The following is a 57671-nucleotide window of genomic DNA, read 5'->3' as shown; positions in this document are numbered from 1 at the left end:
ACCCCGTCGTTACGGAAAGCGCCGCCGCGGTTGCCCCCCGTATGGTTGGGGTTGGACACGCGGTAATTAGCAGTATCTGTATCATAATACGCGAAACCGTTTGCACCATAATCGTATTCCACCGCGGGGATTACTGTGCCTGCTTTCAGTTCAACCTTTGCATACGGAATGGCTTCCGGCCTGGCAGGCTGGCGCAGCATGGCATCCAGCACGTCCTTATGTATCACGTTGTTGTGAAAGTTGGTTGCCGCTGCGAGGTCCATCAGGCCGTGGTATACGGAGTCTGCATTGGGTTTTGGTTTTGAAGTATCCTGCCAGTAAGCGAGCATCTGCTGGTAATTGGTGTTGCTTTTTACCTCCAGCGGGTTGTTGATGCCGATCTTTTTCAGCGGCCACCAGGCCCAGCCGATGTTGTTCTTTTCCAGCAGGCGGATAGCCTCTGTGAACCAGACGTTGGAGTTCTCGCCGGTTTCGCCGACCCATACGGGCACATTATTTTCCTGGCGGTAACGAAGGATGTGGGCGATGGATTTATCGTCGTTGTAGTTCCAGTACTTATGGAAGCTCATCACCATATTTTTGTCCCAGAGCGGCAGCACACCGCTGTAATTATTGCCCCAGCCGTTGCCTTCAATGATCACGATGTGTTTTTGATCCACTTCGCGGATGGCGGCGGTGATCTCCATCATCAGCTTGCGGAGGCGGGCGTTGTCTTTTTCCTTCGTGCCGTTCTTGTCACCCGCGGGATCGGTGAATCCGAAGTTAGGTTCATTGATGATGTCGTAAGCGCCGATCCAGGGTTCGTTCCTGTAACGTTCAGCCAGCTTGCGCCAGAGGGCGACGGTCTTGCGCTGCTGCGCCTCGTCTTCCCAGAGTGAGGGTTTGGAGCCGTCGCGGTCGGCAATGTTGAGATCGTTTCCCTGGCCGCCGGGCGCAGCGTGCAGGTCGAGGATGAGATACATGCCATTGTCCCTGCACCAGGCCAGCAGGCTGTCCGTCATGAGGAACCCTTTTTCGATCCAGGTGTCTTTCCCGGGCACCGGCTCTTTGTCTGCCGGCAGCGTGTAAAGATTAAAGTGCATCGGCAGGCGTACCGAGTTGAAGCCCCATTTTTTCATCGCTTCAATATCCGCCCGCGTGGTGTGATTAGCCAGCCAGGCGTCGTAGAACGTTTCCGTTCTTTCGGCGCCAATGAGGCCGGCTATACGTTCTTTGATGCGATACTGCTGGCCTTCCCGCGGCACACGCAGCATATAACCTTCCTGGAGCATCCAGCCGCCAAGGCCGATACCGCGGAGTAAAACGTTTTCACCTTTTTCGTTAACGATCTGCTGCCCCGAGGTTTTGAGGAACCCCTGCGCGAGCATGCTGCCGGGCATCAGGAATAATAACGCGGAAAGCATAGTTTTCAATACTGGATACATGGAATTTTAGATTTAATGTAATGACCGTCCCAAAATAATATATTCCGGCACGAATTCAGTTGCCCGGGCGCTATTAAATTCCGGAACCGGAAAGTTTGTCCGGTATCGGACAGATTTCACCACCCGGTTTTTCACAACAAACTGATTTTAAGATACTTAATTCTGGCATTTTCATTGAAATACCAGGGCGGATAAATTTTGAACCGCCATATGGATAAAGAACTTCCTGCCGCCTATGTTGCACAAAGGAAAAGAAAACGCCTCCTCATACTGCTGGCCTGTGCCGGCGCGCTTGCAGCGGGAGTGTTCCTGCTCCGCAGCCTGCTGCACCCTTCCATCAGCCGCTCCGCCATCACTACCGCCACCGTGGAAACAGGCAGCATCGAGAACACGCTGAACGCGGCGGGGGAAATACTGCCCGAATTCGAAGCAGTGATCACCAGCCCGGTGAACGCGTCCATCCAGGAAGTGCTGGCCGATGCCGGCAGCAGCATCAAAGCCGGGCAAAGCCTGCTGAAGCTGGACAAGTCCGGCATTGAAGGCGAATACGAGAAAGGAAAATTCCAGCTGGAATCCAAACAGAACGAGCTGCGCAAGCTCAGGCTGGCGCTGGATAAAAGCTATTTCGACCTCCAAAGCAATAACGAGATCAAGCAGCTGCGCATCAATGCGCTGCAGGCGGACCTGGAGAACAGCAAACGTTTGTTCAAAGCCGGCGGCGGCACGCGCGAAGACGTGGAACAGGCAGAAATGAACCTCAAAGTGGCCCGGCTCGAAAAGGTGCAGCTGGAAAACGAGATCCGTAATAAGCAACAGTCCATGAAGGTGGAGATGCGCGAATCCGAAATATCCGCCGCCATACAGGCGCAGGAGCTGAAAGAATTAAAACGGAAACTGGACCAGGCCAGCGTCACCGCCAGCCGCGGCGGCGTTGTGACCTGGATCAACAAGAACATCGGCGCGGTGGTGCGCGAAGGCGAAGCGCTGGCGCGTATTGCAGACCTGGGGAGCTTCAAGGCCACGGGCACCATTGCAGACAGCTACCTGAACCAGCTTTCAGTGGGCATGCCGGTGGTGATGCGCATACAGGACAAAGATATCCGGGGCCGCATCCAGACCGTGTACCCGGCCGTGCAGAACAATGCGGCTACGTTCGATATACAGCTGGATGAACCGCACCACCCGCAGTTGCGGCCCAACCTGAAAGTAGAAGTATTCCTCGTTACCGCCACCGGCAGCAACGTGATGCGCATCACCAACGGGCCGGCGTTCAAAGGGGCTTCGGGCCAGCAGGTGTTCGTGGTACAGGGCAATAGAGCCGTTCGCCGCACGGTACATACGGGCATGAGCAATTTCGATTACGTGGAGCTGAAAGACAATGTGCGCCCCGGCGACGTGATCATCACCTCGGACATGAGCCAATTCAGGAACGCCCGCGAAATCACCTTGAAATGAAAAGGATGCTGATCATATTACTCTGCGCAAAAGCTTACACCGCCCCACCAGCAAAGGCCATTGTGCCTGCCAATGCTTTGCAGCACGATGTTGTGCCGCAGACAAAGACTGCTGTGAGCATGAATGCTTTGCAGCACGATGCAATGCTGCCGGCAAAGAGCTATGCCCTTTCCGATACTCCGCGGCACGAAACCATAAGGCCAACAAAGGCCTCTGCCACAGAGAAGTCCGTAGACGATACGATATCGCTTACGCTTTCTGAAGTAGTGAACATGGCGCGCAGCGGCTCTATCGCCTCCAAACAGGCTAGCACCGTCAGGAAAACGAAATACTGGGAATGGCGCACCTACCGCTCCAATTACCAGCCGCAGCTGGAGCTTACCGGCACATTGCCCGGTTTCATGAAAACCACCACACCCGTTACCCAGCCCAACGGCACCGTGAAGTTTGAGCCCATCCATAACAACAACTCCACGCTCAACCTGGCCTTCAGCCAGAGCATCACCGCCACCGGCGGCAGCATATACGGCGCTACGGAGCTCCAGCGGTTCGACGACTTCGACCGCAGCACCACCCTCTATAACGCCATTCCCTATACGATCGGCTACAGCCAGCCGCTGTTCCAGTTCAACCAGCTGAAGTGGGACAAGCGCATCGCACCGCTCCTTTACCAGGAAAGCCGCCAGCAGTATATTGCAGACATGGAGCTGATAGCCGTAACCGCCAGCGGCTACTTCTTTGACCTGCTGCTGGCCCAGGTGAACCACCAGATAGCCGAGGCCAATCTGCAAAGCACCCGGCAGATACAACGGATTGCCGATGAAAAATTTGCGCTGGGAAAAATTTCCCGCAATGAAATATTACAATTGCAGCTGGAAGCGCTGAAAGCGGAGAAGTCCGTCGGTACCGCGAAACGCAGCATGGAGATCGCCAGCCTCAACCTGCGGGCCTACACCGGCCTGCAACAGGCCAAAAATATCTCGCTGAAGCTGCCGCCGTCGGTGATCAACATGAATGTACAGACGGAACGGGTGCTGGCGGAAGCCTTCGCCAACAATGCCGAATCCATCGGGTACATGCGGAGGATACAGGAAGCAAAACGCGATGTGGCCAAAGCCCGCGGGGAAACCGGGCTGAACGCAAAGCTCAACGCCAACCTGGGCTATACGAACACCTCGCCTTCCCTGTCCAAAGTATACCGCAACCCGCAGAACCAGCAGCTGGTGGAAATAGCCTTTTCTATCCCGATACTGGACTGGGGCCGGTCGCGCTCCCGCACCAAAACGGCGGAAGCCAACCTGGAATTTTCGCAGTATGAAGTGGAGCAGGATAAACAAAATTTCACACAGGCCGTTACTACACAGGTAACCCTGTTCGACATGATGAAGGGCCAGGTGGCGCTGAGCGCGGTGGCAGACAGCATTGCCACGGAAAAATACGAGATAGCGCAAAGCCGCTACATGCTGGGCAACCTCAGCATTACGGACCTCAGCATCGCCTTCGCGGAAAAAGACCAGGCCAAGCGCGACTTTGTGATGGCGCTGCGCGACTTCTGGGGCGCTTATTACGAACTGCGTTATTTATCCCTATACGATTTTGAACAAAATAAAAAGATCACGTATGATACAGTTACAGAACATTGAAAAAGTCTACCGGACAGATACGGTGGAAACACAGGCCCTCAACAGCATCAACCTCGACGTGGCCAAAGGCGAATTCCTTTCCATCATGGGGCCCTCCGGCTGCGGCAAAAGCACTTTGCTGAACATCATGGGACTGCTGGATGAGCCTACCCGCGGCAACATCAGCATCGGCGGCAGCACCGCCGGCCACCTCAACGACAAGCAGCTGGCGCAATTCCGCAACCGCACCATCGGGTTTATTTTCCAGAGCTACCACCTCATCAACGACCTGCGGGTGCTTGACAATGTGGAGCTGCCCCTGCTCTACCGGAAAAGTTCCGCCAAAGAAAGAAAACAGCTGGCGCTGGAAGCGCTGGAAAAGGTAGGGCTGAGCAACCGCACGAAACACTTCCCCACCCAGCTTTCCGGCGGGCAGAAGCAGCGCGTGGCCATTGCCCGGGCCATCGTCGGCAAGCCGAACATCATCCTTGCGGATGAGCCGACCGGCAACCTGGACAGCGCCATGGGCAACGACGTGATGGACATCCTCGTGCGCCTGAACAAAGACGAAGGCACCACTATCGTAATGGTGACCCACGACGAAAACATGGCCCGCAAAACACACCGCCTCGTGCGTTTGTTCGACGGATCGCAGGTGCAATAATCTTTAAACCTTTCCCATGCTCAAGAACTATTTTAAAATAGCGATAGCCGTGCTGAAAAGGAGGAAGTTCTTTACCTTCATCAGCCTCTTCGGCATCAGCTTTTCCCTTACCATCATCATGGTGCTCACGGCGTTTTCGGATCACTTGGTAGACTCCTCCTATCCTGACGCAAAGCGCGGCCGCAGCCTGTACGTGAGCATTATCCGGCTTACCGGCGAAAAACACGGCTTCAGCCAGAACGGCCCGCCCAGCTTCTATTTCCTGGACCATTACGTCAAAAAAATGAAGACGCCGGAAAAAGTGGCCATCTTTTCGTTCCACAAACCGAGCAATACTTACATCAACAATAAAAAACTGGTCATCAACCAAAAATTCACCGACGATGCATTCTGGGAAGTGCTCGACTTCCAATTCCTGGAAGGCAAGCCTTATACGCTTCAGCAGATCAACAACGCGGAAAAGGTGGCCGTCATTTCCGAGAACCTTCGCAAAAAATATTTCGGTGATGTGCCTTCCGTTGTAGGTCAATATCTTGAAACAGACAACGTGCGGTACCGCGTGTCCGGCGTGGTCAAAAGCGTGCCCATCACACAGTTCATCACCTACGGCGACATGTACGTACCGCATACGCTTGCTAAGAAAGACCCGCTGGATAAAGGGCTGAACGGCGAATATTTCAGCATCCTGCTGGGAAAAAACGCATCGTCGCTGCCCGCGATGGCGGCCGAATACGGCGGGATCATCCGCCGGCTGCCGATAGATACTTCCCGTTACGATAAAATATCCAGCCATGCGGACAAGTATGTGGCCAGCTACACCCGCCTGTTCATGGGCGACCAGGAAAACTCCGGGCTCAATACCCTGCTGCTGTACACTGGTCTCGTGCTCCTCTTCTTCCTCCTTCTGCCTACCCTGAACCTTGTGAACATCAATATCAGCAGGATCATGGAACGTTCTTCTGAAATAGCCGTTCGCAAAGCCTTTGGCGCGTCATCCGGTACCCTGGCCATACAATTCATAGTCGAAAACCTGATCCTCACCGTGATCGGCGGTCTTATCGGCATCATCCTGTCCGTGATCATCCTTGCCATCTGGAATAATTCCAGCGCGGTGGAAGACGTATACCTGTACCTGAATTTCAAAGTGCTGGCCGTCAGCCTGCTGGTATGCCTGGTGTTCGGCCTGATGTCTGGCGTATACCCCGCCTGGCGCATGAGCCGGCTGCATGTGGTTACCGCATTAAAAACTTATTAAACAGATTATATGCTCAAGCATTTATTTACCCTGATCTGGAACAAGAAAAAACAGCATGCCCTGCTGATCCTGGAAATGATCGTTTCCTTCATGGTGCTGTTTGCCGTGTTCACGCTGATCGTGTACTATTATACCAATTACCGCAGGCCCATGGGCTTCCGGTACGACAACGTGCTGACTGTTTCGTACTTCAGCCAGCCGGGAGGCACCGCTAACAGGGATTCCCTCTACAACGTGTTCCAGACGCTTCGCCGCAGTGTAACCTCCATGCCGGAAGTAAAAGGGATGACCTACGTCAGCAGCAACAGCCCCTTTTCCATGAACACTTCCGGTAACAGCATTGCATACAATAATGTGCAGCAAATGACGAATGATTATACGGTTGACGACCATTTCCCCGAAGTGGTGGAAGCCCGGATGCTGGAGGGTCGCTGGTTCAACGCCAACGATGCGCTGGGCAAGGAGCAGCCGCTGGTGATCAACGATGTACTGAAAGAAAAATTTTTCCCCAATGAAAGCGCCCTGGGCAAAACCATACAGCTGGGCGACCGGCAGCACCGCATCGTGGGTGTGGTGCAAACGCTGAAGGACAAAGGAGATTACGCCCCGCTCAAAGCAGGCATCTACCAGCGTGTGGGAGATAGTTCCTTGATGAACCGCGTCATGATCTCTTACCAACCCGGTGCGGACGCGGGCTTTGAAAGCAGGCTGTTCAAAACCTTCAGCGGTGCGCTGAAAACCTCTACCATTGAGATAGAGCGGCTGACCGAAAAACGCGTCGATATGAACAATACCACGCTCGTTCCCATGATCCTGCTGCTGGTGGTGGGCGGTTTCCTGATCGTGAACGTGGCGCTGGGCGTATTCGGCGTGTTGTGGTACAACGTAAGCAGGCGCAGGGCGGAGATCGGGCTGAGGCGCGCTGTGGGCGCCACCGGCAACAGCATTTCCGGGCAGATAGTGAGCGAAACCCTGGTACTGTCTACCTTTGCGCTCATCATCGGGGTGTTCTTCGCCGTACAGTTCCCTTTGCTGAACCTGTTCGATATGGCCGCCGGCGTATACATCACCGCCATCCTGCTTTCCGTGCTGTTCATTTACCTCCTGGTCGTGATCTGCGCGTTTTACCCGGGCAGGCAGGCCGCTCAGATATACCCGGCCGTGGCTTTGCATGAAGATTAATATTACATTTACGAACGTATGATCCTGATCATTGACGACGATATAGCTGTAAGAACCTCGCTGCTGCTGCTTTTGCGGCAGGAAGGCTACGAAGCGGGCGCGGCGGGCAATCCCGCAGAAGCCATGGCCGCCCTGCAACGCCACCGCCCCGGCCTCGTGCTCCTGGACCTGAATTTTTCGCTGGGCACCAGCGGCCAGGAAGGCATGGACCTCCTGCAAAAGATCAAACAGTTCGACAACACCATTCCCGTGATACTCATCACCGGCTGGGGCAGCATCGAGCTGGCCGTGCAGGGCATGAAACTGGGCGCCAGCGACTTTATCACCAAACCCTGGAGCAATTCCAACATCCTTCAGTCCGTAAAGACCCTGCTGGATCTCCAGGGCAAAAAAGCCTTGCAGCAAAGCCGCCGGCAGCTGGATGCGCAATTCGATTTTTCGCAGATCATCGGTGAAGATCCCGCCATCCTGCGTATCCTCGAAACCATCGGCCGGGTGGCCGGTACCGATGCGTCCGTGCTCATCATGGGCGAAAGCGGCACCGGCAAGGAACTTATTGCCGAAGCCATTCACCAGAACAGCCAGCGGCGCAACAAACCCTTCGTGAAAGTGAACCTGGGCGGCATTTCCACCACCCTGTTCGAAAGCGAAATGTTCGGCCACATCCGCGGCGCCTTTACCGACGCGCGTTACGACCGCACCGGGCGTTTCGAGATGGCAGGCAAAGGCACCATTTTCCTGGACGAGATCGGCGACCTGGACGCTGGCAGCCAGGTGAAGCTGCTGCGCGTGCTGCAGGACAAAACTTACGAAGTGCTGGGCAGCAGCCGCACCAAAACCGTGGACGTGCGCGTGGTGTGCGCCACCAACAAGAACCTTCACGAAATGGTGGCCGAAGGCACTTTCCGGGAAGACCTGCTGTACCGCATTAACCTCATCACCATCAACCTGCCGCCCCTGCGCGAAAGGCCGAAAGACATACCGTTGCTGGTCAACAGCTTCATCCGGAACCTGAGGGAGATCTACAACCGGCCACAGCTCAGCGTTACAAAAGAAGCCATGAAATGGCTGCAACAGCTGCCGCTGCCCGGCAATATCCGCCAGCTCAAAAATCTAACCGAGCGCACCATACTCGTGAACCATACCGATGAGCTGGACATCCCGCATTTCCGCTCCCAGCTGGAGCTGTCGCCCGTCAAAAAAGGGCAGCTGCAGCTGCCGGGCGTGGGCAGCGTTACGCTCGAAGAGCTGGAAGTGGAAATGATCCGCAGGGCCATGAGCTTCCACCAGAACAGGATCGCCAAAGCGGCCGCTTCGCTGGGGCTAACGCGCAGCGCGCTGTACCGCAGGCTGGAGAAATATAACATTCCGTATGATGAAGCTGAGGACTAAATACCTGTTGTTCGTTACCATCCTGCACGGCGTTGCGCTGATGCTCACGTATTTTATTTTCCGTGAGAACCGCTGGCTGTTCCTCGTCTCGGAAGTATTCATCGCCCTTTCGCTGGTGGTGGCCTGGCGGCTTTACCGCCAGCTGATCGCCCCGCTGAAAATGCTCATGCAGGGCATAGAAGCCATCCGCGACAAGGATTTCAACGTCAAGTTCATCGCCACCGGAAAATATGAAATGGACCAGCTCATCAGCATTTACAACCAGATGATCGACCAGCTGCGCCAGGAGCGGACCTTGCAGGAGCAGCAGCATTTTTTCCTTGAAAAGCTGATCCAGACCTCTCCCACGGGCATCATCATCCTCGATTATGACGGGCAGCTGCAGCAGACCAACCCGCGCGCACAGCAGCTGCTGCAAACGCTGCCATCGCTGCTGGAAGAAGTACAGGCCCTGGGCACCGGCGAATCCCGCAGCATTTCGCTGAACGGGGTGAACACCTATAAATTACAGAAGTCTCATTTTATTGACCGGGGCTTCCCCCGGCATTTCGTAATGGTGGAAGAACTGACGGCCGAAATACTGGCGGCAGAGAAAAATGTCTACGGCAAAGTGATCCGCATGATGGCGCATGAAGTGAACAACACCATCGGCCCCGTGAATTCCATTATCGCCTCCACCCTCCAGGCCCAGCCGCTGAATGCCCAACACCTGTCCGCCCTCGAAGTGGCCGCCGAACGCAACCAGCATCTCAACCGCTTTATGCGCAACTTTGCAGACCTGGTGAAGCTGCCGCCGCCGGACCGCAAGCGCACCGATCTTTCAGCCCTCACCAGGCAGGTGGCGCTGCTGATGGAAACGCAGGCCGCGGAGCGTGATATCCGCTTCAGCTTCCGGCTGCCCGTGCAGGCGGTATGGGTGCAGGCAGACAGTCAGCAGCTGGAACAGGTGCTGATCAATGTTATCAAAAACAGCATGGAAGCTATCGGGCGTGACGGCGAGATCTCCTTTGGCATTCATGGCGCCACGCTGGTGATAACAGACACCGGCAGCGGCATACAGGACCCTGCCAGCCTCTTTTCCCCTTTTTACAGCACGAAGCCGGACGGCCAGGGCATCGGTCTCACGCTGGTGAGGGAAATACTGCTTCACCACGGCTGGGACTTTTCGCTGGAGACACATGGGGAAAAAGACACCCGGTTCACGATCCGCTTCGGATGATAATTTTGAAGAAATGCCAACATCGGCCGGAAAAACGCGCGTTGTAAGAACCCGTCATGGAGCGTAAGTCCCGTCATTGCGAGGAGCAGAGCTAAAGCGGGTAGGGCGACGAAGCAATCTCCCGCATTGAATTGAGATGCCCCATGGTGTGAGATTGCTTCGTCGCAGCTCCTGCACAAGTTTCCCTCCGCTCCTCGCAATGACGGGCTACATTTTTCCTGCATTTTGTTGTACGTTTCACCACATTTACGACGGTAGCCCGCAATAAGCTGATTTATATTTATCTTTAGCGCAAAGGCAGGCACATGCAACCCGTTACTACACAGACCTTACAGGAATTCAATATATTAAAGGACGTTCCGGAAAACCAGCTGCAATGGCTCATAGACAATTGCGGGCGGGAATACCTGAATGAAGGCGACTATATTTACAAGCCCGAAGTCCCGCTCCGCGGCATTCACTTCGTCATCCAGGGCACCATCGAATTTTACCGGTTGCAGAACGGCAACAAACAGGTGATCGCCGAGATCGGCAGCCGGCAGGTGACCGGCTTGCTGCCTTTTTCCAGGGCCAACCTCTCGCTGGGATTTACGCTGTGCAAAACCGATGTGGATATGCTCGTGCTGCCCAAGCCACTCATTAAAACCATGGTAGGGCTGCATTACGAGCTTACGCAGGTGCTGGTGATGGCCATGATCACCCGTGTGCGCGAGCTTACCGCTGCCGCCCAGCAGAATGAAAAGATGATGGCGCTCGGCAAACTGGCCGCCGGCCTCGCGCACGAGCTGAACAATCCCGCGGCGGCCATCGTGCGCGGCTCCAGCACGCTCAAACAACACCTCCAGCTTTTCCCGGAAACTTTCAAAAAGCTCATTTCCGTGACCATGACGGAAGCACAGGTGAACCTTGTGAGCACGAAAATGATGGGAGCCATTCAACGCGAAAAACAGCATATCGGCCTCATGGACCGCAGCGCGCTGGAAGACGGCATCAGCGACTGGCTGTACGATCACGGCATCAAAGACCCCTGCGACATCCCGGAGAACTTCACCGAATTCGGGCTCAGCATCAAAGACCTGGATGAATTCGCAGCGCAGATACCCGCCGAATACCTCGAGACCGTGCTCATCTGGATCAACAACAATCTCACCACCGAAAGAATGGTGGCGGACATACAGGAAGCCTCCCAGCGGATCTCCGAGCTTGTCAAAAGCGTCAAGATCTTTACCCACATGGACGGCGGGGCCGATAAGCAGTACATAGACATCCATACCGGTATCCGCAACACCCTCGTGATGATGCAGCACAAGCTCCGGAAAGGGAATATCACCGTCGTGGAAGAATTTGATGAAACGCTGCCCAAAGTGCATGCCCTGGCGGGAGAGCTGAACCAGGTGTGGACCAACCTGATCGATAATTCCATTGACGCGATGGAAACCAACGGCAAAGGCACCATCACCATCCGCACCGAGAGGGACAAAGAATTCGTAAAAGTGACCGTAACGGACGACGGGCCGGGCATTCCGCCCGAGCACCTTACCCGCGTGTTCGATCCCTTCTTCACCACCAAGGAGATCGGCAAAGGCACCGGCCTCGGGCTGGACGTGGTGATGATGATCATCAAACAACATCAGGGCACCGTGAAAGTAGCGTCAGAACCGGGCCGTACCGAATTTACCATCTGTTTCCCCATCAACGGGTAAACGACATCAACAACGAACATGAGCTTACCAATTATATTCCTGATAGACGACGACCAGCAGGTACTGCGGGCCATGAGCCGCGACCTCCGGTCCAAATACCGCGAAGATTACCGCATCCTTTCCACCTCTTCCGTACAGGAAGCGCTGGCAAGCCTGCCCGAACTGCAGAACAAAGGCGAAGAAGTGGCCCTCTTCCTCTCGGACCAGCGCATGCCTGAAATGGAAGGCGTGGACTTCCTGGAAAAGGCCATGCACATATTCCCGGACGCCAAACGCGTGCTGCTCACCGCCTATTCAGACACCGACGCGGCTATCAAAGCCATCAACGAAGTAAAACTGGACTATTACCTCATGAAACCATGGGACCCGCCGGAAGAAAAGCTTTACCCCGTGATCGATGAAATACTTGACGACTGGCAGGCCGGCTACCACCCGGATTTCAAAGGCATTAAAGTGCTGGGGTACCAGTTTTCGCCCAAGAGCCACGAGATCAAGGATTTCCTGGCGGGTAACCTGGTGCCTTACCTCTGGATGGATGTGGAAACACATGAGCAGGGCAAGCTGCTGGCCCATTCCAACAGCCTGAAGCCTACCGATCTGCCTGTCATCATTTTTGAGGACGGCACACTGGTGAAAACGCCTGTGCTCAAGGACATCGCTTCGCGCATCGGCCTGAACCCGACCGTAAAGCAGGCTGTGTACGACGTGGCCATTATAGGCGCGGGGCCCGCGGGGCTTGCAGCGTCCGTGTATGGCGCTTCCGAAGGGCTGAACACTTTGCTGATCGAAAGACGCGCACCGGGCGGGCAGGCGGGCACCAGCTCCAGGATCGAGAATTACCTGGGCTTCCCTACCGGCCTCAGCGGGGCGGACCTCACGCGCAGGGCCATCACACAGGCCACGCGTTTCGGGACCGAATTCCTTTCTCCGCTTTCCGTGAGCGAAATACGGCTGAAAGACAATTACAAGATGATACTGCTGGACGATGGCACGGAGATATTCACCAAATCCATCGTGATCACTACCGGCGTGGACTACCGCAAGCTGGAAACGCCCGGTATCGGCGAGTTTACAGGCGCGGGCGTGTATTACGGCGCGGCCAGCACCGAAGCGGCTTCCTGCCGCGATAAAGAGGTGTATGTGCTGGGCGGCGGCAACTCCGCAGGCCAGGCGGCGATGTACCTGTCCAAATTCGCCAAAAACGTGCACATCGTGGTGCGCAAGCCGAACCTCAGCTCTTCTATGAGCTCCTACCTGATAGACCAGCTGAGCCATACGCCGAACATCCACCTGGTGCCCTGCGCGGAGATCACCGCCGGCCTGGGCGACCAGCGGCTGGCCGGGCTGAAGATCATGGACCTGAACTCCAACACCGAAAACGAAGTGCCCGCGGACGCGCTGTACATCTTCATCGGCGCAAAACCCTATACAGACTGGGTAGGCCTGGAGATCATCAAAAACGATAAGGGGTTCATCGAAACCGGCCGCGATCTGAAAAATTATCCCGGCTTTAAAAAGATATGGAAACCTGAACGCGACCCGTACATCCTCGAAACCAGCTGTCCCGGCATATTTGCCGCGGGCGACGTGAGGGCCGGCGCCATGAACCGTGTAGCCGCCGCCGTTGGCGAAGGCTCCATGGCCATCAGTTTTGTTCACAAATACCTAAACGAGATCTGACATGGGAGATTCACCCTGCAAACACATTACAGCGCTCGAAACGCTGCTGCAGCCCAAAGCATACATATGCGAAGAATGCGTGAAACAAGGCACGGACTGGCTGCACCTGCGCACCTGCCAGACCTGCGGCGGCACCTACTGCTGCGACAATTCCCCCATGAAACACATGACCGCGCATTATCACGCCACCGGCCACCCCGTGATCATTTCAGCAGAACCGGGCGAACGCTGGCTGTGGTGCTACCCGGATGAAGATTTCGTGGAATATTGAGAAACAGGGGCTTGTAAAAAAAATTGGCGGAAGGCTTGCATATATGATCTTTAATCATTATGTTTATATGAAACTATATCCTATGAAAAACGATCTCAGCAGCCTTTTCGCTGTCATTCTCCTTTTCGCAACAGTAGGTATCAGCGTGATCACCGGCATTACCGTATACAACTGGATAGATCCCGATTCCCTGGGCGGCGGCCTGCTGTTCATGGGCGCGTGGGCGCTTTGCTCTTACGCGGGTTACCTGATCCTGTCCAGGCTGATCAGCCTGCTGCATAAGGAGAATTGAACGGGAGGACCTTTTGCAGGAACCGCGACGAATCAATCTCCCGGCCTGAATGAAGTATATTTTTACAGAAGTTCACCACGATAAGGCAGCTTTCTCCAATAACGTCTTCCATGTATTATGGACCGGACTTTGCGGTATTGTGCATAACCAAACCACAAGATCATGGACCAGCATATCATTACCGTGTATATAGATGATAAGGCTTACCGCTTCAGGGTGAATATTGATCACAAGCAGGAAAAGACCACCTATCTTGTTTCCGCGGAAGATGACGAGGAATTTATCCCGCAGGATTTCCGGATAGACGAGAACGGCCGTACCGATATAGAAGCCAGCCTGCGCACCGTAGAACAGGAGCAGATCGCGCGGCTGGTGTGGCAGGAAATCATCAACAAGCAGAAACCTTAGGACAGGCGTTTGGCTTTTTTTCGCGCGTGCAGGTATTTTATCAGGTCTTTAAGGTCGTTTTTACTGATCACATCCTTTTTGAATGCCGGCATGGCGCCAAGGCCGTGGCGTACCTGGAATTTTTCGACAAAGCCCGGCGTGGGTTTATTATTCAACGCGGGCCCCAGGCCTTCTTCTCCCATCGGGTGGCACTTCTGGCAATACTTCATGTACTGGTGACGGCCGTTTTCCATGGAAGCCGTTTCGCGCGCACCCTCCATATCCCCTTCCGGCATTCTCCTGGCGGAAGAGCAGGCGATACAAATTACCAGGCTGGTTAATATCATGATCCGTTTCATAATGCAGCTTTTTTGGTGATCTTCCAAAGCACCCCGCTATTTTGCACCGGCCGCGACTGACCGTCGTCCGTCATTTGCAGTATCCCGAAATCAACCACGTAAAGGCTTTGCCCGTTCGGATCAAACTGCACGGATACCGGGCGTTCCAACCCCCCGGTGCCGAGCCTGCTGGCGGGGCCGTTCTTTTTTCCGCGGTTCACCATAAAATCTTCCACACTGCCGCTGGCCACATTTACGCGCACCACGCGGAAACCTACAGGAGCGAGCACTTTTCCTACTCCCGGCGCCATATCCCCGAACTGCGCGATAAACGCTTCACCCTTCCAGCCGAAGGCTTCGTTCGTGGAAAAATCGATCCCGTTGGAAGAAGAATGAACGGCCAGGGAAGCCACTGGTTTCGGCACCTCGCCGGGTTGCTGTTGCAATACTTTACGGATGGGCTTGCCGCCGGGCCGTTTGAACAAGTGAATGGGCTTGCCTTCCGCGTAATCGGGCCAGCCATACCAGCTGCCTTCCGTTACTTCCCAGAGCACATCGCCGCAACCCCATATGGGGCGGCTTCCGCGCACATCTGCGCCGTTTTCGGTAACGTACAACTTACCCTCCGGTGATTCAGCAAGACCGTATGGGTTCCGGAGGCCCCAGGCCACCAGCTGCACTTCCTTCCCCTGCAACGGCACGCGTAATATGGCGCCCGTACATGGCAGCTTTCCTTTGATGACCATTCCTTCCGAAGAAGCCGAATCGAAAGGCAGGTAAGGACCAGTTACGGCCTTTGCGCCGTTATTTTTTTGAAGCGCATCTTCTGATTCATAATTCACGCCGCTGAGCGTAATATCCTGGCAGGGTATGTCGTGCAGCCCGGGGAAACGCTGCAGCCAGCCGAACGCTGCATTATCCGGCCCCACCACGCCGCTGTTGGTAACAGTGCCCGTTCCGAAATAAATATGATCATTCATGATCACCGGTCCGTTCACATGGTGATCGCCGTTGCCGGGCAGGCCTTCCAGCAGCACGGTCTGCTTGCCTTCCGGCGTTACCCTGAGTATCTTCCCTCCTTCTTTCTGCCCGCCTTCGGCGATATAAAAGTTGCCTTTATGATATGCAATTCCCGTCCATGGTCCGTTCTCTTTTCCTTTCATTACTTCCTGCGCCTTCCCGTTCACGATCTTCAGCAGCCGCGGCAATGTGAACACTTCGCCGTAACTGTAACCGGCTTCTATTACATAAGGAACGCCTTCTTCGTTGAAACACACAGCTGTGGGGAAGTTCAGACCGGAAGCCACTACTTCGGCGGTATATCCTTCCGGTAAAACAACGTCTGCGGGATTTGTTTCGCGGATGGCGGGAGCGCTGGTTTGTCCGCCGCCTTTGGACCGGCGGGTGGAGTAACAGCTGGCCATGAACACCGCCAGCAATAAGCAGCAGGTAATAGTTTTCATATGAACCTGTTTACGCAAACGGTTCAAATAACATACCCGTTTAACAACCGTTTGTTGCCTGCCAATGCTGTTAGCATAATCAATCAACAATACACTCCTGTTTACGGCTGCTTTGTAAGCTGCGCCAGCGACCGTTGGCTGGTATTGTTCTGCGGGTTCAGCTCAACCGCTCTTTTATAGGCTGCAATGGCTTCTTCACGTTTCCCTGCTTTCTGCAATGCATCGCCATAACTATCGAACGCATTATCGCTGCGCGGGAACAGCTCCACGTTGAAGCGGAACATGATCTCCGCAACAGCAGGATCATTATTCAGCGCATGGTAGCCCAGCTGGTTGAACTGGAATTGGCTGATATAATAACAGGCAGTATCTTCCTTCATGATGTGAAACTGCTTCATAGCCGCCAGCAGTCCATCGTTCCGGGCAATGCTGTCAAGCGTTTGCGCCAGCGACAATTTCGGCACGCGCCATTGGTAGCCGTGCCCGGAGCGGCGTATGTTGCGGATCTCCAGCCCGGTAACTTTCCCCTGTTTGTCCCGCGTGAATTTCCCGAGGTTGCTGGTATTCTCGAACTGCACGCTGTCCTTTCCAATGAGCGTCAGGGCGAAGCCGCCCGTCCATTCACGCTGGTACCATAATTTACCGTTATTGAAAAGCACGAACCTGCTTGCCTCGGAACTGTCTGTATACATGCCCAGGTAACCCTTCAACGTGGCGCTGTCCGGCTGCATTTTCGGGAAACGTAACGGTTTGCCGAGCGCGGCGGCGGCCAGGTCTGTAGCCACGATCTCGGGCAGCTTGCCGCGGAAGTTTTCGAATACCGCTACAAAGAGGTCTTCACCGGGAAAGTACATATCATGCACCATAAACCCGCCGGCGTTGCCGCCATGCTCCACCAGCCTGCTGCCCTGCAAAATGCCTGTGTTCCAGGCGTAACCGTAATCGGTAGGTTTGCCGTTGTTCAGCCGGTAAGGTGTCCATGCGCGTTCCAGGGTTTCCTTTTTCACCAGCTTGCCGGTCACCAGCGCACGGTTCCATTTCAGCAGGTCGCCCACCGTGGAATGGATAGCACCTGCGGATGCCGCGGAGCCGGCAGGCCCTTCAGGCCCGTTCTGCACTTTGCCCGCACGGTTGAACAGGTAGCTGCTGGCCCTGTGGCGCCAGATGTTCGTATTGTCTGAATAATAGGTCTGTTTCATTTCCAGCGGCCTGAAGAATTCATTTTCCAGGTAGGTTTTGTAAGGTATGCCGGTGACCTTTTCCAGGATAGCGCCGAGGATGATGTAGCCGTGATTGCTGTAGGCAAATGCCTTACCGGGCGTACCGGAAACGGGGACGTCTTTGAACGTGCTCACTACATCGGCGGGACTGTAAGCCCCCGGCTGCGGCGGCAGTTCCTTCGTGCGGTTTTCAGGAATGGCGGCGGTATGCGTGAGCAGGTGTTCGATCGTGATGCGTCGGCCATTCACCGCGTAATCCGGGATGTATTTCGTCAACTCGTCTTCCAGCGAAAGTTTGCCCTGCTCTGCCAGCCGCAGGATGGCGATGGCGGTGAATTGTTTGGTGATGGAGCCGATGCAGAACACCATGTCTGTTTGCATAGGCACTTCCAACTCCAGGTTGGCGAGGCCCCAGGCCTTTTCGTACACGATCTTGCCGTTACGGGCAATGAGCGCAACGCCGCCGGGCATGCCGGGTCTGGTTTCAGCGGCAATGATGCTGTCGTAGAGGGAGGTTTGGCCAAAGGCCGTGTTGGCAATGAAAAATAAGAGAAGGACGAAATATTTCATGACGGAGAATTTACCACGAATCTAAGGTAAATTATCATTCGTACGAAATATTTCCTACCTTTGTTATACCAGCCTGGGGATTAATTCCGCTGGGCCTGCTGCATTTTTTCAGTGGCTATCACGATGCGCATCATCCTGTATTCAGGCACTTCCAGCATTTCCGCCAGCTGTTTTACTTCCTGGAGGGTGATGTTGCTGATGTTGTGCAACCATTCCCTCATCTGGGAAGGTTCTATGGCGGCGTCTCTACAAAGCTGGTCCAGTGGGATCCTGAGGATTATTTCCGGAAAGGTGGTGATGCTGTTGTTCCAGATGAGTGTCTTGATGGCGGTATACGGCTGGTGTATCATACTGTCATTTTGGGTTCGGCTAATAATAACAAATTTGAGGCCTTAAATGTCTGTCGGGTTGTTAGTAACTGAAAATCAAAGGTTAACGGCCGGATTGTTCGTATTGTTCCCTGTTTCCCGTTGTGGGATAAATTCTACATTCCGGCAGGACTAAAATAGAATTTATTTTTAATTGCGGAAGTTAATTTTTCCGCACATAAAAAACGCCCGCCGGATATATGCCGGGCGGGCGTTTTTATTGTTGGACATGTGAACTACGGTTCCATCCAAACGATCTGTACGCCTTTGCTACGCCCTTCCATGTTCAGCTTTATCGTTGCGTAGAGGTTCTTCTCACGGTCGTAATCACTCACGGCAAATAGCGCCATGTTATGATCTTTTTTCCGGTCTGGCTCACCATATACGAAATCCCGTTTCGGAAGCACGTTCTCTCCTTCCAAAGGATAATAAAACGCGTCGCACTCACCCACGCCCTTAATGGTGGTGATCCTTCCTTTCAGCACTTTTCCAGTATTCTCTTCCACATCATTAAACAAAACATAACTTTTATCTTTCCCGTTAATGTAGGCAAACGACTTGAACTGGTCTCCAGCCCGCAGCAAGGCAGCCCGGCCCTGCCGCTCAGCATGATAAAATGAACGCGGGTGGCCGCCCCAGAGGTACTGCCTTTTAGGGATGAAATAACTTTGCATGATCTTCCCCTTTGGGTCGTATAAAGACACTGCTATATCTTTCAGCTCGGTATGTGGCCCGCTGCTGGCTATTGTGCTGCCTGCGCCGCCTACAATGCTGGAATGTCCGCCCGTAAGGCCCAGGTCTTCGTACACTACGGCAAAGCTTCCGTCGTCGTTCACAAAAAAGTTCACCGGGCAGCCTTCGTAATTTGCCCTGCGGCCAAACAGCTCCTTGCTTTTAATATCAGCATCTTCAGGGAAAATATCATCTACGCTTTCCACCACTTTTTTTACAGGATCTATGTACGCCAGCCGGGTATTACCTTTTGCACCTACTGCTTTGGACTTGGTGATGAACACCAGCAGCATCATTTTGCGGGTAGCAGGGTTATATTTCAGAACGCCCTTATCAATTTCAAGGTCGTGCGCAAAGTCCAGCTCCTTCACCTCCACGGAGGCGCCGCCTTTTTCCAGTGTCCCAAGCACCATTACATTCTCCTTTCCGCCGCTGGTACGGGTGTTGAAGGCATAACCCAGCACATGTACAGTCTCCCCTATTATCGCCATGTCGATATATTCAACATATTTATACTTTTCTTCGGGCGAAGTGTAGAAGGCCCGGCTTATTTCCTTGTGGGCACCGTTGTACAGCGTAACTTCGATCCTTTTATTGCGGTCGGACTCGAAGCTATTGAACCCTGTAACGGCGTACATATCGCTGTGAGGGTCCTTGTGTACATAATAACCGGGCGCAGGTATCTTTCCAAAGGCCATCGCATATACTTTTCCCATGCCTACAGCGGGCAGCTGGGCAATCATCTCCTGGGATTTAAGTGTGCCTTTCACTCCATCAATAATAAGCCGGTGCAGGATGGGCTGCCTTCCTTCTATTTCACTGATGAGCAGCACCGCATCGCCGCCGGATTCAAAAATAGCCTCGATCGCCGGGGATTTCAGCTTTCCGTACTTCGGGCTCAGGTGCTTCGCTACCCGTTGCTTATGCTTACCATCAAATAATTTAAGGTCGATCCCTTTGTTAAAGGAAAACAGCAGGAACATCGTATTGCCATTTTTCATCTGGAGAATACGGGCGAAGCCTTCCTCCGGTTCCGGAAATGCGGGGCTCACAGCAATAGTCTTAAATTGAGCATAGCCCATCGTTTGCAGCACGGCAAACAGGCACAGGGATAAAATTCGTTTCATATCATTGAAAATGAGGGGCAAAGATAACCTCCCCCAGCAGTTATTCTCCTCCCTTTTCGTGTTATAGACCCGAACACTTTACGGCCGCCTTCAGGCAGCGTTATCATTGCCCTCCCACGGCCTACAGAACCTCCCGGCAAAAGAGCAGGATTCTTTAAGTGCTTCCCCCGGCGTAATTTCTGACCGTTTTTGCAACCGGGAGAACGCTCTCCCGGTTTTTTTCAACTTTATTTCGTGACTACACGCCCGGCCGCAACGGCCCGTCGTGGTTCCAAGGGCCTGAACGATGTTATATTACTGGTTCTCAGTCATTAACAATAGTGGCATTTGATTCGTTATCTAATGGCATACATTTTCAATCTAAAAAAATTGTTCTGCCATGAGTAAAAATCACACCCCGGTGGATTACGCATCCGATCCACATCTTACACCCCAGGTCAAAGCTTTTCTGGACGTGCTGAACGCGTCTGACACGCCGGTGGAAAGCCTCTCCACCGAAGATGCGCGCAATGTGCTGGTAAACGCACAAAAATCGGTGAAGGTGGACGTTTCCGGCGTTACCGTCACGGAAAAGACCATCACCGCGGACGGTTACACCATCAAACTGCACATCATGAAGCCGGAAGGCGCTACGGGCACCCTGCCTGTGTTCATGTTCATCCACGGCGGCGGCTGGATACTGGGCGATTTCCCCACGCACCAGCGGCTGATGCGCGACCTGGTGGTACTGTCAGGCTTTGCGTCGGTGTTCGTAAACTACACCCGCACGCCCGACGCGGCTTACCCGCAGGCCATCCATGAAATTTATGCGGCTACCAAATGGGTGGCTGAAAATGGCCATGAGATCGGCGTGGACGGGAAGAACCTGGCGATAGCGGGCAATAGCGTGGGCGGCAACATGTCCGCCGTTACCACTATTCTCGCCAAAGAGCGCGGCGGCCCTGAGATCAAATTCCAATTACTTATGTGGCCCATCGTGGATGCGGATTTCGATACCAAAAGCTACCGGAAGTTCGGCACGCAGCGTTTCCTCACCAAATCGCTCATGAGCTGGATGTATGACATGTATATCCCTGAACCGGAAAAAAGAAAAGACATTCATGCCTCTCCCCTCCAGGCCACGGTAGAGCAGCTGAAAGGCTTACCCCCGGCGCTGATCCAGGTGGCGGAAAATGACGTCCTCCGCGACGAAGGGGAAGCATATGGCCGCAAGCTGGCGGAAGCCGGAGTGCCCGTAACCACCATCCGTTATATCGGCGTTATCCACGACTGGGGTATGCTGAACGGACTTGCCCACATTCCTGAAACGCGTTCGCTGGTAGAGCACGGGGCTGCGGAATTGAAGAAATATCTCGGGTAATCCTGAACTATAAAGGATAAAAAGGGGCTGACCGCAACAATGGCCAGCCCCTTTAAAACACCAGCGGCATTCGCTTATAAAGAAAGGATATACTGGGTGATCTTTTTCGCGTCCGGCCTGGATATTTTGCTGTGCGGCAGCATCTGCACCGGCCCCCATACCCCGCCGCCGCCTTTGATGATCTTTTCCGCGAGGCGGTTCACGTTTGCTTCGGTGGGCGCATACCTGGCGGATATCTCGGCATAGGACGGGCCTACCAGCTTAGTATCTGCCCGGTGGCAGGCCGCGCAATCAGACGCGGCAACGAGCCTTTTGCCTGCTGCAATATCCGCGGCGGCAAACACGGCGGGTTTTACCACCGGCGCTGTGAGCAGTTTGTTGAGCGTGTAACAAATGAGCCTGTTCGCCAGTGGCAGCCCCTTGCGGGATGTAATGCTGTCCAGCTTTATTTCGTACACGAAGCCCGGCGCAAGGCCATCCAGCGCAAGGGAAATACGTTTGCCATCTGGCGCGGCTTTGATGGACTTAATATTGATGGCTTGCACATCCAGCTGCGGTGAGCCGTATTTTTTATGGTAAGCATAGCGGTAGCGGCGGATGTGGTAATTGGCCGGCTTCAGCGCCGCGGCGGTTACGGGCTGGGTGAACACCAGGTCGAAACCCTTTGCCGTTAAGCTCATCCGGAGAATGTCCAGCTGCGGGGAACCCGTGAAAACGATGCGCTGAATACCATCGTCGCCCAGCCAGCCATGCGAACTTTGACCCGTATACAAACTGCCATCCGGCCCGAAAGCCAGGCGGTTATTGCCTTTTCGCAGGCCCTGCTTGTCCAGGAACGGGATGCAGGCGCCCTGCCACTCGCCTCCTACTTTTTCCAGCATCACCCTTACGATCCTTTCCTGGTTCATTTCACCGATCAGCAACTGCCCGGCGAACGGCCCGAATTTTCCTTTCGTATTGTCTGCCACCGGCTCCGTGGGCGAGTTGGCCATGATGCCGTGCGGGAACAATACCGCGGGTTTGGTGCGCATGCTGTCCAGCTCGCTGACCGGCAGTGCGAACGGCGGGCCTTTCTTCCATCCTTTGGTCCATACAAGGCTGGCGGGATGGCCGTAGAAGCGGCCCTTCTGCACGTGGTACAAAGGGCTGGTGCCCACCCAGTCTCCCTGGTTATCCGTTGCAAAAAGATTCCCCATCAGATCGAAGCCGATGCCGTTGGGCGAGCGGAAGCCTGAAGCCCAGGGCAACAGCTGCCCCTGCGGTGTGAGCTGCATGATCCATCCGCGGTAAGGCACGGCGGAAAACATTTGCCTGCGGCCGTCTGCGCTGTCGCGCCCGTCAGGATTCACCGTGCCGCGCACTTCGGGGCGCATGCGGCCGTTGGGCGAAGAAGCATTGAGCGCGATGTAGAGGTTGCCGTTCTTATCTTTAACAGGGCCGTAGTTGAATTCGTGGTAATTGCCCGTCAGCCCGAAGGCGTCGGTTACGTTTTCGTAAAGGTCCGCGCTGCCGTCGCCGTCCGTGTCTTTAATGCACGTCAGTTCCGGGCGCTGCATCACCAGTATTTCCGAATTGCTGACCACGAGTATGCCCAGCGGGTCGTGCAGCCCTTCCGCGAAAAGCTTCCACTGTCGCGTACGCGGCTGCCAGGTCATTACTTCACCACGGGTGAATGCGGCTACCAGCCTGCCGTCCGGGAAAAAGGCCAGGGCGCCGTTCTCCGCTTTCAGGCCGGGAGGCATGGGGATAGTTTCCACTTGGTAGGATTGCGCGCGCAGGCATGTGGCGGAGAAAAGAAAAATGATGGGAAGGAAATATTTCATGCTAGTGCGCTTTAATGGTCATAATGATGCTGAAAGCCTTCGCCTGCAAGGCGCTGAGCTGAAGACTGCTTCCCGCCCATGTTCCCGCGGAGCTTTCCAGCTGCACTTGTCCGCTATCCCCTCCGTGAAAGACCAGCGGCTTCGTGTTGCCCGGTATCCTGAATGAACGGACAATGCCGCTGCCGTCTTCCTTCGGCCTGATCATTTCATACACATGCAGGCCGTTCACCGTATAATGGAATTCAGGGAAACGGTTCACGAGGCGGTAACCTTTGTAACGCACCTTCGCGCCCGGCCCGCCCAGCGGGTAGCCGGTGGAGTCCTGGAAGAATTTCATGCCCACGACCTTCGCCAATGCATCGCCTTTGCCTTTCCAGAGATCGGAATTGTCCAGGAAGCCGCCATGCCAGGCAAAACGCAGCTTACAGGCCGAAGCGTCCCAGCAATAGGCCAGCTGCATAGGCAAGCATACCGCAATAGCGGCAGGGCTGGCGCCTTCAATGAATACGCGGTACAGGTAAGGCGCTTTCGTTTCATAAGGATGCAGCGTGCCCATATCGTGCCCGTGATGCCCGCTGTGATCCACCTCTTTTTCTTCGAGGGAGATATCATCCTGCCGGCGCTGCGGGGGAATGTTCATGTCCGTTGCGAGGTCGGGAAGCGCGGTATCTGCGGTCACGTACATTGCGCCATACATCACGGTTCCGTGGCCCGGGTACGTACACACAAATGGATAAATATTTGGCGTTTGAGGCGCGGTGAATTCCAATGTTTTTACCTGCTCCGGCGCTACCACGGGCAATGCCCACAACACGTTGGAAGATGCGGGGATGTAATCCGCCTCCGGGCCTTTTTCGCCCAGCTGCAAGGCCTCGTTCACCACCTGTTCCCGCATGCCCGGTTTCACGATCAGCAGGTTGTGGTTCATATCATCGGTATTGGTAAACACGATCTTTACATGCGCGCCGGGCGGCACGCGGAATCGCACAACGTCGAATTGCAGGCCGGTCATCACGCCCATGGGTATGGTCACATCCTGCGCCAGCAGCGGTTGCAGCGGCAGCAGGGCCGCCAGGAGCAGGAGCCCTTTCAGGTATTGCATGAATACTGTTTATGATTGTTTAAAAAGTGCTTCGTAATGTGGCAACGGCGATAAAATACCGCCGCTCTGCGCGTAAAAATCAGGCCCCAGGTGAAACACGCCCTGCTCCGCATCTGTCCAGCTGCTGCCGGCGGCGGGATGTTGCTGTTTCATGGCGGCCCAGCGCGTGTAGTTCATATCCCCGTTGGTTTCCATCATGCCCATGCCAATGCCCGGGAAAGGACTGAGACGCGCTGCAAGGTTCTTGTGCCAGTCTACCAGCACAGGATTCACGGTAAGGTCGGAGCACATGCAGGGCACGCCTCTTTCTGCCGCCAGCTTTGCAATGCGCATGGACAGGCTCAGCGTTTTGGCGATGCCTTTCAGTACCAGTGCTGTGTAACCCTGGTCCAGCCGCTGCAAAGCGTCGGCTTCCGAATGCACGCTTTCATCCACCGCCAGCCGCAAACCGATATCGTGCACGGGTTCGGTGAATTCTTCGCGGAACGGTTCTTCATACAGCAATATCCTGTCGAACGCGCCGATGGCCTGCGCATGGTCCAGGTAGCGGAGCAGCGTGTCTTTCGCCTCATAACGCCCGTTGGCGTCCATGGTGTAGCGCACGGGGCCGTGCGGCGTATGCAGGTCTTTCACCGCTTCGTGTATCTCTGTAAGCCTTGCACTGTCGAAGGCCAGCATTTCTTCCTGCGTGCCCGGGTATCCTGTTTTGATCTTGATCACGAAATAACCCGCTTTCACCGCGTTCACCACATCTTCCACAGGCATGTTGTAAGATACCTGGAGCATCACGGCAATGCGGTCGTTGCGGTGCCGTAGCGCTTCGCGGTAAGATGAGGGTATCATCTCATCAAAGCTTTGCAGGCCGTTTTCCCGCGCGTAGAGCAGCCACGCGGCATTGTCCACGCTTACGAGCGAATTCAGGATGAAATTGATGTGAATACCCGGCTTACCCGTAATACGCCCGGCGGCAGCTGTTACCCGTGGCAGCAGCTCTTCCAGCAACCCGATGGGCGTGTTGAAAGGGATCTGTCTCATCAGCGACAGCGCTTCTTTCGTGAGCGCGAACATCTTTTCATTCCCTGTCTGTTCGGGATGCGCTGCAAAGAAGTCCGCATCGCCGTACAGCACGCTTTGCGTGGCCAGGCCAATAGCGGAATGGCCGTTGGAAGAAGTGATGCGGCTTACGGCCTGCCACAGTTCCGTGAGGTAATTGCCTTTGAAGCCAAAGGGGCGGATGAGCGGTTCCCGTTCCGCAACCGCGGTTGTATGTTGAACTTGTATACCGGAGAGCATGGAATCTTTTAATTTTCCCGGAAGCCGGGAGGCATGGGCAAACAATATACGGAACAGGAGGGCAATAATACAAGCGAAGCGAAAAAAATTCTGCCTGTTCGCCGCCTTGCATCAACGCTCATGGCCTGTTCCCCTCCTTACATTGACGTTTCTGCCCCTCTTCCGCATTGCGCTATGGTATTAGCTTTGCAATACATCAGGTTCATTTACAGCCTGCGCTGGCGCAAGTCTGAAGCGTGGGGTGAGTGCGCGGGGTGACTTGTGCCGATGCGAGCTTCTGTCAATGTTATATTCATACGCTGGCGTGAGCCTGAAGCGCATCAACACTAAAATGTATTCATCATGGGAAAGTTATCAGTATTCAATTTCCTGACACTGAACGGCTATTACGAAGGCAAAGAAAAAGGCGACATCAGCTGGCACACGCACCAGCCTGGCGGCGAAGAGGGCGAATATGCCGCGGAAGGCGCAAGCTCGGCCAGTACACTGGTATTCGGAAGAGTGACCTATGAAATGATGGCCGGCTGGTGGCCTACGCCCTCAGCCATCGAAACCATGCCGGATATCGCAAAGGGCATGAATGCATCGGAGAAGATCGTTTTTTCCCGCACGCTCACGAAAGCGGACTGGCAGAACACGCGGATCGTGAAAGACAACATCGGCGAAGAGATCAAAAAGCTGAAGAAAGACAAAGACCTCACCATCCTCGGCAGCGGCAGCATTGTAACGCAGCTGGCGGAATTGGGGCTGATAGATGTATACCAGTTTATGATAGATCCCGTGGCCCTCGGCGCCGGCAACACTGTTTTTAGCGGCATGAAAAAGAAGCTGGACCTGAAGCTGACTGATTCCCGGATCTTTAAAAGCGGTGTGGTGCTGCTAACTTACGTACCAGCTTAACCATCCCCGGTACTTTTTTCACAAAATGACGTATTTCCGGTTTGGTATCTTTAATTTCCGGGTACAAATTCCCCGTATGAAACTATCACCGGTATTGGCTTTCATTACCATGGCCTGCTGTGCTGCGCCCGCCATGGCGCAAACCTATCAGCTGGAAAGCAATTCTCCTCATATTGCCCGTATCACCAAAGATTCCGTGATCGTGATCACCGGCGTTACCCAGCGCTTCACCGTCGATTCCCCGGAAGACCAGGGCCCTGTATCCACCAATATAGGCGTGGCTTTATTGCCACTGCAGTTTAAGGTGAGGCTCTTCAGTGAAAGACCCGCTCTCCCATTGTTCCAGGTAATTAAGGACAGGCTGTTAAAAACCGAAGGTGCACTCGAAAGCGGGGACACACTGATTGTTTCGGGACACTACGGGCAAGGCAGCCGCATCTACCACATCGGCCTCCAGGAAATGGCCCTGAACGGGAACCTGGAAATATTACAGCCCGGGTTCACCGCAGGCGCACACCCCCGCCGGCTGGAAATGAAGTTCAGCGCGGGGCAACGCAGTCCTGATGCGACAGTGCACATACAACTACCCGCAGCCATCCACGCTTCCATGCAAAATATTTTGGTGAATGTGATCGGCCGCGGCTTTGTGCGGCTGGATAGCCTTCACCTGCAATCCATTGGCCGTACCGGCACCGCTTATTCCTATTCAAAAGTAGGCGAAGCCGCTATCACCAAAACAGCGGACGGCTCATCCATTCTCACCCTCCGCCACCTGGACCTCCGGCCCGATAACGGTACCGATGTAGCGCTCGTTTTTAATGAAGTAAGTTTCCCGCAGGCCGGGCAATTCAAGGTGAAAGCGGAATACACCACTTCGCGGCCCTCTGTGTTAACCAGCGCGCCGGCCGTTGCTGTTATCAGCGTATCACGCAGCATCAGCGATTTCGTACGGGAGCCGTTAAAAACAAAGACCTATGCCGAAACGCCGGAATTGTACACCAGCGCCACTTTCCGCTGGACCTCCACGGGCGGCAAAGAAGATACGCGGCTGATGCAGTCCGTGGATAACGGCAGGAAATGGTCTGCCGCCAAAGCCGTCATCAACGACGGCAGCGCCACCGTGTCCGGCCTCAAACCCGGCCTGCTGTATACTTTCCGGCTGGACGTAAAAGGCCGCGGCCCTTCCAACACCGCAAGATTTTTCAGCGGGAAAATGGACATCAGCCGCTTTGATCCATCCGGCGCCGACCATACCAATATCATCAACGAAGCGATCGATTCCCTTCACAGGATCGGCGGCGGCACGCTGCTGTTCAGCAAAGGAGAATATTTTGTGCGCACCGTACATCTTAAATCCAACGTCTACCTCTATGTAGGCAAAGACGCCGTGATCAAAGGCCTCAAAGGCGGCGACGCACCCGAGCCCACCTGGTTCAGCGATAAAAAATACCGCTCAGGTACCTCTCCCACCGATCCCGGCCCATACGCCGATCCCGAAAACTGGCTGACCAAGCAGGACGTGGGGCATCATTATTTCAACAACGCCATGTTCACCGGCCGGCGCCTGGACAATATCAAGATCATCGGCAACGGCCTGATCACCGGCAACGGCAACTTAGTGAACAGCGACAAAGTGATGAACAATGCGCCGGACAACCGCTGCGATAAGATATTTTCCCTGAAGCTCTGCACCAACCTGGAGATCGGCGGCATAACACGCAAAGAAGACCTCTGGTACGACGCGGAAAAAGATGAGCCGTATTACGTAACGCCCGGCGGGAAGGATTTTAATACGGACAACATGCTGAAGATCGAGCGGGGCGGGCACTTCGTGCTGCTGGCAACGGGTACTGACAACATTCATGTACACGATACGTACTTCGGGAAATACAGTACCGGCAACGCCCGCGATATTTACGACTTCATGGCCTGCAATAATGTGGAGGCCGTTAATATCTATTCAAAAGTAAGCTCAGACGATATTATAAAGCCCGGCTCCGACTGTTCCCTTGGTTTCACGCGGCCTGCCACGCACTACCGCGTGCGCAATATTATCGGCGACACCAACTGCAACCTTTTCCAGATCGGCTCCGAAACGGCCGACGACATTACCGATCTTTGTGTGGACAACATTTACGTGCTGGGCGCCAACAAAGCAGGGTTTTCGATTTCCACGAACGACGGCGGGCACATCAAAGACGTTCACCTCAACTGCGGCCACACCGGCCCGCTGCACGCCCGCTCCAGAATGCTGCGCACTACCGCGCCTTTCTTCATTTCCATTTCCAACCGTGGCCGCGTGATCGGTTCGGTTGCCGGCAAATATTCCTTCACCGAAAGCGGCAAAACCCGCAACGAGCTGCTCGTTAAAAATGTGAACATCGGGCGGGTGGAAAACATCATCATCAACGGTATCGACATTTCGGAAGTATACAGCGGCAGCTCCTACAGCGGCAAACGCTGGAAGCCATACGACGGCACACAACGCCGCTCCACCTCCATCATCGCAGGTTACAGCCTGCCGGAACCTTCTGCTGTGGAAGGCGGCCTCGATTTCCGCCTGCCTGACGGGCGGCATACCGGCTATATTCAAAACGTGCAATTCACCGACGTGCATATCACTGACATGGGCGGCAACCCCGCGGAAGACGCCAAAGCCGCGCCACCGGAACTGGGTGTTGGCCAGTATAATGTTGGCAATCTCAAAACACAGCCTTCCTATGGGCTCTGGGCGCGGCATGTGGACGGGCTCACGGTGAAGGCTTCTACTTTCAATTATCAACAGCGGGACGGGCGCTACGCCATTTTCCTGGACGACGTAAAAAAAGCGCGGCTGTCCGGCCTTAAAATGGTGAAGTCTAAAGACGTGCAGCACGTGATCGGCCTGAAAGAGTCCCCGGATGCGGATCTCAGCAACATCATCTATTTCAGCGATACCTGGAATAATGCGCCCCAACAGCTTCAACCCGCAGGGCTGGTAAAAATGCCATAATCCCGGTGGAAGGGCGGCTTCGCGACAGCGCCTCCCTTCCCTCAAAAATTATATTAATTTTGACGGGTAAACCAAAAAAGGCAAACCCGTGCGGAAATGGCTCACCACGCATAGATCCACTATTTTATATACCGTTCTGCTGGCCATACTGCTGTTCCTCATCCGCTGGCTGGAACTGCGGTTCATCGTGATCAGCTACGCCCTTGAATTCTACATCGGGGGTATTGCCATTTTGTTCACAGCGCTAGGCATCTGGCTGGCGCTGAAGCTGTCGCGCCCGAAAATAAATACCGTGGTGGTCGAAAAAGAGATCTATCTCCCCCGCCCTCCCTCATTCACCATCAACGAAAAAGAACTGGAAAAGACCGGGCTCAGCAGCCGGGAGCTGGAGGTATTGCAGCTGATGGCCGAAGGATTGAGCAACCAGGAGATCGCTGCAAAGTTGTATGTGTCGCTGAGCACCATTAAGACCCATTCCTCCAAAGTGCTCGAAAAAATGGACGTGCGCCGGCGCACCCAAGCTATCGATAAAGCTAAGAAGCTGAATATCATACCTTAACGTTTTCATACTTTCGCCTGATTTCCTCAAAATCAGTCTTTAGTATGAGGAAAAAGTCCTTCCATTCCATCATTTTTGCAGCATAAAACCTACAACCAATGAAAAAAATCGTATTCATTTTCGGACTGATCGCAGGGTTGATCGTCACTACCATGATGCTGGGCACCACCATTGCTTGTTACCGCAACGAGGATTTCCAGGGCAATATGGTAGTTGGGTTCATTCTCATGGCCATTGCATTTTCGATGGTATTTGTGGGGATCAAAAACTACCGGGACAAATACCTTGGCGGCGACATCAGTTTCCTGAAAGCCCTGAAGGTGGGATTGCTGATCACGCTGGTGGCATCCACCATGTACGTGCTGGTCTGGGTGGTGGAGTATTATGTTTTTATCCCCGACTTCCTGGATAAGTACGAGATCTCCAGGTACAAAATGGCCGGCCCGGAGGGCAGGGCGAAAGTTGAATCGGAAATGGCCATGTACAGGGCCTGGTACAAAACGCCTTTCGGGCTGGTGCTGATGACCTACGTGGAAATTTTACCGATGGGAATTTTAATCACATTGATCAGCGCATTGATCTTAAAACGCAGAAAAAATGAAAATAGTAGTTACCAGCGTGCTAGTGCCTGACCAGGAAAAAGCATTACAATTTTACACCAACGTACTTGGGTTCATTAAAAAAAACGATGTTCCCGCCGGCGGCGCCCGCTGGCTCACCGTGGTAAGCCCTGAAGCGCCTGACGGCGTGGAGCTGCTGCTGGAGCCGCTTGGGTTCGACTTTGCCGTTACCTGGCAGAAAGAATTGTACAGCCGCGGCATTCCCCTCACCTCTTTCGGGGTAGATGATGTGGACGCGGAATACAAACGCCTGAAAGACCTGGGCGTGGAGTTCCGTGGCGAGCCGAAGCAGTACGACAATTTCCGGTATGCCGTATTTGACGATACCTGCGGCAATTTGATCCAGTTCGGTAAGACAGTGTAACAGTAACCAGTCAAAAGCCTGCATTGGTGCGCCGCCAGTGCAGGCTTTACCGTTACCGGGGAATGGCGGGCCGCGTGGCGGATATTGCCTACTTTTGCAGTATAAACCTCCCCCATGAAAGATAACTTTTCCGTCCACGCCGGGAAGTACGCAAAATTCCGCCCTCAATACCCGGACGCGTTATTTGATTATCTCCTTGCTCTCGTGCCCGCGCGGAATGCAGCCTGGGACTGCGGTACAGGGAACGGGCAGGTGGCTTCCAGGCTTGCGCAGCACTTCGATAAAGTGTTCGCTACAGACATCAGCCGCCAGCAAATAGAGCAGGCCAAACCCCACCCGAAGATCGAATACACCGTTCAGCCTGCGGAAGAAACCAGTTTCCCCGATCATTCCTTCGACCTGGTGACCGTTGCACAGGCCATTCACTGGTTCGATTTCGACGCATTTTACCGGGAAGTGGACCGCACGCTGAAAAAAGGCGGCATCCTCGCCGTGACCGGTTATGGGCTGCTGCACGTTACGCCCGCGGTAGACACGGTGATAAGAAGGCTTTACGTGCAGATCGTAGGCCAGTACTGGGACCGTGAAAGAAAATACGTGGACGAGAATTACATGACCATCCCTTTCCCCTATACCTGCCTCCCCGCCCCTTATTTTGAGCATACCGAAGAATGGTCGCTGGAGCACCTGAAAGGATATCTCTCCACCTGGAGCGCGGTGGACCACTACATCCAGGACCGCCGAACGGACCCCGTGGAGCTTATTTCGGACGACCTGAAAGCCGCATGGGGAAAGGAATCGCTGCATACAGTCAGGTTTCCGATACTATTGCGGACAGCGAGGGTATAAAATAATTGAAGCCCCTGCGGTACTTTACCACAGGGGCTTTAAAATGTTTTAAGACACAATGAATTCAGGCGTAACGCTCACTATGCTCCACCAGCTGTTCACTATTCCATGGATCACCGCATCCACAATATAATCGCCGTCCGGCCCGGGAATAGATACGTGAAAGCCGTCCACGTTCGGTATTGGGCCGGAGGCTGGTGAATGCGACACATTGGTCATCGGAAACGAGCCGAGGCCTGCGATGGTCACGACCGGCGTGGTATAAATGCCGCCGGAGGAAAAATAAGAGATCGTTACGTCCGCGCTGCGTCCGTTAATGGTGAAATAATACGTGTCCGTCAGGTTAACTGACTGCACGGTGTTGGCCGCCGGGGTAACGGCGGGGCTCATGAAGCTGCTTGCGAAAAACAAAGCGCCGGCCAACAGGCCGCAGCACAGGATGTTCTTTCTTGCCATTGGATTTGGGTTTTTATTGAAGAAATCGGGTAAATGCGAACAATAAAGAGTACTGCACAATAAAGAGTACTTCAATATGCGCATTTATTCCCGTATTCCATAATCCCGTCGCAAGATTTTATTTCGAAGCAGGCCATTCAGCCAATGCCTTCACCGCGGCCGGCTGTATCTCCTTCCGGGGCAGCAGGAACACGTTGATGGCGCCTTTGAAGCCCGCGGGCACTTTCATTTCGAAGCCGGTGAGAATGGTGCCTTTGTTCGGCGCGTCGTAGTCTTTGTCCGACTGCGTGCTCCAGGTTTTCATCTGCACGGGCAAAGGCGCGTCCACCTTCAGCGTGAGGGACTTGCCATTCTTCGTAAGCTCTGCCGTATTGTTGCCGGTGATCTTTACTTCTGCCGGCGTCAGCAGGGTCCAGCGGATGAGGGTCTCTTTATCCGGTGCTGCCACTTCATCGCGCACCAGCACATATTGTTTGTTCACGATGGCAATGCCGCGGATGGCTTTTTCAAGATCGCCTTTATACAACGAAGTGATGTCTGTGGTGGCCTGCATAAAATCTTCCCCGCGGTTGAACGCCGTGATGGGCGCATTGCCTGTTACAGTCTGCAGATGCCCGTTGACGGTGAGCGTATTATGCGCGAAGTTGTTGTAGCGGAATACTTCCCAGCGCTGTGAATTCTGCGCGCTGCCCCAGATCTTCACTCCTTTCGATTCCAGGGAGTTGTAATCCTGCATGCCGAAGTCCATCGCCCAGCGCACGCCATCGCTTTCCATCACGAAAGAGCCCACGTCCATATGCGCGTGGTTCACGGAAGGCGAGCCGCCTTTCATGCCCACAAAAATGGCGTTTTTGTCTGTCCAGGAGGTACGCATCATCGCCACCGGGGTTTTCCCAGCGCCGGTCCACATCAGCGCGGAAGGCGGCTGAACCGAGGAAAGGCGGGTATTGTTATTCCAGAGCATAATGGTGGGCAGCAGGCGGTCGCGGGTATGGGTTTTCCCGCTTTCCATCCAGCTTTTCTCCACCCAGAGCAGCGAAGGGTCTTTTTGTTTGCCGGCAAACCAGAACATGGCGGTGTTCAGCCCGCCGCCATTACCCGCGTCGGAGTAGTTGAAAGGCAAGCCAGTAGGGCCTGTCATGTTCTCCAGGTAAGCGGCGGTTTGCAGGAAGCCCGGCTTCGCGGAAAGCCCGAAGTCTTTCCCGAAAAGCTCTTCCAGCGCGCTGATGAATAATACGTTGAAGCTGGTGCCGTAGCCCCAGTAGCCGTACCCTTCAGGATAAGCCCCGTCCGGCATGTAATCCTTCATTGGCAGCTGGATGGTGGTGATGCCGCGGTTGATGATCTGCAGGGCCAGTTCGGGCTGCTGCTCGTAAATGGCCAGCGCGCCGTACATCATGCCGGTATTGCACACCTGGTTCCAGTTGTGCGATGACCGCAGCCAGCCATTATTTTTCGGGTCAAGCGAGGTTCTCACGCCTTTTTCGAGAATAGCTTCAGCGATCGTTTTGCGGGATGCGGCTGAGAGTTTGCCGTAGAGCCAGTCATAGCCGATGGCCATGCCCAGCGTCATTTCCGCTACATCCAGGAAATGCGAGGGGTTCCAGTCTGTAAAAGCGGCTACGCCCAGCATTTCGGATTCGGCGCGGTCAAAATATTTCTGTTGGCCCGTAGTGCGCCAGGCGTAGGAAAGGTAAAAAACGCGGCGGATGCATTCCCGGGAAACGCCCAGCAGGCGGCGGCCTTCCACTTTCCGTTCCAGGTTGGGGAGCTTAATGATGGCGTCGCTTTCGGCGATAATGGCGTTATGCATCTTTTGCCAGGCGGGGTCGGCAGCGGCGGCCTGCCGGATCTGCGCTTCCTCTCCTTTCAATAATAAAATACGCGGGTGTTCAGGTACAGTGGTGCCTGCGGGCAAGGTGTCCGTTTGGGCAAACACCGGCATGCTCCATGCAAGCAGTAGCGTGGTAAGTTTCATAACTGGAATTTTATTTTAATGCGTATCAAAATACAAATATTTCGATATTTCCCTATCTCTTCATCCCCATTTTGCCGTGGGAATTCCACAAACGGTAGCCACAGCCGTTGCCGGATGCGGGATTCACAGGGTTCGCGGGATTCTGGCACAAAATTGTGGATATAAAGCAGGTAAAATGAAACATCAGCCCATGGAAACCATCAAGAAAAACAAACATAACAGCGTTCCGATGCAGGAACTGATGCGACTGGCCGTAAAATTCAATGTATCGCTTCAAAAGGTGAAAGCAGCCATGTATACGCTCGGCCACGATCTGAAGGAGATCGAAGCCTGGTTCATGGCCCGGAAGCGGAAGCAGGAAGTGGACTATTCCTTGAATGATCCTTCCGGCATCTCCTGCGGCTGATGCGGATGATGGCTAACGTTCGCCGGGTTCTTCCCGCAGACGTTCATCCGTATACGTTATCTCCGTTTTGCCGTGCGGTTTGGGAATGCCCTTTTCATCTACGCTGACAAAAACGATCTTGTCTATCGTGAGGATCGACCGCTGCGTGATCTTGTTGCGTACTTCGCAGGTGAGTGTGATGGACGTACGCCCGAAATGCGTGGCTTTGATGCCCAGTTCCACGATATCGCCCTGGCGGGCGGAATTGATAAAATTGATCTCGGACATAAACTTTGTTACGCAACCGTTTGTTCCCAGCTGGATAATGGCATAGATCGCCGCCTCTTCATCGATCCAGCGCAGCAGGCTGCCGCCGAATAAAGTGCCGTGCGCATTCAGGTCTTCGGGTTTTACCCACTTCCTTGTATAAAAATTCATCGTCCGGAAATTTGGGCGAAATTAAACAAAATACAATGGAAATCTTTCTATACAGCGCAAGATACGGGTGGTGCATTTCCATGCCGCCTGTATCTTTGTTCCATGAACAACCTGTTGCCGGTGGATGGCGAAGCGGTTTTATATCCCGCGCTGTTCACACGCGAAGAAAGCGACCGTTATTTACAACTGTTACAGGAAACCATCAATTGGAAACAGGAACCTGTGACCCTGTTCGGGAAAACGGTGATGCAGCCGCGGCTCACAGCCTGGTATGGCGATGAAGGCAAAGCCTACAGCTATTCCGGAATCACCATGCATCCGCAACCATGGACGGATGCGCTGCTGGCCATCAAAGCCAGGGTGGAGGCCGCAGCCGGGCATGAATTCAACAGCGCTTTAATGAATTTTTACCGTAACGGGCAAGACAGCATGGGCTGGCACCGTGACAATGAAAGTTCGCTCGGGCTGAACCCCGTGATCGGTTCGGTGAGCTTTGGCGCGGTAAGGGAATTCCAGTTCCGCCATTATATGAACCGTTCGCTGAAACGCGCTGTGCTGCTCACACACGGCAGCGTGCTGATCATGGCGGGCGCCACGCAGCATTTCTGGCAGCACGCCCTCCCGAAAACGGCAAAGCCGCTTGGTGCGCGCATCAATATTACTTTCAGGAAAATCTGTTAGATCTCTACCCGCTTCCCGGTTTCCATGGAACGGTAGATGGCCTGCAATATCTTCACGTCCTGCCGGCCCATTTCGCCAGGCACTGGTGTGGGCCTGCCTTCCATGATCGCTTTCGCAAAATCGTCCATCTGGAGGGCCTGCTGGTTCACCTGCGGGAAATTCATCGGCCCTTTGGAGGTTTTGCCTTCGATGCCGGAATAGCCATATGCAGGCTCCAGTTCAAACCAGCCTTTCTCCGCTTCGGCGCGCAGGCGGTTCATGTATTCCGAATAGCTCGTGCGGCAATCTGCCGTAATGCCGCCTGGAAACTCCATTTGCCAGGTAAGCGATTCTTCCACGCTTTTGAACTTCACCGGGTCCTTTTTAGGGCCTTCTTTCGCAGTAACTGCTATGGGTTCCAGGCCGGTGGTGTAACGCGCTCCCTGCACGCAGTAAATGCCCACATCCATCAGCGGGCCGCCGCCTGCGAGCTGTTTATCCAGCCGCCAGCCTTCCGCGTCAGACATACCATCATCCGCCACCACATGTTTCAACGCGCCGAATTCCCGCTGCTCCCGCAGCCGCCTCATTTCCAGGTTGTGCGGCTCAAAGTGAAGCCTGTAGCCGATAGACAGCATCTTGCCCGCTTCCTTGCAGGCGGCTATCATCCTGTCGCATTCTTCCACGGTGATGGCCATCGGCTTTTCGCAGATCACATGCTTGCCTGCCCGGGCCGCCCGCACCACGTATTCCGCATGCATGGAGTTGGGCAGCACCACGTAAATGATGTCGATATCAGGGTTGTCCCTGATCTGGTCGAAAGTGCTGTAGTTATAGATGTCCTTATCCTTCAGCTTGTAGGCTTCCTTCCAGTCCTTCGCTTTCTGCGGCGTGCCCGTTACAATGCCCGCCAGGTAACAATGCTGCGTTTTCTGCAAGGCGGGAGCCAGCTGTCCGCCTGCGTACCCGCCCAAACCCACGAGCGCAATGCCCAGCTTTTTGGGAGGAACAGCAGCGGATGAACCGGGTAACGATGCAGCGGATTCGCTGCCGGAGGGGGAAAACATGGCCATGGATTCCATTCCGATGAAGGCCATGCCCATGCCCAGCGACGCCTGCCGGATAAAGTCCCTGCGCGAATATGAACCGTGTTGCATAATGCACTATTTAATCATGCCCCTGCTGTTTTACCAGCTTGTTGTAAATGCCGAAAAGCAGGAAAGGCGCGGCCCATTGCCCGATAAAAAGGCTCGCATGCTTGCGGCCAAGGCATTGCAGCGCCAGCGCCACGCTCATAGCGCCTACTGAAGCCCAGAGAAAAGCGTCGGAAGGCAGCTTCGCGGTTTGTTCTTCAATGGCTTCCGCTACGGGGCCTTCTGCATGTTCATCGATAATGTTAGTCTTCTTTGCCTTTGCCATAAAAAAGATTTAGTCGTTTTTATCAATACTGTATTCATTGTTCTCTTCGTCCTCGCTGCCGGTATCTTCCAGTTCGTCATCGTCTTCACTGCCGGGCACGTCCAGCTCCTCTCCTTCATTCAGCGGGTCGCCGTCCTCATCGGTCATGTCCACTTCCGCCTGGTGCATGCGCGTTTCTTCTTCATACGAGGGGTCGCGGGTGGCGGCGTCTTCCAGCGCATTACGCTCTTCTTCCGTCACATTGCTATCCCCTTCCGTGAGCGGCTCATTGTCGCTGCCGGTATCGGTTTCATTAAGATCATCGAGCAGGCCTTCGCCTTCCTCATCGGCGGACGAAGCGGTAGTATCGGCCAGCTCACCCATCGGGGCGGGCTTGATGTTTTCCTGGCCGGGTATGTCGTGCATCTGCGGCAGGTCCATTTTTGCGGGGTTGCCTTTCATGCGGTCCTCATCGCGTTTGTTGTCGGTTAGATCATTTCCCTTTGCCATGGTGTTATTTTTAATTAAGCGGGGAAAGAACCATGCCAGTCAAAAACAACAGGGGAAAGCGGGGTAATAATCGCGGCGGCGGGCGGGAATTGTAGAGATAATTACGCACCGGCAACCGGGTGGTGTGGAACGTTGTTGACCAGCAAAGCCGTCATTGCAAGGAGCAGCGGGGGATTTTGCGCGGGAGGGGCGACGAAGCGATCTCCAAATATTGCGTCTGTCAATTCAATGCAAGAGATTGCTTCGTCGCCCCCGCTTTAGCTCTACTGCTCCTCGCAATGACGGGCATTTTTCCGATATTTGAGGGGTTAATCAAAACAACGGTCCATGAAAAACATACTGCTGGCAACCCTGCTTGTGCTGATGATCCCCGTTTACTCCAAAGCCCAAAGCGCCGATGCCATTGCCGGTTTCTGGCTGAATGAAGAAAAGGATGCTAAGATCCAGGTCTACCGTAATGGCGACCAATTCAACGGGAAGATCGTATGGATCGCCAACCAGTTTGAAGCAGACGGCAAAACGCCCCGTAAAGACAGCAAGAACACCGATCCTTCCCTGCGCAGCCGCGGCATCCTTAACCTCGTGATATTGACCGGTTTTGAGTATGACGACGGCGAATGGGAAGACGGCAAGATCTACGACCCCAAAAGCGGCAAGACCTACAGCAGCAAAATGAAGCTGAAAGGCAATACCCTGGAGATCCGCGGGTATGTGGGCGTTTCCATGTTCGGGCGAACAACCGTGTGGACGAAGGCCCAATAAAGCGTAAAACATCCCGTTGCCCTGGTTAACCCCTTCCCGCCCCTTTCAACAATTCAACCCCTTAACTCAACAGTTCGGCCGAAAATCCATGGCCGGAGCCGTGCTTTCCCACATTTTTGTCCTTAAATGCCAGAGCATGAAACGTATCATAATCATATTAATCATGAGCGCGGTCTTTATCCAGCCACTGCTTGCCGGCAAACCTGCGGAAGAATTCAGGCTGGTGAAGCAATCGGAGAACATATTCCTCTACGAACGCTGGATCGCCGCCGGCAACGATGAGAAAGTGAGGGAGATCAAAGCCGTATTCCTCGTGCGGGCCAGCAGGGCCGGTCTTATCAGCCTGCTGAAAGACCCCGCCAAAGGCCGCGAATGGAACGTGAACGCCAAAGAATACCGCGTGCTGCCGCTTCCGGAAGCCAACCGCTGGATCAGCTATATCCAGTATGACATTCCCTGGCCTTTCGATAACCAGGACTGCTGCCTTGCCTTCCAGTGTACGGACAGCGAGGTGAGCTTTCAAAGCACGCAGCACAGCGCCTTCCCTCAAAAGTCCGGCATTATGCGCCTTTCCGGCACCAGGGGCAAATGGCTGCTGGAAAACATGCACTCCGGGAATGTGAAGGTCACCTATCTCATTACGACAGACAGGAGCCGGAAGATCCCGCGCTGGGTATCCGACCCGATCGTGCACAACAATCTCATCAAAACCATGTCGAAATTCAAAACACTGGCCGAACAATGAAATATACGCTCATCACCGGCGCCAGCTCAGGGCTGGGCAGGGAGTTTGCCATACAATGCGCCCGCATGGGCATGCACATCATCCTCATTGCGCTGCCCGGCGGCAATACCGCTTCGCTGGCGGAACAGCTGATGCTGGAGTATAAGGTGGACGTGCAGGTCTATGAATTCGATCTCACCGATACAGTTGAGCTGAGGGCCCATCTCGACGACATCATTTCAAACCATCCCGTCAATTTCCTGATCAACAATGCCGGGATCGGCGGAACGGCGGCCATTACAGACGCTTCCCTTGAAAAAATAGACCAGATCATCCTGTTGAACGTGCGCAGCACAGCGCTCATTACCCGGCAGCTGATACCGCATATGCTGCAGCATGAAAAGAGTTATATCATGAACATCTCCAGCATGGCGGCTTTTACGCCCATTGCGTACAAAACCGTGTACCCCGCATCCAAAGCTTTTATTTCCGTATTTTCACTGGGCCTGAAAGAAGAGCTGGCCGGTACCAACCTCTCCGTGAGCGTGGTGTATCCCGGCCCAATACTCACTAATTCAGGCACTTCGCGCAGGATCATCAGCCAGGGCCTGAAAGGCAAAATGGGCCTGCTGCCCACGCACGAAATAGCGCGGAAGGCCATCAGGATGACGCTGGCGGGATACCCCGTGATCATCCCCGGCGTCATGAACAGGATCAGCCATTTCCTGATGCAGCTGCTTCCCGCAGGACTGAAGCTCCGCCTCGTGTCCAGGGAAGTGAAAAAAGAAATCAGTTATTCGATATGACCAAAGTGCTGATCACAGGAGCCAACGGTTTCCTCGGCTCCAACCTTACGCGGGAAATGTACCGGCTGGGTTATGAAGTAAAAATACTGGTACGGCCCACCGCCGACCTCAAAGCGATTGCGGATATTCCCTGCGAAATATTCTCCGGCCGGCTGGACGATGCGGAACAGATGATGCAGGCCGTGGAAGGCTGCGACATAGTGGTGCATGCGGCCTGTATTACAGACCAGTGGGGCGTTTCCTTCGAAGAATATGAAAAGGTCAATTTCACCGGCACCCGTCATATTGTACAGGCATGCCTGCATCACAAGGTGCGGAAGCTCGTGTACGTGAGCACCGCCAACACCATCGGCCCTGGCAGCCGCGAGAAACCGGGAAACGAGCTGAACGGGTTTTCGCTTTTTAATGCCAATTCAGGTTATATCAACAGCAAATACCTCGCGCAGCAATACGTGCTGGAGCAGGTGGAACATGCCGGGCTGCCCGCCGTGATCGTGAACCCTACCTTCATGATCGGGCCGAATGACGTGAAGCCCAGTTCCGGCAAGCTGCTGCTCTACGGCGTCGGAAAAAGCATTTTGTTCTATCCGCCGGGCGGGAAAAATTTCGTGCATATCCAGGACGTATGCCGCGGGATCATCAGCGCGATCGGAAAGGGAAAAACGGGGGATTGTTATTTGCTGGCCGGCCAGAACCTCAGCTACCGGGAGTTCTTCAGGCTGGTAGACCGGGCGCAGCACCGGAAAACATTATTGGTAAGGATTCCTTCCTTTATATTAAAAACAGCCGGGATGGCCGGTTCCGTACTTGCCCGGCTCACCGGCCGCTCTCCCCGGCTCAATTATACCGCCGCATATCTCTTATGCCTGCAGAACTATTATTCAGGCCGCAAATCGGAACGGGAGCTGCAGCTGCAATACACGCCGGTGGAAACGGCGGTGAAGGACGCATTCTGCTGGTTTAGGGAAAATGCATACTTTTAATGAAGCGAACCAATGATATGGATTTCCAGAAGCACGACAAACTATTTACCAGCAAGCTTTTCCGTTATCTCACCAGGATACTGATCCTCTACATCCTCAGCACCATCTTCAAGTCGTTCGACCACAGCTTTGTTGAAGATATGCACGTGTGGAGCATGCGGGGCCACCTGTTCAGCCTGGTGTACGTCGTGTACGGGCTCATCGCCTGGGAAGGCGCCATCCGCCTCTCCGCCTGGGTGGAGCGGCATACAGGGCCCAGGAAGATCATTATCCTTGGCCTCAGCCTGCTGGCATACGGCATGTTAGCTTCCACCGGGTTCGGGTTCGTTTATTCCGCCTTCGACGTGCTTTTATTTAACCGGTACGAAGCCTGGGAAAGCGCCAGCAGCTTCAGTTACGACCTCAACTTCGGCACCTTCCTCTTTTACCTGCTCATCCTTACCTTCAACGGCATTATCTATTATTACAAAGGCTGGAAGGAATACCAGCTGCAAACGGAAAGGCTGATGCGTGAGAATATCCAGGCAAAATACGATGCGCTGCGCAACCAGATAGACCCGCATTTTTTCTTCAATTCCCTGAGCGTGCTCACCAACCTGGTATACAAAAGCCCGGATGTGGCCGCGGACTACATCACCCAGCTGGCCAAAACCTACCGCTATATCCTGGATAAAAAATTCGAGAACCTCGTGCCGGTGCAAACCGAGCTGGACTTCCTCGATTCTTATCTTTTCCTTATCCGCATCCGCCACCAGAACAGCATCCGCTTTTCGGCGGAAATAGATGAAAGGATCAGGACAAAAGGTTTGGTACCGCCCGCCACTTTGCAGCTGCTGGTGGAAAACGCCATCAAACACAACCGCTTTTCCTCCAACGACCCACTGCTGATCACGGTCAAAAGCGAAGGCGACGAACTCGTGATCACCAATAAAGTGCGGGCCAGGAGCAATCCCGAAACGCCCTCCGGCATCGGGCTGGAGAATATCCACAAAAGATACGAGCTGGCCATCGGCAGGGGCATACAGGTGTTCCCTTCCTACGACCTGTTCATTGTTAAAATACCGGTTATCCTGCAATCATGAAAGTAGTGATATTTGAAGATGAAGTGCATAACGCGGAACGGCTTATCCAGCTGATCCGGCAGTGCAACCCGGCCGTGGAAGTGCTTGCCATTATAGAATCCATCGCACAGGGCGCAGCCTGGCTGGCGGAAGAGCATCCCACGGACCTGATGTTCATGGACATCCAGCTGTCTGACGGCAATTGCTTTGAAATGTTCACCCATACCAAGGTGCAGACGCCGGTGATCTTCACCACGGCGTACGACGGCTTTGCCTTACAGGCTTTTAAGCTGAACAGCATCGATTACCTCATGAAACCCATTGAGCAGAAAGAGCTTTGCAACGCCCTGCAAAAATTCGAACAGTTCAGGCCCGCGCCCAATTACCAGGTGGACATCACGCGGATCGCCGCCGAGTTCCTGCGCCGCGACCATACCCGTTTTATCGGCCGCATCAACAACCAGCTCATTTATGTAAAAGCGAAAGATATAGCGTACCTCCAATTCTCCAAAGGCGTTACCTGGGCCACTACTTTCAGCCAGCAGCGCATGCCGCTGGATTATTCGCTGGACCAGATCGAGAAGCTGCTGGACAAACACGAATTTTTCCGTATCAACCGCCAGTTCATCATCCATATAGACGCCATTAAGAAGATCATGGCCTATTACAACAGCCGCCTCATCCTCCAGCTGGAACCCGCTGCGGGTGAGGATGTGATCATCAGCCGGGAAAGGGTGAACGATTTCAAGAGCTGGCTGGAAGGCGGGCGGGCATAATATTTTATTCTTTCACGCCCAACGCCCGCATCACCTCTGCCCGGTACTGCCGCCCAATGGGCAGCTCAAACTCCCCTACCTCAATGGCCGTGCTGTTGAACGAGCGTATCTTGTCCACCGCAATAATGTAGGAACGGTGGATGCGCAGGAACCTGCCTTCCGGGAGCTTTTCTTCCAGGTAGGTGATGCGCTGGTAAGTGATGATCTCTTTCTCCGTCGTTTTTACTTTCACATAATCCTTCAGGCTTTCGATGTAGAGGATATCCTTTTCGAACACCTTTACCATTTTTTTGTCGGCTTTCAGGTAAATGAAAGTATCCGCGGAAGCCCCTGTTGCTTGAGAAAGGAGCAGCGAAGGCAAGGCAGGAGCAGTTTCCTGCGCGGCGTGGTATTTATTGATGGCTACCAGGAAGCGTTCGAAGGGAACGGGCTTCAGCAGGTAGTCCAGCACATTCAGCTCAAAACCTTCGAGCGCATAATCGCGGAAGGCCGTGGTGAAGATCACTTTGGGGCGCTGCGGCAATGTTTTCAGGAAATCGATGCCGCTGAGCTTCGGCATTTGTATGTCGAGGAAAAGAAGGTCTACGCGGTTCTTTTGCAGGAACTTCAGGGCGTCTATCGCATTGTGGCAGGTGCCGGCGAGGCTGAGGGTATCCAGCTGGCTGATATAATTCACCAGCACTTCCACCGCCAGGGGTTCATCATCTACTACCAGGCATCTGATCTTGTTCATTCTTCCATTTTTATTTTAAGGTCCACGGTATAACGGCCCGGTTCTTTTTTCAACTCCAGCGTATGCGTGCCGGGGTACAGCAGGTGCAGGCGGCGCACTACGTTCTGCAGGCCGATGCCGTTCTTTTCCGCCGGAGCGGCGGGTTGCAGGATGCTGTCCGTATGACTGTTCTCCACTTTTACGCTCAGCATCCCGTCTTTCACCTTCACGTCTATCGTCACCCAAACGGCGTTGGTTTCGTTGCTCACGCCATGTTTGAAGGCGTTCTCCACGAAGGGGATCAGCAGCAGGGGCGCGATCCGCCGGCCGCTCACATCGCCGGACACATTAAACGAAACTTCCAGCGGCTGGCTGTAGCGGAGCTTTTCCAGCTCAACGTAATTACGGATGTGCGTGATCTCCTTATCCAGCGAAATACTGTCTGCTCGGGAGTCGTAGAGCATATAGCTCATCAGCTCCGACAGCTTCAGCACCACCCTCGATGCGGACGGGGAAGACTGCAGCGTAAGCGCGTAAAGATTGTTGAGCGTATTGAACAGGAAATGCGGATGCACCTGCGCTTTCAGGAAATTCAGCTCCGCTTCCAGCTTTTCCCTTACGGTTTCCTGGTGGCGCTGTTCCTGCGTGAACCATTGGGAGAATATTTTCACGACCAGCGTAAAAAGCAGCACCGGGCTGAGGAACCACAGCATGCCTTTGAAGATCATGTACCAGACGAATACGGACTCGCGGTAAGTGCTGTCCGGGTAAAACACCGGTTCGAACACCTTTTCCTGGATGAGGCGGTTGATCAGCGAGCCCGTAAAAAGCAGCAGGATGGCCAGCACAGCGTATGCAGCATATTTTTTCCTGAGAAAGAACCGGGGAAACAGCACGTACATGTTCACATAAGCCACCAGTATAGCCGCGGGCAGCCCGCCCAGCTCTTCCAGGAAATAGAAAAGCGTGCCCCGCTCCGCTTCGGCGTGCACGCCTGTGTTCATAAACAAATAACAGATCCAGAAAAGGATATGCGTGAGCAGGCGGTTATTGGCGATATAGTAGTGTTTCATCATCCGGTAACGCCCGAAATTAAGGATATTCTCCCATCCCCCGCCGCTATTCGACGAACGGCATAATTAAACCCGGTTTCGGCTTAAAAGCGGCGCAAAACGGCTTCTTTCCGCCTTATGCCATGCAGGAGCTGCCGTCAGGCTAAAACGCGGCCTGCGGGCCCTGCAATAGCTTTCTTTTGCTGCATAAAACCGTACAACTATGCGCATCGTTTTATGTTTATTATGCCTGTCCCTCGGCGCCCGGGCGCAGCAAAGGGATTCGCTTCCGGCTCCGAAAGTGCGGCAGCTGGAAGGCGTCAGCGTAACCAGCCAGAAGCCGGTGGTGGAAAGGAAACCCGGCAAAACCATCGTGAACGTGGACGCCCTGCTTTCCAACGCGGGCAGCAACGCGCTGGAAGTGCTGGAACAATCTCCCGGCGTGAAAGTGGATAACGATATCATCAGCCTGAAAGGCAAACAGGGCGTAACGGTGTTCATAGACGGCAAACCCGCTTACCTGGAGGGGTCGGAGCTGGCCAACTACCTCAAATCCCTGCCGGCCTCCATCCTGGACAAGATCGAGATCATGCCCAACCCGCTCGCGGGCTTTGATGCAGCGGGCAACGGCGGCGTTATCAATATCACGCTTAAAAAAGGAAAGAACCAGGGCTTCAACGGCAATGTAAGTAGCGACAACACACAGGGCCGCTACACCCGCGTTTCCCAGAGCGCCAATCTCAATTACCGTAGCAGCCGGCTGAACCTGTACGGCAACTTCTACAACTACAACGGCGCCGCCTTTTCAGATTTTTCCAGCGAAAGACATTATACAGACCGTTCCGTTTCACAAACCAGCTTCAACAAAATGACGTACGACCAGATACTGGTGAAGGTGGGCGCAGATTACACGCTGACGCCCAAAACCACGATCGGCGGCGCCGTCACCTACAATTATTTCTACCGCGGCGAAGACGCGCGGCCGGAAACGCGGCAGTCGTATAAATCACAGGCTCAGGATACGATCATTTCGGCAGACAACCAGTCTTCGCGCAACCATCACAACACCTTCGCCAATATTTACCTGAACCGCCGGCTGGATAGCGGCGGGCATGAGATATCCGCCGATCTCGATTATATCTCCTTCAATCAAAAGAACAGCTTTCGCAACTACAGCGTCAACAAGCCGGGCGATCAACCTGAAGAACTGTCCGGCCTGCAGCCTTTCAACATCAACATCTTCACCTTTAAAACCGATTACCGGCGCCCCTTCCGCAATGGCACAAAGCTTGAGGCCGGCTACAAATCCTCTTTCATGGAAACGGCGAACCGCGCCGTGTATGCCGGCAACCGGCCGGAGTTCGATCTCATACAACCTTTTAATTACCGCGAGCATATCCATGCGGGATACGCCAGCTACCAGGGCGCCTTCCGCCAGCTCTCCTACCAGCTGGGCCTCCGCCTGGAACATACGGATACCAAAGGAAACCAGCCCGCATCAAAAGACGGGAAGGACAGCACTTTCACCCGCAGCTACACCCAGCTGTTCCCCACGCTGTTCCTCACCTACAAAACCGGCGAGCACCAGCTGACCCTCGCATTGGGCAGGCGCATAGACCGGCCCGGCTATGCAGACCTCACGCCCTACGCCTCTCCCCGCGACCGTTTTACCTACGACCAGGGAAACCCCGCGCTGCAGCCGCAGTTCTCCGTCAACACCGAACTCTCCTACATCTTCCGCAACACCTACACCGCCTCCGTTTTCCACAACCGCCTGCGCAACGGGATAGATGCTACCATCGAGGTGCGGGACAATATATTCTACCGCCGCCCTCAAAACATCGGCAACAGGACCATCACCGGCTTCTCGCTGGACGCGACGATGAAACCCGCGCCCTGGTGGACCTTCAATCCTGCCGTGGTTTACACGAACGCCACCACCGGCACTTCCCTCTACGGCCAGAACATCCGTTTCACGGCGGATAACTGGGAGCTTAGCGCCATCCAGCAGTTCAATTTCCTGAAGACCTGGAGCGCGGAGATCAACACCGGCTACATTTCACCACAGGCTTACGCACAATTCACGCAGGCCGCCACCTGGCACATTCATGCCGGCATCGGCAAAAAGATCCTGCGCAACAACGGCACCATCAAGCTGAACGTACGGGATGCGGCATATACGCGGGTGGACCGGCAGGACTACAACCGGCTGAGCGGCGTTACAGGCTTTAACTCCCGCAGGTGGGACACGCGCAACATCACCCTCCTTTTCAGCTACCGCTTCAGCAAAGGCGACAAAAATGCCCGCCCTGGCCGCGATGCAGGCGCAACAGAAGAAAACCGGCGGCTGGGGCAACCGGAATAAAAAAAGCCGGGCGAAACGCTCGCCCGGCCGGTATTCTACCGTTAATGACTGTATGTTTGGTTATACAATGTATTTCACTGCCATGAAGGAGATTGCTTCGTCGCCCCTCCCGCATTGGCCCTGCTGCTCCCCGCAATGACGGGCTTTATTTTTCCACAGGAATGAACAGCACCGCATCGGCCACTATCGCTCCATCCGCACCAGCGTTGGATATCTCCACATATGCTTTATTCCCTTTGCCGAAAGCGTAGCTTCCCAGCTCCACCCATTCGCCGGAGGTTTGTCCTTCCACGCGTACAGATGCTGCCGTGTAAGGCACTTTCTGCTCTTTTTTACCGTCGAACACAGTGATCTGCGTGCTGGACGAAAGGCCGGGAACCTTGGGTACGTAAGTGTACACTTTGTAAGTGCCCGCCCTCAGCACATCGGGCGTGAAACGCACGGATCCTTGCTGGCCGCCTTTTTCCGCCTGGAAGAACGATGGGCCGTAAGCGCCTCTTTTCTCCTGTTTCCAGTCGCCTTTTTTCACCACATGCGTCGCATCATCATTGTCTACCAGTATTTCCGCAGTGCGGTTGCTCGCCAGGGGGCGGGCGGTCAGCTCACGCTGCAATTTCGCGATATCCACTTTTTGCACGGAAGTTTTATGGTCGATCGCCGCAACAGCCGCCGTGGCAGAAGACTGCGCCAGCACCATGAACACCGGTTCCATGCGGATGGAGCCATAAGCGATATGCGTGGCGGACAGGCAAACCGGCACCAGCAGGTTCTCGCAATCCTCCGCTTTCGGGATGATGGAGCGGTAGCTGATAGGATAAGGGCCAAAGCCGCCTATCTGCACATCGCCTTCATTTTTCACCATGCCGTTTTGCACAATGCGCTGACAGTTGTGGGAATCCATAGTGTAAGCGGCCATGCCTACGCCGTCTTTCACCACTTCCTTCCCTTCGCAGTTGGCCTGTGTCATTACGTATGCGCCTACCATGCGGCGCGCTTCGCGCACGTACATCTGCGGGCTCCAGTTGCCGAAGTCCTGGTATTCATCTTTCGGGTAACCCCATTTGAGCATGGCGTCGCGCAGGTGCTGCGGCATGCGGGGATCGTGGCCGATGAAGTAGAGCAGGCCCTTGTTATAGAGCTCGTGCTCTTTGGTGATCTTTTCGCGGGTGGCGTAGTCTGCCTCAGGATAGTTGTAGTTCATGCCGATCATGTCCGTGGAGAACGCGCCGTTGTTGTTGATGTCCGTTTTATGATTGGGCATGAGGTCGAACTTGAGGATGCCGTTGAGGTTGCCGGGCCTGGTTTTCTCTACCACGCGCAGCAGCAGCTCGTACCGCGCCGGATCGTAGCCTTCCGGCTGCGTGATGGGGATCATATTATCCGGCTGGTTGCTGAGGCATATCCTGAAATTATAGGCCTGCACTTTTTTGTCGCCAGCGCCCTGCTCGGCCATCGGTTCAGCGCTAATGCCCCACAGCAGGCCGCTTTCGGGTTTGCCGGGCACTTTGTAAGGGTCCACGCCGTCGGGGAACTGGTGTTTGTTGCGCAGCTGCACGCCGTTGTAGGTTTCGTTGTACTGTGCGTTGGCCTCACGGCCTACCGTATACGAAACGCCGGCTTTGGCCATGAGGTCGCCTTCGTAGGTACAATCTATGAACATCTTCGCGCGGATCACGGAATGTTTGGCCGCGCCGCCTGTGGAAGATTCAAGCTGGATCTCGGTGATCCTGCCGCCGGTTTTCTGCGCGCCGGCCAGGCGATGCTGGTACAGCACTTCCACGCCCGCTTCGCGGATGTATTCCTGGAAAGTGCGCTCTGCCACGCCGGGTTCGAATATCCACTGCTCGAACTTGCCGTAATGCGTGCCGATGCGGCGGTAGAAATCGCGGGAAATGCCAGTGATGGCGTACTTATTCCCGATATCGGTATAGCCCAGGCCGCCGGAAGTAAGGCCGCCGAGGCGTTTGCCCGGTTCAATGAGCAAAACGGTCTTGTTCAGTTTCTTCGCGGTGTAAGCGGCAATCACGCCGGCGGAAGAACCGCCGTACACGCAAATGTCCACCTCCCGCACGGATTGCGCGGAAACTCCGGCGGAAATTACCGCCAGGCATAGAATTAATAACAATCTTAGTTTCATCATGCTTGTAAATTTTAGTAACCGGGATTCTGGTCTTTTACCGGGTCTATCGCTTTGTTGTAGTTGTATTCAGTAGTGGGAATCGGCCACAGCAGGTGCTTTTGCTGAACGGTTTTACCCTTCACCGCCTGGATCACCTGCGCGGCAATGCCCAGGCGCTTCAGATCGGGCCAGCGTTTGGCCTCGGAACAGTTTTCATATCCCCTCTCCTTCACCACTAGGTCAATGAAAGCCTGCTTGGAGCTGTAGTCCGCCAGCTTAAAATCCACTGTGGGATCGGCTACCAGCGGGTCTTTGCCATAAGCCCTGCGGCGCACCATGTTCAGTTTTTCCATCGCGTCCGCCGTGGGGGCGCCACCCGCCTGGGCTACGCATTCGGCGTAAAACATCAGCACATCGGCATAGCGGTACATGGGATAATCGTTTCCGCCGCTGGTAGTAGTGGTCTTGTCGCTGAACTTACGGTTGAGGATCGTGGTGGGCCCCAGGCCGAAAGTTTGCGGATACCAGTTAAAAGTATAACGCAAATCGTTTTTATCCCAGTTTTTGATGAAACTATTCTGCTCTGAATCGCTGTAAAAGGTATAAAACCCGCCGGGAGGATAATAGATGGTGCCGGGGTAATGTGCATACTGCGGGTAAGAAAAGCCTTGACCGGAGGGCGTCCTGGAATATTTGACGTAAAATATCTCCTCCGGCGACGACTGTACGTCCGGCCCGAATAATTTGTCAAAATCTTCAGGCACGGCAACCTTTACAAGTGAGTATTTATTGGAGCTGATCACTTCCAATGCCTTAACCCTGGCGTCGGCGTAACGGTGCAGGTTCATCAGCACGTCCGTCAGCACGGTTTTGGCGACCAGTTTATTCGGCGTGCCGCTCAGGCGGGCCGCGTCGGGCAGGTTCTGTTCCGCGTATTGCAGGTCGCCCAGGATAAAGGCATACACTTCTTCTTTCGTATTCTTTTTCAGGTTAATGGAATCCATGTTGAATTCCGTGCGGATAGGCACGCCGGCCCAGTTGCGCACCAGGTAAAAATACCAGAGTCCCCGCAGGAAACGCGCTTCGGCGATGTAACGCTGTTTGTCCGCGTCAGACAGCTGGGTGCCGCCGGGCGTTTTCTGGATCACGATATTGGCGTTGCGGATGGCCTGGTAAAAGGTTTCCCACATGCCGCCCACGCGGGTAATATTCGTATTATCCAGCCCGGTATAATCGTTCAGCGGCGCATGGCTGCCGCGGCCGTACATGTATTCTGTATAGATCTCCATCTGGCACTGGAAAAGGGCGCCGAGGTTGCCGCTGCCGCGTACAGGCTGGTAAATGGCATTCAGCCCCGCCTCCACTTCAGCCGGGGTATTGTAAAAAAGCTCCGCCGCAATGGACTTCGGTTTCTCTTCCAGCATTTTCGTACAGGAAACCAGCAGCAGGCAGGAAAATATGATGAGCAATGACTGTTTCATTCTATAATGATTAGCGTAAAGAAAAATGGTTTAGAACCCGCAACGGATGCCGAATGTCACTGATTTGTTGGTCGGGTACGTGGCGTAATCGATACCCTGGTTGATGGAATTGGATCCGCCGAAAGCGTTGATCTCGGGATCATACCAGGAATATTTGGTAAAGGTGATCAGGTTCTGCCCGCTGGCGTACACCTGCGCGGTCTTGAACCATTTCCAGCCCCAGTTGCGCGTAGGCAGGTTATAAGCCAGCTGGATGTTCTTAAAACGCAGGTAGCTGCCGTCTTCCACGAAGCGGGTGCTCATGTTGCCCGCCAGATTCCGCGTGATCTTGGGATACTTGGCATTGGTATTCTCCGGCGTCCAGTGGTTTTCATACACTTCGCGGGGAAGGTTCAGGCCCATGCCCAGGTCCAGCGTAGCGGCCTTGTTCAGGTTGAAGATGTCGTTGCCCTGGCTGCCCTGGATAAATACGGTCAGCTCAAAACCTTTCCAGGAAGTGATGGAGTTAAGACCGTAAATGAAATCAGGATTGGGATCGCCGATGTAGGTCTTGTCTGCCGCGCTGATGGCGCCGTCTTTGTTGATATCCTCGTACATCAGGTTACCCTGGGGCGTATAGCCGATCTCGTTATAACCGTAGAAGATGCCCAGAGGCTGGCCTTCGCGGAGCAGGTTCACGTAATCGTTCAGCGAACCGGTGTAAAGGGTGCGGCCATAGATGTCCTGCCCGTTATAGAGTTTCAGCACTTTGTTGCGGTTGAAGGCGATGTTGCCCGCCAGCGTCCAGCTCACTTCTCTCTTCAGCACATCAGCTTCCAGGTTCAGTTCCAGGCCGGTGTTCTGTATTTCACCGACGTTCTGCACGGTGGTTCGGTAGCCCATGGAAGCGGGCAGCTGCACACTGTTCAGCAGGTTGGTGGTCTTTTTGTTATAATAATCGGCGGTAAAGCGGAGGGCATTGTCCAGGAAGGAAATGTCCACCCCGGCGTCGAACATGCGGGTGGTTTCCCAGCGCAGGTCGCCGGGCAGGGTGGTACCGGGAGCAAAGGCCGTATACAGCGCATCGCCGAAGATGGTATTGGTAGACGTCAGCTGGTTGAGCGTCTGGTAAGGGCTTACCGCGGCGCTGCCTGAGCCGCCGTAGCTGGCTCTCAGTTTCAGGTCGGAGATCAGGTTGCTCTTTTTCATGAACTCTTCGCTGGAAACCCTCCAGGCAAGGGCCGCGGAGGGGAAGTTGCCCCATTTGTTGCCGGTGGAATAGCGGGAAGAACCATCTGTACGGAAGCTGACGGTGACCAGGTATTTATCCGCATAGTTGTAGTTCAAACGCCCCAGGTACGAAAGCAGCACCCATTTGTGGTAGCTGCTGCCGGGAATGCCGGGCGTGGCCGCGCTGCCCAGGTTGCCGGTGCCGGTAATGTCGCTGAGGAAACCAGAGCCGGAACCGCGCAGCTGGTTGAAGACGAAGTCCTGGTAACTGAAAGCGCCCATCGCGGTGAGCGTATGTTTGCCGAACTGTTTGTTGTAGGTGATCACGTTTTCGTTCAGCAAGCTGGTGGACTGGTCTGTAAACACTGTAGCGCTACCCACGGAGTTGGTGGAAGGCTCGATGTTGCTGTACTGGTCCACGCGGTCGTTCAGGTTCTCAATACCGCCGGAGATCTTGATGGTAAGGTCTTTCCAGGGCTTGATCACCAGCGCGGCATTGGCGAGTATGCGGTCGCCTTTGATATTGTCCGACTGTTCATAGACCGGTATCAGCGGGTTGATGATCACGTTGGAGATAAATGGATACGCTGTGTTCAGCCTGCGGTATCCGCCGTTGGGCAGGTAAGGCGTAAGGCTCGGTGGCGCCATGAGCATGGCTGAGATCAGGTCGCTGCCGCGGTTGCCGGGTTCTGTGCTGTTCTTCCGGCTGCTGTTCAGCCGGGTGAGGATGGCGTTATAGTTCACGGTGAACACCTTGCTGATGTCGTGCTCAACATTCGCGCGGATGCTGTAACGTTTGTAATCGGTGTTGCGAACGATACCGTCCTGCGTAAAGGCGGAACCGGAGATGGAGAATTTCGTTTTCTCCGTGCCGCCGTTTACCGTGGCGCTGGCGGTGAACAGCGGGGCTGTGCGCAGCACCAGGTCCTGCCAGTCCGTACCGGGCGTGCGCGAAAGGCTGTCTACCTGCCCTTGCGTGAAATACGGCGCCAGCCCGTCGTTCTTGGCCTGCTCATTATACAGCGTGGCATATTGCCCTGCGTTCATGAGCGGCATTTCTTTGGTGATCCTTTGCAGGGTATAGCCTACTTCCACTTCAACAGAGGTCTGTTCTTTTTTCCTGCCGCTCTTCGTGGTGATCATCACTACGCCGTTGGCGCCGCGGGATCCGTAGATGGCGGTGGAGGAGGCGTCTTTTAATATTTCAATGGAAGCAATGTCTGAGTTCTGCAGGAAGGTGGGGTTGCCGTTGAAAGGGAACCCGTCTACCACATACAGCGGCTCGTTCCCTCCGAGGATGGAGCTGGCCCCGCGGATGCGCACGCTGACGGCGCCGCCGGGGGAACCATTGTTCTGCATTACGCGTACGCCCGGCGCGCGGCCGCTCAGGGCCTGCATAATGTTGGTGGAGGGATACGAAGTGATATCTTTCGATTTCACCTGCGACAGCGAACCGGTCAAATCGCTTTTGCGGACGGTACCGTAGCCGATCACCACTATTTCGTCCGTGCTGCTCACAGCGAGTTGCAGGGTGACATTCAGGGGCTGGTCGTTCGTAACCGTTATCTCCTGCCCTTTATAACCGATATAGGAAATAACAAGCACCGCGCCTCGCGGAGCTTTGAGCTTGAATACGCCATTACCGTCGGTGGCCGTGCCGGTGGAGGTGTTTTTGATCGCCACCGAAGCGCCGGGCAGCGGTTCGCCTTTGGCGTCCGAAACGCGGCCATTGACATTCACCGTCGTATCCTGCGCCTTTTCGAAAATGATCTTCGATACGATGCCGGTTTCCTTTTGTTTGATCACGATGTTTTTCCCCACGATGGAATACGTGAGCGGCTGGTCTTTCAGGCACAGGTCCAGCGCGAGGTCCAGCGGGTAGCTTTTAAAATTGACGGACACGCGGGCGGCCTTGTCTACCAGCGAATGATCGAAGAAGAACACATAGCCGGTCTGTTTCTCAATGTAACGGAACACTTTTTCCAGCGGAGCGTTCCTTTCAGACAGGGTAACGCTCTGGGCATAGCTCCGGGCGCTCACCTGCAAACATGCGCACAATAAAATGATAAGGGAGAACTTCATAACTAGCAGTATTTTGGCGATCTGCCGTCTTTGGAAATGCCGCGTACAATCAGGAATAAATTGCATAATTTTGGTTTGTTAGGGTAATAGAATCCCGCACCGGTGCAAACCGGTGTTGCGGAATACCGTGGAATGATTTCATCATGGTTTGCCCTTTCGAACATTGCCGGCTCCGACTGCCATCGGGCCGGTTTTTTTAGGGCCGTGTGTTGCCTAATGTTTTTTCATAACCGATAAAGTTTGTTTTTTCATAACGATCTTATTTTTGACTTACGGCATTACAATTATCTTCTTTCCTTCGATCCTGTAATGCACTTTACTTAATTCCAGAATTTTCAGCACTTCCGTTACGCTGCTGCTCCTTTCGATCTTGCCGCCGAACTGCCTCGGCGCTATCTCGCCTTCATACGCGATCTCCGCGTCGTACCAGCGGCCGATCTGCCGCATCACGCCCTGGAGCGATTCGCGGTTGAAGTGGAAATAACCGTTCTTCCAGGCCACTACTTCCTCCACGTCCACATCCTTTTCCAGGCTCATGCCACCGGACGGGGTGAGCTGTACCTGCTGACCGGGCGTGAGCTGCACGGCTTTGCTGCCATGCTCCACTTTCACGGCGCCTTCCAGCAAAGTGGTGCGGATGCCCGGTTCGTCAGGATAGGCCATGACGTTGAAATGTGTGCCAAGCACCTGCACGGCCATCTCGTTCACTTTTACCCTGAAGGGCATGGAAGGGTTCTTCGCCACTTCAAAATAAGCTTCGCCGCTCAGCTCCACTTCTCTCTCGCTGCCGGTGAAGGCGTTCGGGAAACGCAGCGTGGAAGCGGCATTCAGCCAAACCTTGCTGCCGTCGGGCAATATGATGCGGAACTGCCCGCCACGGGGCGTTGCCAATGTATTATAACCTACGGCGCCGGCCTTACCCGAAGGGTTATAGGCCAGCTGCCCGCTGTCCAGCTTTATTACCTGCACGTTGCCCTGCCTGGCAATGGTGCCGTTGCCCGCGGTATCCAGCGTGATCTGGCTGCCGTCTGCCAGTACCAGCACGGCTTTGTTGCCCCCGGGTATTACCTGGCCGGCAAGCGGTACATTTCCTGCCTGCAAACTGGTTTCCTGCCGGCCGGGTTTGTACAGTACAAGCGCTACTGCGGCAATCACGGCGGCGGCGGCAGCGTATTTGAGATACCGGAGGGGAGACTTCCTGATGGGAACGGGCGCTTTTTTGGCCAGGATGGCTTTGCGCACTGCGTCGCGGCGGGCTGGGTCGGACAAGCCGTGCAGCTGCCTGTTTTCCAGCAGGCCGGTAATAGCGGCCTGCCACTGGCTGCGCATGTCCTTATCTTCCAGGGAATGCAATACCTGCTCGGCCTCGTCCCGGCTTAAATCCTCGCTGAGGAACCTTTCCAGCAATGCATCAAAGGTTTTCTGATCCATAACGTGTAATAAATTAAAGCCCGGGCCTGGGAAGCCAGAACATTGTAAAGACGCGCAACCTGCCCGCAGGGAGGTGCCGGTTTCAAAAAAAATCAGGAATGAAGTAAAAACACGGCGCAGATAAGGAGATGCGCGCCGGAAGGATAGTTGGCGATGGCTTTGCGGAGGCTGGCGATGGCCTGTACGATATAACTTTTGATCGTAATGCGGGAAACGCCCATGGTAACGGCAATTTCCTCATGCTGCATGCCTTCGAAGCGGCTGAGCCGGAAAGCCTTCTGCTGCTGGGGCGGCAGCAGCCTGATGGCCTGCTGGATGGTACGGTCCAGCTCACGCAGTTCCGCGGCCTCCTGCGCGCTTTCCACCCCGTCTTCCCTGAAACAGGAAAGGATATACTGCCGGTATGCATCCTGTGAGGCCAGCTTGCGGAAACGGGAATAGATGATGTTGCGGGCCGAAACGAAGAGGAAACCTTCCAGCTTGCCCACCCCGGCCAGCGATGCGCGTTTCTCCCACAACATGGTAAACACGTCCTGCGCTACGTCTTCCGCAACGGAACCTGATTTGGTGAGTAAAAGGGCGGTGGAAAAAACGGCGTCCCAGTGCCGCTCGAAAATTACCTGGAAGGCATGCTCATCACCGTCCGCAAGCAGGCGCAACAACTCCTCTTCACTATGTGGAATATTCTGCATGAGCAATATAGACGGGATACCGGTGAACTGATTTTGGTGAATCTGCTGAATTAAAAGTAGTAAAAATTCAGAACACCGCTATAAATCATAAAAAAAAGGTATAATTGCCCGATAATCCTTTCCTATGAGTTTTCTCAGCAAACTGTTCGGCACCAGGGAAAAAACGGACATCCGCGACAACGCCTCTTTCTGGAAATGGTTCGCCCGGCACGAAAGAGAATTTTACCGCGTGCTGCATAAAGGAAAGGAGATAGACAGCCGGTTCATGGACAAAGTGATACCCCCGCTGCACCAGCTGAACGAACAATTTTATTCCCTCGCAGGCAAATACGACGAACATACCGTTGAAATGGTGATATCCGCCGAAGGCGACATCAAATCCTTCGTGTTCGTGGAAGACCTGGTGGCCGCGGCCCCTGCCCTTCCCGGCTGGAAATTCACCGCGCTGAAGCCCGGCCTTGGCTTTGCGGATATCGAGATCGGCATGAACGGCTACACTTTCAGCAGCCGCAACATCAGCTTTTACAGCAACGAGAATCCTGAATACCCCGACGAGATCGACATCACTTTTGTGCATACCGATTACAACGGGGAAAACCAGAAAGAGATCGGCAACGGCATCGTGATCTTCCTCGAAAACGCCCTGGGGGAGCTGGCTACGGCTACCTTAATAGACGCCATACAATTCGGCGGGGCAGACGGCCAAACGCTGATACCGCTCGAAAAACTGGAAGATTTCCTGCGCTGGCGCGAAAAAGAATTCGTGGAAAAATATAAAGGCACCCGCAGCAATAAAGACAGCGATCTTTACGCCGTGGTGGAAGGCAGGAACAGCTACGATATGCCGCTGATCGCCTGCATCAATTCCGAATTGCTGGAATGGGACGCCAAACCTTCCCATCCCTGGATGCTGGTAATAGAACATACTTTTGAATACGACGGCAACGGCATGCCTTCCGCCGATATGCACGAAGCGCTGGCCGATTTCGAGGATGGCCTGCTGGACGCCCTGCATGAAAAAGACGGCCACCTGTACCTCGGCAGAAGCACAGAAGGCGGATCCCGCTTCATTTTCATCGCCTGCCGCGAATTCAGGGAAATATCCCGGCAAACTGCCGCCTACCTGGAAAAATATCCCGCGAAAAAGGACGTGAACTATCGCATATTCAGGGATAAATACTGGATGACCATGGAAAAATTCATCCCCGCTCCGTAAAAGTTTCAACCGTTGTATGCCGACGCTGCGCGATCTGCCCCTTATAAAGTCGTAATTACCCCTATGGAAAGTTAAATATTCCCCTTATTTTTGATGCGTACTTAACCTACAAACCATTACAATATGAAGAACAGCATCCTTAACATCCA

The 57671-nt window shown here is 54.3% G+C and carries 52 protein-coding genes (2 of these 52 cut by a window edge); 30 read left to right on the top strand and 22 right to left on the bottom strand.

What is annotated here, in order from left to right; all coding sequences use genetic code 11:
• On the bottom strand, positions 1 to 1424 hold the 5' portion of the coding sequence (locus tag ACTJIK_RS22605; RefSeq protein ID WP_440649813.1) for a cellulase family glycosylhydrolase. It extends 310 nt beyond the left edge of the window; the window shows 1424 of its 1734 coding nt (coding positions 1-1424); it begins with the start codon at positions 1422 to 1424; its stop codon lies beyond the left edge, outside the window.
• Positions 1425 to 1634: 210 nt separating this feature from the next.
• Between ACTJIK_RS22605 and ACTJIK_RS22600 the strand changes: the two genes are divergently transcribed.
• From ACTJIK_RS22600 to ACTJIK_RS22545, 12 genes are all read left to right on the top strand, one after another.
• Positions 1635 to 2879, top strand: coding sequence for an efflux RND transporter periplasmic adaptor subunit (locus ACTJIK_RS22600; protein ID WP_440649812.1), 1245 nt, complete (start codon positions 1635 to 1637; stop codon positions 2877 to 2879).
• On the top strand, positions 2876 to 4522 hold the full coding sequence (locus ACTJIK_RS22595; protein ID WP_440649811.1) for a TolC family protein: 1647 nt from the start codon (positions 2876 to 2878) through the stop codon (positions 4520 to 4522). Before ACTJIK_RS22600 ends, ACTJIK_RS22595 begins: the two co-directional genes overlap by 4 nt.
• A complete protein-coding gene (locus ACTJIK_RS22590) occupies positions 4500 to 5165 on the top strand; it encodes an ABC transporter ATP-binding protein (RefSeq protein WP_440649810.1) in 666 nt (221 codons plus the stop codon). Before ACTJIK_RS22595 ends, ACTJIK_RS22590 begins: the two co-directional genes overlap by 23 nt.
• A 16-nt stretch (positions 5166 to 5181) precedes the next feature.
• A complete protein-coding gene (locus ACTJIK_RS22585) occupies positions 5182 to 6420 on the top strand; it encodes an ABC transporter permease (protein ID WP_440649809.1) in 1239 nt (412 codons plus the stop codon).
• A 9-nt stretch (positions 6421 to 6429) separates the two neighbouring features.
• Positions 6430 to 7602 (top strand): ABC transporter permease, encoded by a 1173-nt coding sequence (locus ACTJIK_RS22580; RefSeq protein WP_440649808.1) that lies wholly within the window; start codon positions 6430 to 6432, stop codon positions 7600 to 7602.
• An 18-nt stretch (positions 7603 to 7620) separates the two neighbouring features.
• The gene (locus ACTJIK_RS22575) at positions 7621 to 8994 is read left to right on the top strand and encodes a sigma-54-dependent transcriptional regulator (protein WP_440649807.1); all 1374 of its coding nucleotides are present in this window, start codon (positions 7621 to 7623) and stop codon (positions 8992 to 8994) included.
• Positions 8975 to 10213 carry a sensor histidine kinase gene (locus ACTJIK_RS22570; protein WP_440649806.1) on the top strand — a complete coding sequence of 413 codons (1239 nt, stop codon included), beginning with the start codon at positions 8975 to 8977 and terminating at the stop codon, positions 10211 to 10213. Before ACTJIK_RS22575 ends, ACTJIK_RS22570 begins: the two co-directional genes overlap by 20 nt.
• A gap of 305 nt (positions 10214 to 10518) precedes the next feature.
• Positions 10519 to 11916, top strand: a complete 1398-nt coding sequence (locus tag ACTJIK_RS22565; RefSeq protein WP_440649805.1) for a sensor histidine kinase — start codon at positions 10519 to 10521, stop codon at positions 11914 to 11916.
• Between the two features lie 18 nt (positions 11917 to 11934).
• Positions 11935 to 13596, top strand: a complete 1662-nt coding sequence (locus tag ACTJIK_RS22560; RefSeq protein WP_440649804.1) for an FAD-dependent oxidoreductase — start codon at positions 11935 to 11937, stop codon at positions 13594 to 13596.
• 1 nt (position 13597) lies between these two features.
• Positions 13598 to 13867 carry a UBP-type zinc finger domain-containing protein gene (locus tag ACTJIK_RS22555; RefSeq protein ID WP_440649803.1) on the top strand — a complete coding sequence of 90 codons (270 nt, stop codon included), beginning with the start codon at positions 13598 to 13600 and terminating at the stop codon, positions 13865 to 13867.
• Positions 13868 to 13949: 82 nt separating this feature from the next.
• Entirely contained in the window at positions 13950 to 14159 is a 210-nt protein-coding gene (locus ACTJIK_RS22550) for a hypothetical protein (protein ID WP_440649802.1), read from the top strand.
• 162 nt (positions 14160 to 14321) lie between these two features.
• Positions 14322 to 14567 (top strand): hypothetical protein, encoded by a 246-nt coding sequence (locus tag ACTJIK_RS22545; protein WP_440649801.1) that lies wholly within the window; start codon positions 14322 to 14324, stop codon positions 14565 to 14567.
• Here ACTJIK_RS22545 and ACTJIK_RS22540 read toward each other — a convergent pair.
• The 5 genes from ACTJIK_RS22540 to ACTJIK_RS22520 all read right to left on the bottom strand — a co-directional run bounded on the left by ACTJIK_RS22540 (position 14564) and on the right by ACTJIK_RS22520 (position 20364).
• The gene (locus tag ACTJIK_RS22540; protein WP_440649800.1) at positions 14564 to 14905 is read right to left on the bottom strand and encodes a c-type cytochrome; all 342 of its coding nucleotides are present in this window, start codon (positions 14903 to 14905) and stop codon (positions 14564 to 14566) included. The two genes, ACTJIK_RS22545 and ACTJIK_RS22540, sit on opposite strands and share 4 nt — an antisense overlap.
• Complete coding sequence (locus ACTJIK_RS22535; RefSeq protein WP_440649799.1) at positions 14902 to 16347, bottom strand: PQQ-dependent sugar dehydrogenase; 1446 nt, start codon at positions 16345 to 16347, stop codon at positions 14902 to 14904. The genes ACTJIK_RS22540 and ACTJIK_RS22535 overlap by 4 nt, the downstream gene beginning before the upstream one ends.
• Positions 16348 to 16448: 101 nt before the next feature.
• Positions 16449 to 18137: a serine hydrolase gene (locus tag ACTJIK_RS22530; protein WP_440649798.1), complete on the bottom strand. Its 1689-nt coding sequence runs from the start codon at positions 18135 to 18137 to the stop codon at positions 16449 to 16451.
• 80 nt (positions 18138 to 18217) lie between these two features.
• Positions 18218 to 18487 (bottom strand): hypothetical protein, encoded by a 270-nt coding sequence (locus ACTJIK_RS22525; RefSeq protein WP_440649797.1) that lies wholly within the window; start codon positions 18485 to 18487, stop codon positions 18218 to 18220.
• 254 nt (positions 18488 to 18741) lie between these two features.
• Positions 18742 to 20364, bottom strand: coding sequence for a hypothetical protein (locus ACTJIK_RS22520; protein ID WP_440649796.1), 1623 nt, complete (start codon positions 20362 to 20364; stop codon positions 18742 to 18744).
• Positions 20365 to 20743: 379 nt separating this feature from the next.
• On the opposite strand from ACTJIK_RS22520, the gene ACTJIK_RS22515 reads away from it, so the two are divergent.
• Entirely contained in the window at positions 20744 to 21724 is a 981-nt protein-coding gene (locus ACTJIK_RS22515; protein ID WP_440649795.1) for an alpha/beta hydrolase, read from the top strand.
• 74 nt (positions 21725 to 21798) lie between these two features.
• Here ACTJIK_RS22515 and ACTJIK_RS22510 read toward each other — a convergent pair whose 3' ends face one another.
• The 3 genes from ACTJIK_RS22510 to ACTJIK_RS22500 are packed head-to-tail and all read right to left on the bottom strand — an operon-like array spanning position 21799 to position 25942.
• The gene (locus tag ACTJIK_RS22510; protein WP_440649794.1) at positions 21799 to 23547 is read right to left on the bottom strand and encodes a c-type cytochrome; all 1749 of its coding nucleotides are present in this window, start codon (positions 23545 to 23547) and stop codon (positions 21799 to 21801) included.
• Position 23548: 1 nt separating this feature from the next.
• Positions 23549 to 24649, bottom strand: a complete 1101-nt coding sequence (locus ACTJIK_RS22505; RefSeq protein WP_440649793.1) for a plastocyanin/azurin family copper-binding protein — start codon at positions 24647 to 24649, stop codon at positions 23549 to 23551.
• Positions 24650 to 24658: 9 nt separating this feature from the next.
• Positions 24659 to 25942: an enolase C-terminal domain-like protein gene (locus tag ACTJIK_RS22500; protein ID WP_440649792.1), complete on the bottom strand. Its 1284-nt coding sequence runs from the start codon at positions 25940 to 25942 to the stop codon at positions 24659 to 24661.
• A 342-nt stretch (positions 25943 to 26284) separates the two neighbouring features.
• On the opposite strand from ACTJIK_RS22500, the gene ACTJIK_RS22495 reads away from it, so the two are divergent.
• The 6 genes from ACTJIK_RS22495 to ACTJIK_RS22470 all read left to right on the top strand — a co-directional run bounded on the left by ACTJIK_RS22495 (position 26285) and on the right by ACTJIK_RS22470 (position 32226).
• Positions 26285 to 26842 (top strand): dihydrofolate reductase family protein, encoded by a 558-nt coding sequence (locus ACTJIK_RS22495; protein WP_440649791.1) that lies wholly within the window; start codon positions 26285 to 26287, stop codon positions 26840 to 26842.
• A 76-nt stretch (positions 26843 to 26918) separates the two neighbouring features.
• Positions 26919 to 29834, top strand: coding sequence for an endopygalactorunase (locus ACTJIK_RS22490; RefSeq protein ID WP_440649790.1), 2916 nt, complete (start codon positions 26919 to 26921; stop codon positions 29832 to 29834).
• 88 nt (positions 29835 to 29922) lie between these two features.
• Positions 29923 to 30393, top strand: coding sequence for a response regulator transcription factor (locus ACTJIK_RS22485; RefSeq protein WP_440649789.1), 471 nt, complete (start codon positions 29923 to 29925; stop codon positions 30391 to 30393).
• A gap of 98 nt (positions 30394 to 30491) precedes the next feature.
• Complete coding sequence (locus ACTJIK_RS22480) at positions 30492 to 31025, top strand: DUF4199 domain-containing protein (protein WP_440649788.1); 534 nt, start codon at positions 30492 to 30494, stop codon at positions 31023 to 31025.
• Entirely contained in the window at positions 30991 to 31377 is a 387-nt protein-coding gene (locus ACTJIK_RS22475; RefSeq protein WP_440649787.1) for a VOC family protein, read from the top strand. Before ACTJIK_RS22480 ends, ACTJIK_RS22475 begins: the two co-directional genes overlap by 35 nt.
• Positions 31378 to 31491: 114 nt before the next feature.
• Positions 31492 to 32226, top strand: a complete 735-nt coding sequence (locus ACTJIK_RS22470) for a class I SAM-dependent methyltransferase (RefSeq protein ID WP_440649786.1) — start codon at positions 31492 to 31494, stop codon at positions 32224 to 32226.
• Positions 32227 to 32274: 48 nt separating this feature from the next.
• Here the strand turns inward: ACTJIK_RS22470 and ACTJIK_RS22465 are convergent, their stop codons facing one another.
• The gene (locus tag ACTJIK_RS22465) at positions 32275 to 32682 is read right to left on the bottom strand and encodes a hypothetical protein (protein ID WP_440649785.1); all 408 of its coding nucleotides are present in this window, start codon (positions 32680 to 32682) and stop codon (positions 32275 to 32277) included.
• 118 nt (positions 32683 to 32800) lie between these two features.
• On the bottom strand, positions 32801 to 34660 hold the full coding sequence (locus tag ACTJIK_RS22460; protein WP_440649784.1) for a heparinase II/III domain-containing protein: 1860 nt from the start codon (positions 34658 to 34660) through the stop codon (positions 32801 to 32803).
• Between the two features lie 175 nt (positions 34661 to 34835).
• Here ACTJIK_RS22460 and ACTJIK_RS22455 point away from each other — a divergent pair, with 175 nt between their 5' ends.
• A complete protein-coding gene (locus ACTJIK_RS22455; protein ID WP_440649783.1) occupies positions 34836 to 35066 on the top strand; it encodes a hypothetical protein in 231 nt (76 codons plus the stop codon).
• Between the two features lie 12 nt (positions 35067 to 35078).
• Here the strand turns inward: ACTJIK_RS22455 and ACTJIK_RS22450 are convergent, their stop codons facing one another.
• The gene (locus tag ACTJIK_RS22450) at positions 35079 to 35483 is read right to left on the bottom strand and encodes an acyl-CoA thioesterase (RefSeq protein WP_440649782.1); all 405 of its coding nucleotides are present in this window, start codon (positions 35481 to 35483) and stop codon (positions 35079 to 35081) included.
• A gap of 102 nt (positions 35484 to 35585) precedes the next feature.
• Here ACTJIK_RS22450 and ACTJIK_RS22445 point away from each other — a divergent pair, with 102 nt between their 5' ends.
• On the top strand, positions 35586 to 36164 hold the full coding sequence (locus ACTJIK_RS22445) for an alpha-ketoglutarate-dependent dioxygenase AlkB family protein (RefSeq protein ID WP_440649781.1): 579 nt from the start codon (positions 35586 to 35588) through the stop codon (positions 36162 to 36164).
• On the opposite strand, the gene ACTJIK_RS22440 is transcribed toward ACTJIK_RS22445, so the two are convergent.
• Genes ACTJIK_RS22440 through ACTJIK_RS22430 form a run of 3 tightly spaced genes read right to left on the bottom strand, consistent with a single transcriptional unit; the run spans position 36161 to position 38051 of the window.
• On the bottom strand, positions 36161 to 37300 hold the full coding sequence (locus ACTJIK_RS22440; protein ID WP_440649780.1) for a Gfo/Idh/MocA family protein: 1140 nt from the start codon (positions 37298 to 37300) through the stop codon (positions 36161 to 36163). The genes ACTJIK_RS22445 and ACTJIK_RS22440 overlap by 4 nt on opposite strands.
• 10 nt (positions 37301 to 37310) lie before the next feature.
• The gene (locus ACTJIK_RS22435; protein ID WP_440649779.1) at positions 37311 to 37562 is read right to left on the bottom strand and encodes a hypothetical protein; all 252 of its coding nucleotides are present in this window, start codon (positions 37560 to 37562) and stop codon (positions 37311 to 37313) included.
• Positions 37563 to 37571: 9 nt separating this feature from the next.
• Positions 37572 to 38051: a hypothetical protein gene (locus ACTJIK_RS22430; protein WP_440649778.1), complete on the bottom strand. Its 480-nt coding sequence runs from the start codon at positions 38049 to 38051 to the stop codon at positions 37572 to 37574.
• 327 nt (positions 38052 to 38378) lie between these two features.
• On the opposite strand from ACTJIK_RS22430, the gene ACTJIK_RS22425 reads away from it, so the two are divergent.
• From ACTJIK_RS22425 to ACTJIK_RS22400, 6 genes are all read left to right on the top strand, one after another.
• Positions 38379 to 38813: a DUF2147 domain-containing protein gene (locus tag ACTJIK_RS22425; protein WP_440649777.1), complete on the top strand. Its 435-nt coding sequence runs from the start codon at positions 38379 to 38381 to the stop codon at positions 38811 to 38813.
• A 136-nt stretch (positions 38814 to 38949) separates the two neighbouring features.
• On the top strand, positions 38950 to 39558 hold the full coding sequence (locus ACTJIK_RS22420; protein ID WP_440649776.1) for an START domain-containing protein: 609 nt from the start codon (positions 38950 to 38952) through the stop codon (positions 39556 to 39558).
• A complete protein-coding gene (locus tag ACTJIK_RS22415; protein WP_440649775.1) occupies positions 39555 to 40343 on the top strand; it encodes an SDR family NAD(P)-dependent oxidoreductase in 789 nt (262 codons plus the stop codon). The genes ACTJIK_RS22420 and ACTJIK_RS22415 overlap by 4 nt, the downstream gene beginning before the upstream one ends.
• Entirely contained in the window at positions 40340 to 41326 is a 987-nt protein-coding gene (locus ACTJIK_RS22410) for an NAD-dependent epimerase/dehydratase family protein (protein ID WP_440649774.1), read from the top strand. Before ACTJIK_RS22415 ends, ACTJIK_RS22410 begins: the two co-directional genes overlap by 4 nt.
• Entirely contained in the window at positions 41326 to 42408 is a 1083-nt protein-coding gene (locus tag ACTJIK_RS22405; protein ID WP_440649773.1) for a sensor histidine kinase, read from the top strand. Before ACTJIK_RS22410 ends, ACTJIK_RS22405 begins: the two co-directional genes overlap by 1 nt.
• Positions 42405 to 43163 (top strand): LytR/AlgR family response regulator transcription factor, encoded by a 759-nt coding sequence (locus ACTJIK_RS22400; RefSeq protein ID WP_440649772.1) that lies wholly within the window; start codon positions 42405 to 42407, stop codon positions 43161 to 43163. Before ACTJIK_RS22405 ends, ACTJIK_RS22400 begins: the two co-directional genes overlap by 4 nt.
• Positions 43164 to 43167: 4 nt before the next feature.
• Here ACTJIK_RS22400 and ACTJIK_RS22395 read toward each other — a convergent pair whose 3' ends face one another.
• Both ACTJIK_RS22395 and ACTJIK_RS22390 read right to left on the bottom strand, forming a co-directional pair.
• Entirely contained in the window at positions 43168 to 43896 is a 729-nt protein-coding gene (locus tag ACTJIK_RS22395) for a LytR/AlgR family response regulator transcription factor (protein ID WP_440649771.1), read from the bottom strand.
• Positions 43893 to 44951, bottom strand: coding sequence for a sensor histidine kinase (locus ACTJIK_RS22390; protein ID WP_440649770.1), 1059 nt, complete (start codon positions 44949 to 44951; stop codon positions 43893 to 43895). The genes ACTJIK_RS22395 and ACTJIK_RS22390 overlap by 4 nt, the downstream gene beginning before the upstream one ends.
• A gap of 199 nt (positions 44952 to 45150) precedes the next feature.
• Here ACTJIK_RS22390 and ACTJIK_RS22385 point away from each other — a divergent pair, with 199 nt between their 5' ends.
• Positions 45151 to 47292: an outer membrane beta-barrel protein gene (locus tag ACTJIK_RS22385; protein WP_440649769.1), complete on the top strand. Its 2142-nt coding sequence runs from the start codon at positions 45151 to 45153 to the stop codon at positions 47290 to 47292.
• A 145-nt stretch (positions 47293 to 47437) separates the two neighbouring features.
• Here the strand turns inward: ACTJIK_RS22385 and ACTJIK_RS22380 are convergent, their stop codons facing one another.
• The 5 genes from ACTJIK_RS22380 to ACTJIK_RS22360 form a co-directional block, all read right to left on the bottom strand.
• Positions 47438 to 49432: an FAD-dependent oxidoreductase gene (locus ACTJIK_RS22380; RefSeq protein ID WP_440649768.1), complete on the bottom strand. Its 1995-nt coding sequence runs from the start codon at positions 49430 to 49432 to the stop codon at positions 47438 to 47440.
• A gap of 11 nt (positions 49433 to 49443) precedes the next feature.
• Complete coding sequence (locus ACTJIK_RS22375; RefSeq protein ID WP_440649767.1) at positions 49444 to 50892, bottom strand: RagB/SusD family nutrient uptake outer membrane protein; 1449 nt, start codon at positions 50890 to 50892, stop codon at positions 49444 to 49446.
• A gap of 30 nt (positions 50893 to 50922) precedes the next feature.
• Complete coding sequence (locus ACTJIK_RS22370) at positions 50923 to 54183, bottom strand: TonB-dependent receptor (RefSeq protein ID WP_440649766.1); 3261 nt, start codon at positions 54181 to 54183, stop codon at positions 50923 to 50925.
• Positions 54184 to 54453: 270 nt separating this feature from the next.
• On the bottom strand, positions 54454 to 55614 hold the full coding sequence (locus tag ACTJIK_RS22365) for a FecR family protein (RefSeq protein WP_440649765.1): 1161 nt from the start codon (positions 55612 to 55614) through the stop codon (positions 54454 to 54456).
• 92 nt (positions 55615 to 55706) lie between these two features.
• Positions 55707 to 56306, bottom strand: coding sequence for an RNA polymerase sigma factor (locus ACTJIK_RS22360; RefSeq protein WP_440649764.1), 600 nt, complete (start codon positions 56304 to 56306; stop codon positions 55707 to 55709).
• A 124-nt stretch (positions 56307 to 56430) separates the two neighbouring features.
• On the opposite strand from ACTJIK_RS22360, the gene ACTJIK_RS22355 reads away from it, so the two are divergent.
• Together ACTJIK_RS22355 and ACTJIK_RS22350 are read left to right on the top strand one after the other, a co-directional pair.
• Complete coding sequence (locus ACTJIK_RS22355) at positions 56431 to 57522, top strand: DUF695 domain-containing protein (RefSeq protein WP_440649763.1); 1092 nt, start codon at positions 56431 to 56433, stop codon at positions 57520 to 57522.
• A 123-nt stretch (positions 57523 to 57645) separates the two neighbouring features.
• Positions 57646 to 57671, top strand: the 5' portion of a protein-coding gene (locus tag ACTJIK_RS22350; protein ID WP_440649762.1) for a DoxX family protein. 385 nt of this gene lie beyond the right edge of the window; only the first 26 of its 411 coding nucleotides appear in the window; it begins with the start codon at positions 57646 to 57648; its stop codon lies off the right edge, out of view.

The sequence above is a fragment of the Chitinophaga sp. 22620 genome (assembly GCF_052044405.1).
In the GTDB taxonomy this organism is placed as follows: domain Bacteria; phylum Bacteroidota; class Bacteroidia; order Chitinophagales; family Chitinophagaceae; genus Chitinophaga.
Note: the sequence above shows the minus strand (reverse complement) of the source record. Positions and strands in the feature narration are given on the sequence as shown.

Bases quoted from the DNA above. Each gene is read 5' to 3' on its own strand.
- ACTJIK_RS22405 (WP_440649773.1), top strand. From the start codon at position 41,326: ATGAAGCGAACCAATGATATGGATTTCCAGAAGCACGACAAACTATTT.
- ACTJIK_RS22505 (WP_440649793.1), bottom strand. From the start codon at position 24,649: ATGCAATACCTGAAAGGGCTCCTGCTCCTGGCGGCCCTGCTGCCGCTG.
- ACTJIK_RS22475 (WP_440649787.1), top strand. From the start codon at position 30,991: ATGAAAATAGTAGTTACCAGCGTGCTAGTGCCTGACCAGGAAAAAGCA.
- ACTJIK_RS22380 (WP_440649768.1), bottom strand. From the start codon at position 49,432: ATGATGAAACTAAGATTGTTATTAATTCTATGCCTGGCGGTAATTTCC.
- ACTJIK_RS22570 (WP_440649806.1), top strand. From the start codon at position 8,975: ATGATGAAGCTGAGGACTAAATACCTGTTGTTCGTTACCATCCTGCAC.
- ACTJIK_RS22400 (WP_440649772.1), top strand. From the start codon at position 42,405: ATGAAAGTAGTGATATTTGAAGATGAAGTGCATAACGCGGAACGGCTT.
- ACTJIK_RS22420 (WP_440649776.1), top strand. From the start codon at position 38,950: ATGAAACGTATCATAATCATATTAATCATGAGCGCGGTCTTTATCCAG.
- ACTJIK_RS22450 (WP_440649782.1), bottom strand. From the start codon at position 35,483: ATGAATTTTTATACAAGGAAGTGGGTAAAACCCGAAGACCTGAATGCG.
- ACTJIK_RS22535 (WP_440649799.1), bottom strand. From the start codon at position 16,347: ATGAAAACTATTACCTGCTGCTTATTGCTGGCGGTGTTCATGGCCAGC.
- ACTJIK_RS22600 (WP_440649812.1), top strand. From the start codon at position 1,635: ATGGATAAAGAACTTCCTGCCGCCTATGTTGCACAAAGGAAAAGAAAA.
- ACTJIK_RS22525 (WP_440649797.1), bottom strand. From the start codon at position 18,487: ATGATACACCAGCCGTATACCGCCATCAAGACACTCATCTGGAACAAC.
- ACTJIK_RS22575 (WP_440649807.1), top strand. From the start codon at position 7,621: ATGATCCTGATCATTGACGACGATATAGCTGTAAGAACCTCGCTGCTG.
- ACTJIK_RS22530 (WP_440649798.1), bottom strand. From the start codon at position 18,137: ATGAAATATTTCGTCCTTCTCTTATTTTTCATTGCCAACACGGCCTTT.
- ACTJIK_RS22470 (WP_440649786.1), top strand. From the start codon at position 31,492: ATGAAAGATAACTTTTCCGTCCACGCCGGGAAGTACGCAAAATTCCGC.
- ACTJIK_RS22460 (WP_440649784.1), bottom strand. From the start codon at position 34,660: ATGAAACTTACCACGCTACTGCTTGCATGGAGCATGCCGGTGTTTGCC.
- ACTJIK_RS22395 (WP_440649771.1), bottom strand. From the start codon at position 43,896: ATGAACAAGATCAGATGCCTGGTAGTAGATGATGAACCCCTGGCGGTG.
- ACTJIK_RS22455 (WP_440649783.1), top strand. From the start codon at position 34,836: ATGAAACATCAGCCCATGGAAACCATCAAGAAAAACAAACATAACAGC.
- ACTJIK_RS22440 (WP_440649780.1), bottom strand. From the start codon at position 37,300: ATGCAACACGGTTCATATTCGCGCAGGGACTTTATCCGGCAGGCGTCG.
- ACTJIK_RS22430 (WP_440649778.1), bottom strand. From the start codon at position 38,051: ATGGCAAAGGGAAATGATCTAACCGACAACAAACGCGATGAGGACCGC.
- ACTJIK_RS22550 (WP_440649802.1), top strand. From the start codon at position 13,950: ATGAAAAACGATCTCAGCAGCCTTTTCGCTGTCATTCTCCTTTTCGCA.
- ACTJIK_RS22365 (WP_440649765.1), bottom strand. From the start codon at position 55,614: ATGGATCAGAAAACCTTTGATGCATTGCTGGAAAGGTTCCTCAGCGAG.
- ACTJIK_RS22465 (WP_440649785.1), bottom strand. From the start codon at position 32,682: ATGGCAAGAAAGAACATCCTGTGCTGCGGCCTGTTGGCCGGCGCTTTG.
- ACTJIK_RS22590 (WP_440649810.1), top strand. From the start codon at position 4,500: ATGATACAGTTACAGAACATTGAAAAAGTCTACCGGACAGATACGGTG.
- ACTJIK_RS22490 (WP_440649790.1), top strand. From the start codon at position 26,919: ATGAAACTATCACCGGTATTGGCTTTCATTACCATGGCCTGCTGTGCT.
- ACTJIK_RS22390 (WP_440649770.1), bottom strand. From the start codon at position 44,951: ATGATGAAACACTACTATATCGCCAATAACCGCCTGCTCACGCATATC.
- ACTJIK_RS22375 (WP_440649767.1), bottom strand. From the start codon at position 50,892: ATGAAACAGTCATTGCTCATCATATTTTCCTGCCTGCTGCTGGTTTCC.
- ACTJIK_RS22435 (WP_440649779.1), bottom strand. From the start codon at position 37,562: ATGGCAAAGGCAAAGAAGACTAACATTATCGATGAACATGCAGAAGGC.
- ACTJIK_RS22355 (WP_440649763.1), top strand. From the start codon at position 56,431: ATGAGTTTTCTCAGCAAACTGTTCGGCACCAGGGAAAAAACGGACATC.
- ACTJIK_RS22595 (WP_440649811.1), top strand. From the start codon at position 2,876: ATGAAAAGGATGCTGATCATATTACTCTGCGCAAAAGCTTACACCGCC.
- ACTJIK_RS22500 (WP_440649792.1), bottom strand. From the start codon at position 25,942: ATGCTCTCCGGTATACAAGTTCAACATACAACCGCGGTTGCGGAACGG.
- ACTJIK_RS22495 (WP_440649791.1), top strand. From the start codon at position 26,285: ATGGGAAAGTTATCAGTATTCAATTTCCTGACACTGAACGGCTATTAC.
- ACTJIK_RS22445 (WP_440649781.1), top strand. From the start codon at position 35,586: ATGAACAACCTGTTGCCGGTGGATGGCGAAGCGGTTTTATATCCCGCG.
- ACTJIK_RS22425 (WP_440649777.1), top strand. From the start codon at position 38,379: ATGAAAAACATACTGCTGGCAACCCTGCTTGTGCTGATGATCCCCGTT.
- ACTJIK_RS22580 (WP_440649808.1), top strand. From the start codon at position 6,430: ATGCTCAAGCATTTATTTACCCTGATCTGGAACAAGAAAAAACAGCAT.
- ACTJIK_RS22560 (WP_440649804.1), top strand. From the start codon at position 11,935: ATGAGCTTACCAATTATATTCCTGATAGACGACGACCAGCAGGTACTG.
- ACTJIK_RS22415 (WP_440649775.1), top strand. From the start codon at position 39,555: ATGAAATATACGCTCATCACCGGCGCCAGCTCAGGGCTGGGCAGGGAG.
- ACTJIK_RS22545 (WP_440649801.1), top strand. From the start codon at position 14,322: ATGGACCAGCATATCATTACCGTGTATATAGATGATAAGGCTTACCGC.
- ACTJIK_RS22555 (WP_440649803.1), top strand. From the start codon at position 13,598: ATGGGAGATTCACCCTGCAAACACATTACAGCGCTCGAAACGCTGCTG.
- ACTJIK_RS22410 (WP_440649774.1), top strand. From the start codon at position 40,340: ATGACCAAAGTGCTGATCACAGGAGCCAACGGTTTCCTCGGCTCCAAC.
- ACTJIK_RS22385 (WP_440649769.1), top strand. From the start codon at position 45,151: ATGCGCATCGTTTTATGTTTATTATGCCTGTCCCTCGGCGCCCGGGCG.
- ACTJIK_RS22585 (WP_440649809.1), top strand. From the start codon at position 5,182: ATGCTCAAGAACTATTTTAAAATAGCGATAGCCGTGCTGAAAAGGAGG.
- ACTJIK_RS22540 (WP_440649800.1), bottom strand. From the start codon at position 14,905: ATGAAACGGATCATGATATTAACCAGCCTGGTAATTTGTATCGCCTGC.
- ACTJIK_RS22370 (WP_440649766.1), bottom strand. From the start codon at position 54,183: ATGAAGTTCTCCCTTATCATTTTATTGTGCGCATGTTTGCAGGTGAGC.
- ACTJIK_RS22515 (WP_440649795.1), top strand. From the start codon at position 20,744: ATGAGTAAAAATCACACCCCGGTGGATTACGCATCCGATCCACATCTT.
- ACTJIK_RS22565 (WP_440649805.1), top strand. From the start codon at position 10,519: ATGCAACCCGTTACTACACAGACCTTACAGGAATTCAATATATTAAAG.
- ACTJIK_RS22510 (WP_440649794.1), bottom strand. From the start codon at position 23,547: ATGAAATATTTCCTTCCCATCATTTTTCTTTTCTCCGCCACATGCCTG.
- ACTJIK_RS22480 (WP_440649788.1), top strand. From the start codon at position 30,492: ATGAAAAAAATCGTATTCATTTTCGGACTGATCGCAGGGTTGATCGTC.
- ACTJIK_RS22520 (WP_440649796.1), bottom strand. From the start codon at position 20,364: ATGAAACGAATTTTATCCCTGTGCCTGTTTGCCGTGCTGCAAACGATG.
- ACTJIK_RS22360 (WP_440649764.1), bottom strand. From the start codon at position 56,306: ATGCAGAATATTCCACATAGTGAAGAGGAGTTGTTGCGCCTGCTTGCG.